This is a genomic window from Nocardioides sp. P86 (assembly GCF_023712465.1).
Lineage (GTDB): Bacteria > Actinomycetota > Actinomycetes > Propionibacteriales > Nocardioidaceae > Nocardioides > Nocardioides kribbensis.
Map to the genome: position 1 here is coordinate 1 of NZ_JAMAYE010000003.1, position 56,248 is coordinate 56,248.

The following is a 56,248-nucleotide window of genomic DNA, read 5'->3' on the forward strand; positions in this document are numbered from 1 at the left end:
CCGCCGCGGGCGGCGGACCGCAGACCCCCTCAGCCAGCCCCGACAGCAGCCCCACCGGCAGTCCTGACGGCGGGCCGACCGGGCCGAGCACCGGTCCCGAGCCGCAGCCGGTCGGAGCCGACCTGGCCCCGCTCGAGCGCCGCTTCCGCGACTCCGCCGGGGCGGTGGAGCTGGTCGACGTGCCCGGAGGCACCCGCGTCACCATCACCGCCTCCGGACTGCCCGAGCCGCGGCGCGGGGAGTTCTACGAGGCGTGGCTGCTCGACCCCGCGACCAACAAGATGCTCCCGCTCGGCACCCTCGGCCCCGACGGCTCCGCCGTGGTCGAGCTGCCCGCCGGGCTCGTCTCGGCCTACGCCGCCGTCGACGTCAGCCTCGAGCCCGACGACGGCGACCCCGCCCACTCCGTCACCTCCGCGCTGCGCGGCGCCTACGCCGGCCCGACCCGGGCCTGAGCGCCGCCGACCGGCTCCACCGGGCCCGACCGGCCCGCCCCGCCACCACCCAGACCACCACTCAGACCGACCCGCCAGAGAAACACCCACACAGGAGAGAAACCCCATGAAGAAGATCACCACCGCCCTCGCCGCCACCGCCGCTGCCGCGACCCTCGCCGCCGGCGCCCTGGCCCCGGCCTCCGCCGCCCCGTCGGCCAAGCCGCAGGGTGAGACCAGCCTCGCCGAGGTGCTCGCCGCCGACGGCAACCGCTTCGACCACAAGTCGCAGGACTTCGACGTCCTCGAGCGCGCCGTGCTCGCCGTGCTCAAGGCCAAGCCGGAGAGCCCCGTCGGTCTGCTCACCCAGGGCGGGGAGCGCGCCACCGCCTTCCTGCCCACCGACGCCGCCTTCCGCAACCTCGTGCTCAAGCTGACCGGCGAGCGCCCCGGCAACGAGCGCCAGACCTTCCGCCAGGTCGCCGCCGCGGTCGACGTCGACACCCTCGAGGCCGTTCTGCTCTACCACGTGGTCGCCGGCAAGACGCTGGTCTCGGAGAAGGTCGTCGCCTCGAAGGGCGAGCCCACCACCACCGCGCTGGGCGCGACCTGGACCGTGCGGGTCAAGGGCGGCGAGGTGCGCCTGGAGGACCAGGACACCAACGCCCGCGACCCCCGCGTCATCGCCCTCGACGTCAACCGCGGCAACAAGCAGGTCGCCCACGCCATCGACCGCGTGCTGCGCCCGATCGACCTCTGAGTCGACCTCTGCGTCCGACCTCCGAGTCGGACCTGATCGGCCGCTGAGCCTTGGGCACCCGCCCGCACCCACGACCGTCCGCCCCGGTGCCGCTGCGCCGGGGCGGACGGTCGTCGTACGCCGGTGGCGTCCTACTGATCGTTGAGCCCTCTGCCTGACCGTCATGACTGTCGGGTAGAGGTAGCAACGGTCAGTAGGACGCGGACCGCGGGCCGCGGGGCTGCGGCCGCCGGGGCTCAGGGCGCCAGGGAGGCCTCGGCGGGCAGGGCGAGGGTGAGCACGGCGTCCTCGATCATCGGGTCCTGCTCGACGTCGGCCTCCAGGCCGCGCAGGCGCACCGCGAGCGCCGACTCCGCGTCGTCGCCGACCAGGTCGACGGCGGCGACCACGAAGAGCCGCTGCGGGCCGACGTACTCGACGTGGAGGTAGGTGATCCGCTCGATCTGGGGGTGGGCCAGCAGGCTGCGCAGCACCCGGTCCTGCAGCTGCGGGCCGAGGCCCTCGCCGAGGAGGTAGGCCATGTTGCGCCGCATCAGGAAGACCGCGACCACCGCGAGCAGCACGCCGATGGCGATCGAGGCCAGCGCGTCCCACACCGGGTCGCCGGTGAGCTGGTGCAGGCCGATGCCCGCGGCGGCCAGCACGATGCCGACCAGCGCCGAGGCGTCCTCGAAGAAGACCGCGCGCAGCGTCGGGTTGGAGGTCTCGGCGACGTAGCGCAGCGGGTGCACGCCCCAGCGCCGGGCGTCGCCGCCCACCTGCCGCGAGGCCTGCACGAACGACGTGCCCTCAAGCACCAGCGCCACCCCGAGCACGACGTAGTTGACGACGAACGACGCCTCCTCCTCCGTGCTGCCCAGCTGGGTCACGCCGTGCCAGACCGACACCACCGCGCCCGCCGAGAACAGCCCGAAGGCCGCCACCAGCGACCAGACGTACGTCGCGCGCCCGTATCCGCGCGGGTGCTCGGCGTCGCGGGGCCGGCCTCCCGAGCGCTCGGCCACCAGCAGGAAGACCTCGTTGCCGGTGTCGGCCCACGAGTGCGCCGCCTCCGCCACCATCGCCGCCGAGCCGGTCACCACCGCCGCCACCGACTTGGCCAGCGCCAGCAGCGCGTTGGCCACGAGCGCGACCACGACGGTGAGCAGCGACTCGCCGCCGCTGCCCTCCCCCTCGCCGGACCCCTCGCCGGACCCGTCGTGCTCCCCACCCGCGCCGGCCCCCTCGGGGCCGATGCCGCTGCGGGCCGGGCCGCGGGCCCGGGCAGGACCGGCCGGGTCGGCCGGGTCGGCGGTGTCGGCCGGGTCGGCCGGGTCGGCCGGGTCGGCGGGACGGGCTCGGTGGGCGACCGGCTCGGGGCCGCCGCGGGTGTCGCTCATGACTCCGTCGTACTCCTGCCGTCCTGAGCGCGACACCCCCGGGTGGGGTGGGGCGACCCGGCGGGCCCGTACCGTCGACGCCATGACCGCTCGCCCCTCGGCCCGCCCGTCCCGCCGCGCCGCGGCCCCCGCCCGCCCCGCGACGCTGCGTCTCGCGGCCGCGCTGGCCGCCGGTGCGCTGCTCGTCACCGGCTGCAGCTCCTCGGGCGGGGACGAGCCCGACGACACCGCGGCGCCCTCCCCCGAGACCTCCTCCAGCGCCCCCTCGACCAGCCCCTCGACCAGCCCCGGGTCCACCGCCGACGCGGGCGAGGGCAGCGGCGACTTCCCGCGCTACGTCGCCCTCGGCGACTCCTACACCGCGGCGCCGCTCGTGCCCGAGACCGACCCGCAGGACGGCTGCCTGCGCTCCACGGGCAACTACCCCAGCCTCGTCGCCGCCGCCATCGACGGCACCGCGCTCACCGACGTCAGCTGCTCCGGCGCCACCACCACGTCGCTGGTCGGCGTGCAGGAGACCTTCGACGGCCAGGCGCGCCCGGCGCAGTTCGACGCGCTCACCGAGGACACCGACCTGGTGACCCTCGGCATGGGCGGCAACGACTTCAACCTCTTCGCCACCCTCATCGGCCGCTGCGGCCAGCTCGCCGCCGAGGACCCCGAGGGCTCGCCCTGCGAGGACGCCGACCTGGTCAAGGACAACGTCTTCCGCCAGATCCGCGGCCAGCTCGCCGCCGCGCTCACCGGCGTCCTCGACCGCTCGCCCGACGCCCGGGTGCTGGCCGTCGGCTACCCCCAGATCCTGCCCGCCGAGGGCACCTGCCCCGACCGCATCGACCTCGCGGTCGGCGACTACCCCTACGCCCGCGACCTCAACGAGCGCCTCGACGCCGCCGTCGAGGGCGCCGCGAAGGACGCCGGGGTCGACTTCGTCGACGTCTTCGCCGCCACCGAGGGCCACGACCTGTGCGCCGAGGACCCGTGGATCAACGGGCGCACCACGCTCGAGGACGAGGCGCTCGCCTACCACCCGCTCGCCGCCGAGCAGGAGGCCGTCGCCGCCGAGGTGCTGGCCGTGCTGGGTCAGGACTGATCCGCGGCCCCGATCGCCACTTACCGACCGTTGCGACCTCTACCTGACTGTCGTGACGGTCGGGTAGAGGGCGCAACGGTCAGTAACACGTGTCGCCGCCGGCCGGTCCGGACCCGGGGTCGGCCGGGTCAGAGGGCGGAGTGGACCTCGCGGCCGGCGACGTACGTCGCGGCGACGGGCATGGTGCGCAGCAGGGCCGCGGCCGCGGCGGGCGAGTCGCTGGGGGCCAGCGGGTCGCGGTCGAGCAGCACCAGGTCGCCGCGGGAGCCGGCGCCGACGGTGGGCTGGCCGTCGACGGAGGCCGCGAGCACCTCCTGCGGGGTGAGCGCCTGCTCGCCGTGCCACGCCTCCCGCTCGTCGGCGCTGCGGTGCACCGCGGCGGCCATGGCCAGCCACGGGTCCAGCGGCGAGACCGGGGCGTCGGAGCCGAGGGCCAGCTCGACGCCGTCGTCGAGCATCCAGCGGTAGGCGAAGCAGCGCGCGGAGCGCTCGCCCCAGATCTTCTCGGTCAGGTCGCGGTCGTCGAGCAGGTGTGCCGGCTGCACGCTGGCGCGGATGCCCAGCTCGGCCATGCGGCGCACGTCGGCGCGGTTGACCATCTGCGCGTGCTCGATCGAGCCGCGGGCGCCGGTCACGGCGTAGGCCTCGAGCGCCTCGGCGCAGGCGGCGTCGCCGATGGCGTGGGTGGCGACCTCGAGGCCGTGGGCGTGGGCGCGGGCCAGCAGCTCGCGCAGCTCCTCGCCCGACAGGTTGGGCTGCCCGGCGGGGTACTCCAGCCGGTGGGCGTCGCCGTAGGGCTCGCAGCACCAGGCGGTGCGGGTGTTGAGGGAGCCGTCGCTGATGATCTTGAGCGGCCCCATCGTGGCGCGGTCGTCGCAGCCGGGCAGCGGGTCGCCGGTGCGCAGGCCCATGGCGATGACGTCGTCGAGGCCCTCGGCGTAGGTCGACATGCGCAGCCGCAGCAGGTCGCAGCCGTGCGACCAGCGCTCGGCCCACTCCGCGGCGCCGCCGGAGAACTCGTAGTCGACCAGGCCGACGATGCCCAGCGCGGCGGCGTGGTCGAGGGTGCGGCGGTAGGCCTCGGGCGAGGTGCCGTCGTCGCCGATGAGCGAGGACAGGCGCGCGTAGGCGCGGAACCACTCCGCCTCGCGCACCACCGAGTCGCGCACGGGCAGTGCGAGGTGCAGCAGCGCGGTGGTGTTGAGCCAGGCGTGGTGGGCGTCGCCGGAGATCAGCACCACGGGGGTGTCGCCGGTGACGGCGTCGAGCTCGGAGACGGTGACCTCGCGGTCCCAGCCGGCCGAGCGGTGGCCCCAGCCGATGACGGGCAGCTCGGGGTACTCCCGCACCCGCTCGGCCACCAGCGCCGTCGCCTGCTCCGGCGAGCGCGCCCCGGTGAGGTCGAGCCGCGCCGAGGTGAGGGTCCACTGGGCCAGGTGGACGTGCTGGTCCCACAGGCCCGGCGCCACCCAGCGCCCCGCGGCGTCGACCTCGCGGTGCTCGTCGTACGCCGTGGTCGGCGCGCTCAGCCGCGGCCCGACCGCCGTGACCCGGCCGTGCTCGACGAGCACGTCGACGGGGGCGTCGGGGGCCCGGTCGGTGCCGCGGTCGGCCGCGCGGACGGGCACGATCCGGGCGTTGCGCACGAGGAGGCTGCTCATGGGCGCCAACCGTAGGGAGGTCACGCGCCCATCACCGAACCGGCGACGAGGCGTGGACGGACGGCTCCGTCGCGGTGGGCCGGGGCGGCTCGGCGGTGCACCGCGCGGGGGCCGCGCAGGCGCGGCCCCGGCTCGGTGCAGGGGCTGCGCTGCGACCGCCGAGATGCTGCGGGCCTGTGGCGGTGGTCACCGCCGGTCGGAGCCGCAGGCCCGCCGTACGGCGCGGCCCCGGGTCGGTCCCGGGTCGGTCCCGGGGCGGTCCCGGGGTGGCCCGGACCGGGGCCGGAGGGGACCGGCCACCCGCACCCGCCGGGTAAAGACCCTCACGGCGCCGGGGGCCGCGGGGCGGTTACGGTGTCGCCATGGGTCTCCGGGGTGCGCTCGTCGCGATGGCGCTGGCCGTCGTCGGCGCGCTCGCCGGCGGCCTGGTCGCCGGGTCCCGCAGCGACGCCCCGGCCGCCTTCGGCCCGCCCGTGCCGGTGGCCGCCGCCTCACCGGCCGTGCCCACCGACCCGCCGGTCGAGATCTCCCCCGACCCCGACTACCCCGCGCTGGTGCGGGGCCTGCCCACCACGCGCGTCGTCGTCGGCACCGCCCCCTTCACGCTGTCGGTGCCGATCCCCGACGGCTGGGTGCGCAGCGACTCCGCGGCCGGCGAGTGGCGCTGGTTCCCCGGGCCGCCGGACGACGTGAAGTACACCTACTTCCTGCGGGTGCGCCTGATCGGCAACGACTACCAGAGCATCGAGAGCGCCCTCACCTCACGGATCGCGGCCCTGGAGAGCGCGACCGCGGTGGAGGACCTCGACGTGGAGTACCGCTCGCGCGACACCTTCGTCTCCACCTACGTCGAGGGCGGCTACAAGCGCGTCAGCTACGAGCGCTTCATCGGCACCGGCCCCGCCGACCCCACGGCCTACGCCTCGATCGCCGTCATCGGTCGCGAGTCGGACCGCGACGGGCTCAGCGCGCTGCTGGAGAAGGTCACCGCCGGCGCACGCGCCTGAGACCCGCCCTCACCGTCGTCCCAGCGCGCCACCGCCACAGTCCCCCGCGCCCTCACGCGAGGGCTCGGGCGCGGGCGCGGGCCGGCCCGACCCGGGCGCGGCGGGGCCGCGGGTCAGAGCCCGTAGGTGCGGACGCTGTCGAGCACGCGGTAGGCCTCGGCGGTGGTGTCGCTGCGCACCTGCACCCACAGCAGCCGGTTGACCGCGACGCGCACGACGCGCTCCACGGTGACCCCGCCGGGGCAGCCCGTGTGCACGACGGTGCGGGTGGGGCGGCCGTCGACGGTGCTGGTGACCGGCTCCTGCGGGCTCTCGCACTCCGCGTGGCCAGGCATGAGGGTCGGCAGGGCGTCGCCGGCCATCAGGCCGAGGAAGACCCCCTCCCCGTCGCTGTCGGGGTCGGTCCAGGAGGCGTCGGTGCCGACGGAGAGGGCGTCGTACGACGCGTCGCCCGCCGGGCCGGCCCACGGCTCGTCGGCCTCGGCGGCGTCCCAGCCGGCCGGCACCTCGACGGCCAGACGACCGGTGGCGTCGCTGACGGTGAGCCGCTCGGGGGCCCGGCCGTCGACCCAGGCGTAGCCCGCGAGGGCGCCGGCGCCGAGGGCCAGCACGCCCGCAACGGCGCCGACGAGCGCACCCGCGACCCGGCGGCGGCGCGTGGGCCGCGCGGTCCGGGCGGGCGGGGAGGGCTCGGGCAGCTCACCCGACGGCTGGTGCACCGAGGGCCGCGCGCCGGGCTGGGTCAGCTCGGGGTCGAGGGGCAGCCACGGCCGCGAGATCGAGCCCGTCGACCCCTGCCGGCCCACCAGCGGGTCGAGCGCCGCCGAGAGCGCGGCCACGAAGGCCGTGACGTCGGGCCAGCGCTCGTCGCGGTCGACCGCGAGCGCGCGGCGCACCACCGCGTCGACCTCCGGCGGGAAGGGCCGCTCCTCGGTCGACAGCGGCGCCGGGTCGTCGGGGTGGGCCGCCGCCTGCAGGCTGGTGTGGGCGTGGGCGGGGCGGCCGGTGAGCAGCAGGTAGGCCAGCGCGCCCAGGGAGTACTGGTCGGCGCGGGCGTCGGGCGCCTCCGCGCGGGCCTGCTCGGGTGCGACGTAGGACGGCGTGCCGGCCACCATCGTCAGCCGGCTCGACACGTCGAGGGCCTTGCCCAGCCCCAGGTCGCCCAGCAGCGCCTGCACGTCGCCGGTCGCCGGGGTGGCGTCGGTGGCGTCGGCGGGGTCGCGGGTTTCACCGGCCGGCTGGTGAAACCCGCACCTGTCGGCCCACGCGTCGGCCGACAGGTGCGGGTCCGGGCCGACCGGTGTGACGGGTGGGGCCGGTGAGGTCGCCACGCCCGGCCCGGCGTGGCCGCCGCGGGTGGTGCGGAAGAGGACGTTGGCGGGCTTCACGTCGCGGTGGAGGATGTCGAGGTCGTGCAGCGCCTGGAGCCCGAGACCGACCTGGCGGACGACCTCCAGCGCCTGGCGGGCGGTGAGGCCCTCCACCTCGAGGCGGTCGGCGAGGGTGCCCTGGTCGGCGTACGACATGACGAGGTAGGGGCGGCCGTCGTCGAGCTCGCCGGCGTCGTAGACGCGCACGACGTGCGGGGAGTCGACGCGGCGCAGGTAGCGGCCCTCCTCGAGGAAGCGGCGGCGCACCTGCAGGTCCTCGGTCCAGTTGTCGGCCAGCACCTTGACCGCCACCGGGGAGTCGAGCTGCTCGTCGTAGGCCAGCCAGACCGTCGCGAAGCCGCCCGAGCCGACGCGTCGACGCACGGCGTAACGACCGAGACGCGAAGGCATGGACACGCGAGCATGATAGGAGCGGTCAGCCCCGGTTGGGGCGCCACCACGAGGGGAAGGAGGTCGGACATGCCCGGCACGCACAGCACCGACACCCCGGGGGCGCTGACCCCCGACGACATCGACGACCTCGCCCGGCGCGCCCAGGACGGCGACCGCGACGCCCTGGAGGACCTGCTCGCGGCGGTGCGCCCCCGCGCGCTCAACGTCTGCCGTGGGGTCCTGCCCTACTCCTCCGACGCCGAGGACGCCTGCCAGGAGGCGCTGATCAACATCGCCGCCAAGATCGGCTCCTGGGGCGGGCGCGGCCGCTTCACCACGTGGATGCACGTGGTGGCCGTCAACAGCGCCCGCAGCACCTACCGCCGGATGAAGAACCAGGCTGTCGCCGCCGACCCGCAGTCCGGCGGTCCGCTCGCCGACCGTCCCGACCCGCGCACCACCAGCGTCATCGCCGGCACCCGCCTCGACCTGCTCGAGGCGATGGAGACCCTCGAGCGCGAGCACCCGCAGTACGTCGAGCCGCTCCTGCTCCGCGACGTCTACGGCCTGCCCTACGACGAGATCGCCCGCCTGCTCTCCCTGCCGCTGGGCACCGTCAAGGCCCAGATCCACCACGGCCGCAAGCTGGCGCGGCCGATGCTCAGCGGCGAGGCCTGAGGGCGCGGCTGCGGGTTTCACCAGCCGGCTGGTGAAACCCGCACCTGTCGGCCCACGCGTCGGCCGACACGTGCGGGTCCGGGCCGACCGGTGTGACGGACGGGGCGGATGGTGCGCGGCGGCGCCCGGCCCGGGCGACCTGGCGGTCGACCGGGGCAGCGCGGCCCCTCGTGCTCGTTGGCCGCGCCTGACAGGCTCACCCCATGCGCATCCTCGTGCTCGGCGGCTCGGCCTTCCTCTCGCGCGCGGTCGCCCAGGAGGCGCTCGAGCGGGGCCACGAGGTCACCTGCGCCTCGCGCGGTCGCAGCGGCACCGTGCCGGAGGGCGCCGAGCACGTCGCGTGGGACCGCTCGACGCGCGTCGTGCCGCCGGCGCTGGCCTCGCAGCGGTGGGACGTCGTGGTCGACGTGGCCCGCACGCCCTCCTGGGTACGCCGCTCGGTGACGACCTGGCCCGAGGCCCACCACGTCTTCGTCTCCACCGTCAACGTCTACTCCGACGACGCCTCCCCCGGCCAGACCCCCTCCCGCGGGGCGCTGCGCCCGGCCCAGCACGCCGACGTCGACCCCACCACCGACCCCGACGCCTACGGCGCCATGAAGGTGGCCTGCGAGGAGATCGTGCTCGCCGGCGCCGCGCGCAGCCTCGTGCTGCGACCCGGGCTGCTGATCGGGCCTGGCGACCCCTCGGGCCGCTTCACCTACTGGCCGGCGCGGCTCGCGGAGGCCGGCGACGGCGAGCCCGTGCTGGCCGGCGGCTCGCCCCGCGACGTCGTGCAAGTGCTCGACGCCCGCGACCTCGCCACGTGGGTCGTCACCGCGGCCGAGCGCCGCCTCACCGGCGCCTACGACGCGGTCGGGCCCACCACCACCGCCGGCGAGCTGCTGGCCGAGGTCGCTGCCGGCGTCGGCGTCACCCCGCGGCTGCGGTGGGTCGCCTCCGACCGGCTCGAGGCGGCCGGCGTGCAGCCGTGGTCGGGCCCCGACTCGCTGCCGCTGTGGCTGCCGCGCCCGGCGTACGACGGGATGCTGGCCCACGACGCCACCCCCAGCCTGGCCGCGGGGCTCGTCGTGCGGCCGGTGGCCGACTCGGCGCGCGACACGCTGGCCTGGCTGCGCGCGACCCCCGGCGCCCCCACCACCGGCCTGACGCGCGAGGCCGAGGCCGTGGTGCTCGCCGCGGGGTGAGGCTCCGCCCGTGGGCCGCCCGCAGGCGGACGTCATGCGCGACGTGGATGCGCTTCCACCCGACGCATGACGCCACCAACGCGCCCCAGACCGCTTGCGCATGACCCATGCGCGACGTGGATCCGCCTCCACCGAACGCATGACGCCACCACCCGCCCGGAGCCGCCCCGGCAGGGCGTCATACGAGACGTGGATGCGCCTCCACCCCACGCATGACGTCCCACCCGGGAGCGGGCGACCTCAGAACAGCAGCGCCGAGGCGGGGTCCTCGAGGATCGAGGCGACGTCGGCGAGGAACTGCGAGCCGGCCTGGCCGTCGACGTGGCGGTGGTCGAAGGACAGCGCCAGCGTCGTCACCTGCCGCACGACGATCTCGTCGACCCCGTCGCGGGTGACCACCCACGGCTTCTTGGTGACCGCACCGAAGCAGAGGATCGCCGACTCGCCGGGGTTGATGATCGGGGTGCCGGCGTCGACGCCGAAGACGCCGACGTTGGTGATCGTGAACGTGCCGCCCGCCATCTCCGCCGGCTGGGTGCGGCCCTCGCGCGCGGTGGCGGTGAGCTCGCCCAGCGCCGCGGCGAGCTCGGGCAGCGCCAGGTCGTGGGCGTCCTTCACGTTGGGCACCACCAGGCCGCGGGGGGTGGCGGCGGCGATGCCGAGGTTGACGTAGTGCTTGAGCACGACCTCCTGGGCGGCCTCGTCCCACGTGGAGTTGATGACCGGGGTACGACGCATCGCGAGCACGCAGGCGCGGGCGAGCACCAGCAGCGGCGAGACCTTGAGACCGCGCAGGTCGCGGTGGTCCTTGAGCCGCTCGACCAGCTCCATGGTGCGGGTGACGTCGACGGTGACCCACTCGGTGACGTGGGGCGCGGAGAACGCCGAGCCGACCATCGCGCCGGCCATCATCTTGCGCACGCCCTTGACCGGCTCGCGGGTCTCGCGGGCGCCGCCGGCCGCTGCCGGCCGGGGCGTCGAGGCGGACGTCGTGGCCGGCATCGCGGCCGGCACCTGCTCGGGAGCGGCCCCCCGGCCGGCGGCGGCGTGGACGTCGTCGCGGGTGACCGTGCCGCCGGGCCCGGAGGCACGGCAGGCGGCGAGGTCGACCCCGAGGTCCTTGGCCAGCTTGCGCACCGGCGGCTTGGCCAGGGCGCGTACGGCGGCGGGGTCGGTGGCCCGGGCCGGCACGAGCGCGTCGACCGGCTCGGGCACCGGCGGGGCCGGGGTGGCGGGCACGGCCGGCTCGTCGGAGGCCACGACCTCGTCTGACTCCGCACCGCCCGGCGCGAAGGCGCCCTGGAGCTGCATCTGGGTGTTGGCGCCGGCCTCGGTCGAGGGCGAGGCCGACCCCTTGCGGGCGCGGCGCACGGGGCCGCGCTCGGCCTTGTTGCGCCCGACGAGGCTCTCTCCCTCCCCGCCCCCGGAGGCGGCGGGGTTGGACAGGTCGATGGCCATCTCCGGCTGGGGCGCGGCGGCGGCCGGCCCCGGCGCGGGCTCGCCGGTCGACGGGCCGGTCGACGGGCCGGTCGACGCGGGGTCGCCCACGCGGATGATCGGGGTGCCGACGTCGACGGTGACGCCGGCGTCGACCATCAGCGCGAGCACGGTGCCGGCGTAGGGCGAGGGCAGCTCGACCAGCGACTTGGCCGTCTCGATCTCCACGATGATGTCGTTGATCGCGATGACGTCGCCGACGGCGACCTTCCACTCGACGATCTCGGCCTCGGTGAGGCCCTCGCCGACGTCGGGGAGGAGGAACTCCTGGGTGGGGGCCTGGGTGGTCGTCATCAGAACTCCATGCTGCGGTCGACGGCGTCGAGGACCCGGTCGAGGTCGGGGAGGAAGTCCTCCTCGATCCGGGAGGCGGGGTAGGGGGTGTCGAAGCCGCCCACCCGCAGCACCGGGGCCTCCAGGGAGTAGAAGCACTGCTCGGTGATGCGGGCCGACAGCTCCGCGCCCAGGCCGAGGTTGACGTGGGCCTCGTGGGCCACGACGGCCCGGCCCGTACGCCGCACCGACTCCAGCACCGGGGCCATGTCGAGGGGCGAGAGCGTGCGCAGGTCGATCACCTCGAGCGAGCGGCCCTCGGTGGCGGCGGCCTCGGCTGCCTTCATCGCCGTCTTGACCATCGGCCCGTAGGCCAGCAGCGTCACGTCGGTGCCGCGCCGCACCACCCGCGAGGTGAACAGCGGCGCGGGGGTGGCGGTGGTGTCGAGGTCGGCCTTGTCGGCGTGGTACTGCCGCTTGGGCTCCAGGAAGATCACCGGGTCGTCGCAGGCGATGGCCTGCTGGATCATCCAGTAGCCGTCGACGGGGTTGGAGCAGGTGACGACCTTCAGGCCGGGGGTGTGGGCGAACTGCGCCTCGGGCGACTCGCTGTGGTGCTCCACGGCGCCGATGCCGCCGCCGTAGGGGATCCGGATGACCATCGGCATCCTGGAGCGGCCCTTGGAGCGGTAGCTCATCTTGGCCACCTGGCACACGATCTGGTCGTAGGCGGGGTAGACGAACCCGTCGAACTGGATCTCCACCACCGGGCGGTAGCCGCGCAGCGCCATGCCGACCGCGGTGCCGACGATGCCCGACTCCGCGAGCGGGGAGTCGATGACCCGGTCCTCGCCGAAGTCCTTCTGCAGGCCGTCGGTGATGCGGAAGACGCCGCCGAGCTTGCCGACGTCCTCGCCCATGAGCAGGACCTTGGGGTCGTCGTCCATCGCGCGGCGCAGCCCCATGTTGAGCGACTTGGCCAGCGTGACCTTCTGGGTGCTCATCGGTCGGCTCCTTCGAAGGACTCGAGGTAGGCCGCGAAGCCGTCGCGCTGGGCGGCGAGCTCGTCGGTCATCTCTGCGTAGACGTGGTCGAACATGTCGAGCGGCTGCGGGTCGGGCATCGCCTTGCATCCCTCGCGCAGGCGCGCGCCCAGGTCGTCGGCCTCGTCCTTGACCCCGGCGATGAAGGCGTCGTCGACCAGGCCGTTGCGGCGCAGGTAGACCTCGACGCGGGCGATCGGGTCCTTGAGCTTCCAGCTCTCCACGTCGTCGGAGAGGCGGTAGCGGGTCGGGTCGTCGGTGGTGGTGTGGGCGCCCATCCGGTAGGTGTAGGCCTCCACGAAGGTCGGGCCCTGCCCGTCGCGGGCGCGCTGCAGGGCGGCCTGGGTGACGGCGTAGGTGGCCAGCACGTCGTTGCCGTCGACGCGCACGCCGGGGAAGCCGAAGCCCAGGGCGCGCTGGTAGAGCGGGATGCGGGTCTGGCGCTCGATCGGCTCCGAGATGGCCCACTGGTTGTTCTGGCAGAAGAACACCACGGGGGCGTTGTAGGAGGCGGCGAAGATGAAGGCCTCGTTGACGTCGCCCTGCGAGGAGGCGCCGTCGCCGAAGTGGGCGATCACCGCGGCGTCGCGCTCGGGGTCGCCGGTGCCGACGACGCCGTCGCGCTGCATGCCCATGGCGTAACCGGTGGCGTGGAGGGTCTGCGCGCCGATGACGATGGTGTAGAGCCCGAAGTGGTTCTCCTCGGGGTCCCACGCGCCGTGGTCGACGCCGCGGAAGAGCCCGAGCAGCTTGAGGGGGTCCACGCCCTTGCACCACGCGACGCCGTGCTCGCGGTAGGTCGGGAAGACGTGGTCCTGGGTGCGCAGCGCGCGGCCGGCGCCGATCTGCGCGGCCTCCTGGCCCAGCAGCTGGGCCCAGATGCCGAGCTCGCCGTGGCGCTGCAGCGCCGTGGCCTCGGTGTCGATGCGCCGGGTGAGCACCATGTCGCGGTAGAACCCGCGCAGCTGCTCGGCGCTGAAGTCCATGTCGAACTCCGGGTGGTGGACGCGCTCGCCCTCCGGGGTCAGCAGCTGGACCAGCTCGGGGCCGCCGTCGCTCTGGGAGGGTCCGAAGACCTCCACCAGGTCGGGGCCGAACGTCGAGTCAGGGGACACGTGCGCACTCCTTCGCTCTCACCGGCCCGACGGGGTCTCCGAGGCCGTACGGCGTGTCCGAGCGGGCCGTCCAGGCGCGGGGTGGTGCACCTGTGACCCCGGACACATCGTGGTCGGGGACAACGTACCTGCGCGGGTGAGATGGCCGCCAATCACCCGCCGTAGCCTCGGCGCATGGCCTCCTCCGCCCGCCCCGTCGTGACAGCCTCGGCCGTCGTCGACGCCCCGCCCGCCGTCGTCTTCGACATCCTGGCCGACCCCCGGCAGCACCCGCTGATCGACGGCTCCGGCACCGTGAGGGGCTCGACCAGCGGGCCCCCGCGGCTGGAGCTGGGCTCGACCTTCGGCATGGACATGCGCATCGGCGCGCCGTACAAGATCCGCAACAAGGTCGTCGAGCTCGAGCCCGACCGGCTGATCGCCTGGCGCCACGTCGGGCTGCACCGGTGGCGCTACGAGCTGGAGGAGCTGCCCGCCGACGCCACCGGCGGCACGGCCCGCACGCGGGTCACCGAGACGTGGGACATCAGCCGCTACCCCGGCCTCGTGCAGGCCGCCTACCACCGCGCCGGCGTGGCCGCGAAGATCCAGCGCGGCATCGAGAAGACCCTGGTCAAGCTGAGCGCGGCCGCCGAGCAGGCGGCCCGGAAGGAGACGACATGAGCATCCGCAAGGGCACCGAGGTCAGCTGGTCGTGGGGCAACGGCACCGCGAGCGGCACCGTCACCGAGGTCCACCACGACACCGTCGAGCGCACCACCGAGGGCTCGACGATCACCCGCCACGGCAGCGACGACGACCCGGCCTACGTCATCGAGCAGGAGGACGGCACCGTCGTGCTGAAGCTGCGCTCCGAGGTCGACCGGGCCTGAGGCGCGGCGCGGGCCCGGTCGTCCCGGGACGGGGCGCGGCGGCGCGGTCGCCGGGCCGCGGGCGGGCGCCTCGGTGGAGGCCGCGGTGGAGGCCGCGGTGGAGGCGTCAGTGGAGCTCGCCGAGGTCCTCGTGGGCGCCGTGGGAGACCGGCTCGACCTGGAAGGTCGCGTGGCGCACGTCGAAGTGCTCCGCGACGCAGTGGCACAGGTCGTCGAGCACCGCGCCGACGCCCCGCTCGGCCAGCGCCGCGTCGGTGACCGTCACGTGGGCCGAGAGGCTCGGCAGGCCGCTGGTGATGGTCCAGGCGTGGAGGTCGTGCACGTCGACGACGCCGGGCACGTCCTCGATGTGGCGGCTGACCTCGCCCAGGTCGAGGCCGGCGGGGGCCACCTCCAGCAGCACCGCGACGGCGTCGCGGGCCAGCACGAGGGCGCGCGGCAGGATCATCACCGCGATCAGCAGCGAGGCCAGCGGGTCGGCCTGCAGCCAGCCCGTGGTGAGCACGACGACGCCGGCGGCGATGGCCAGCACCGAGCCGAGCAGGTCGGCGAAGACCTCGTTGGCGGCGCCGCGCAGGTTGAGCGAGCCCGACTCCGAGCGACTGAGCACCAGCATCGAGACGGCGTTGGCGAGCAGGCCGACCGTGGCGAAGGCGATCATCGGCCCCGCCTCCACCTCCTGGGGGTCGGCGAGCCGGCTCAGGCCGGCCCAGGCGAGGTAGCCGCAGACCACCAGCAGCACCAGCGCGTTGAGCAGCGCGGCGAGGATCTCCGCGCGGTGCAGGCCGAAGGTGGAGCGGGGGCCCGGGCGGAGCCCGGCGACGTACGACGCCCCGAGCGCGAGCACCACGGCGCCGGCGTCGGTGGCCATGTGGCCGGCGTCGGCGAGCAGCGCCAGGGAGCCGGTGACGACGGCGCCCACGACCTCGAGCACCATGACGCTCGCGGTGACCGCCAGCACCACCCGCAGCCGCCGCCGGTCGGCCGCGCGACCCGCGGCGTGGCCGCCCGGGTGGCCGCCCGCCTGCCGGCCCGCGTGCCCGTGTCCGTGCCCGTGTCCGACTCCCACGCGCGCCAGCCTAGGTGGCCCGGGCAGGCGTGACGCGACGGCGCCCGGGGTAGGAGCGGCCATGGCCACCCCCGCCGACCCCCCTCCCGGCACTCCCCCGCCCGAGCCCGCCAGTCCTGGGAGTCCCGCCGAGCCCGCCGAGCTGGCGCGGCTGGTCGAGACCGCCCGCTTCACCCCCGTGCGGCTGCGCAGCGGCTACGACATGGGCCAGGTCGACGACTTCCTCGCCGACCTGGTGCAGACCCTGCGCTCGGGCGGCGACCCGGTCGCCCCGGTCTGCGCCGCCCGCTTCGCCACCGTCAGGCTGCGCGAGGGCTACGAGACCGCGGACGTCGACGCGCTCCTCGACGAGGTCGTGGTGCGCAGCGGCGGCACCCCGCGCCTGCGGCGCGATGCCGACGACCCGCGCCCCGCAGGGGGCCCGGGCCACGGCGCACCGGCCGGCACCGGCTCGGTCGTGCAGGAGCAGAAGGGCCTGCTGGCCCGGCTTTTCCACCGCTAGGCGTACCGACCCGGCCGACCGGCACCGACCGGCACCGACCGGCACGGACCTGGCACCAGCCCCGGGGACGAGCCCGGGGATCAGCCCAGGGACTCGCGCCCGTGGGGGGTGTGCCAGACGGCCGGGTCGGGCCCGGCGGGCACGATCCCCGACGGGTTGATGTCGGTGTGCACGACGTAGTAGTGCGCCTTGATCTGGTCGAAGTCGATGGTCTCGCCGAAGCCCGGGGTCTGGAAGAGGTCGCGGGCGTAGCCCCACAGCGCCGGCATCTCGGTGAGCTTGTTGCGGTTGCACTTGAAGTGGCCGTGGTAGACCGCGTCGAAGCGGGCCAGGGTGGTGAAGAGCCGCACGTCGGCCTCGGTGATGGCCGACCCCATGAGGTAGCGGCGGTCGGTGAGCCGCTCCTCGAGCCAGTCCAGGGCGGTCCACAGCCGCTGGTAGGCCTCGTCGTAGGCCTCCTGGGAGCCGGCGAAGCCGCAGCGGTAGACGCCGTTGTTGACCTCGGTGAAGACGCGCTGCATGACCTCCTCCATCTCCTCGCGGACCTCGGCGGGCCACAGGTCGGGGGCGTCGGCGCGGTGGAAGTCGCGCCACTCGTGGAAGAGGTCGTGGGTGATCCACGGGAAGTCGTTGGTGACCAGCTCGCCGCTGGACTCCTCGACCATCGCGGGCACGGTGATCCCGCGCTCGTAGTCGGGGAAGCGCGCGAGGTAGGCCTCCTGGAGCCGCTCGATGCCCAGCACGGGGTCCTTGCCGCCGGGGTCGAGGTCGAAGGTCCAGCTGCGGGCGTCGTGGGTGGGGCCGGGCATCCCGAGGGAGACGACGTCCTCGAGGCCCAGCAGGCCCCGCACGATGATGGCGCGGTTGGCCCAGGGGCAGGCCTTGGCGGCGACCAGGCGGTAGCGGCCGGCCTCCACCGGCCACATCCGCCCGTCGGTGGGGCCGTGCTCGGGGGTGCGGGCGTCGCGGGTGATCCGGTCGGACACGTAGGTCGTGTCGCGCTGGAACTCCTTGCCCTTCTCGACGTACGTCGGGGTCTGGTCGTCGCTCATGCCCGCGACGCTAGGCGCCCGCCGCGCGCCCCGGCTCACCCACCCGCACACATCGCGGCCCGGCCGGGGGAGGCGACCGCCCGCTGGTCGAGACCAGTGACAACCACCGGCCCGGAGGTGTTGAGTGTGCCCCTGCGCTGTCGATCGGGGGGATCATGGCGACTCAGCCCGCGGAGGGCCCGTCGTGCGTCCCCGCGCGCACCCACCACCCGGACCTGGACGACTGGTCCGACGCGTCCTCGCGCGCGGCGCTGCAGCTGCTGGTGGAGTCGGTGGCGCTGATGGTCGGCTTCGACGTGGCGACCCTCTCGGTGGTCGTCGACGACGACCTGGTCACCGTGGCCTACGCCGGGCCCGAGCAGCACCGCGAGGCCGTGCTGGCCACCGACTCCGTGGCGATCCTCGAGCCCGTCGTCGCCGCGGCCGAGTCCTGGGGCCGCTTCCGCTTCCTGCGCGCCGAGCACCACGACGGGCACCTCGACGGCACCTGGGTGCGCATCGAGACCCCCGTGGCGGGCGACGACACCGATCCGCAGGAGAGGTGGGACCCGTGGGACGTGCTCCTCGCGCTGCTCACCGACGCCGCGGGCCAGGTCGTCGGCGTGCTCTCCCTCGACGGTCCCCTCGACGGCCGCCGCCCCGACGGGGTGCGCCGCGACCTGCTGGAGCGCTACGCCGCCCACGTCGAGCAGGCGCTGCTCAGCGCCCGCGACCGCGAGGAGGTCGGCCAGCGCGCCGCACGCGCCCAGGCCACCCACCACCTGGTGCGCTCCACGCTCGCCCCCGAGCACCAGACCCCCGAGGAGCTGCTCGAGGCCGCTCTCCCGCTGCTCGTGGAGGGCTTCGCCGCCGACGCGGCCTGCGTGCAGCTGCTCGACCCGGCCGTGGCCGTGCCGATCCACTCCCGCGACGGGGAGCCGCTGCGCGCCCCCCGCTCGCTGCGGGTGATCGCGCGAGCACTGGGCCCCGAGCTCGTCGGCCCCCCGCGCGCCCTGGTGCTGCGCGCGGGCGAGCCCACCCGCGCCCTCGCCGCGCACCCCGGCCTCGACGCGCACGGCCAGCGACTGCTGCAGGCCACCTCGATGGGCAGCGCCCTCGCCGTGCCCGTGCTGCGCGGCACGACGTACGCCGGGATCTGCGTGCTCTCCCGCGCGCCGGGCGCGGGGTCGTGGTCACCGGTGGACCAGCAGGCCGCCCTCGTGGTCGGCGGCGACCTCGGCACGGCCCTCGCGGTCGCCCAGGTGCGCCAGCGCGAGCGGGCGCTGCTGCGCGAGCTGCAGGAGGTCGACGAGCGGCGCGCGCAGCTCATCGCCACCCTCACCCACGAGCTGCGCGGGCCCCTCACCGTGGTCTCGGGCAACCTCGAGCTGCTCGGCATGCTCGGCCATCCCGAGCCGGCCGCGACCTTCGAGGCCTCGATCGGGCGCGGCGTGGCCAAGATGCGCGGCGTCGTCGACGACCTGCTCCGGCTGGCCCAGGCCGACGACCGTCAGCGCGCGAGCCTGCGCACGCGGGTCGACCTCGGGGCGCTCGTGCGCGACGTGGTCGGGCTCTACCAGGCCACCGCCGGCGTCGCCGGGGTCGCCCTGGAGGTCGGCCCCGGCGACCCGCAGGCCGCGACGACCGGCGACCCGGTGGAGGTGGAGCGGCTGCTCGACAACGTGCTGACCAACGCGCTGAAGTACACCGACGCCGGCGGGCGCGTGGTCGTCTCCGCCGAGCGCCGCGGCGGCGAGGTCGCGCTCGTCGTGGCCGACGACGGCATCGGCATCTCCCCCGAGGACCAGGCCGGCCTCTTCGAGCCCTTCGTGCGCTCCTCCGACCCCGCCGCCCTGCGCCGCCCGGGCACCGGCCTCGGGCTGAGCATCGTCGCCGGCATCGCCCAGCGCCACGGCGGGCGCGTCGAGGTCGACTCCGCCCTCGGCCGCGGCACCACCGTCACCGTCGTCCTCCCGGGCTGCGACTGAGCGGCCGCGGGGCCGCCCTGCCCGCCGCCGGCGCTCGCCGCCCCCGCCGCCCCCGCCGCCTGCGTCTTACTGACCATTGAGACCTCTACCTGACCGTCACGACTGTCAGGTAGAGGTCTCAACGGTCAGTAAGACGCGCAGCCGGCCGCCGCTGGCCCGGGGCGGGCGCAGGTCGGTCAGGGGCCGGGGCGCTCGCGCAGGGCGACCCGGTCGCCGCGGAAGCGGTCGAGGTCGGCGCGCACCTCGGGCGAGATCGGCCACGAGGCCTGGGCGGCGTGGTCCCAGAAGACCAGCGAGCTCTCGGCGACCACGGCCGGCGGGTGGTCGCGCTCGACCCGCACCTCGGAGGAGATCGTGAACGACGAGCGGCCCACGTGGGCCAGCCAGATGCGCACCAGGAACGGCTGGTACGGCGCGAAGCGCATCTCCGCGTGGTAGTCGACGCGTTGGGAGCCCATCAGCTCCGAGACCCCGCCCGGCACCCGGGCCAGCAGACCGACGCCCGCGGGCAGGCCCAGCGGGGCGAAGCGGAAGAACTGCGTGCGCGCCTCGTCGAGCACCCGGATCGCCTCGACGTTGTCGACGTGCCCGCCCGTGTTGACGTCGCGGTAGCGCGCCTGGATCTCGCCGTCGAACACCTCGCCCATGCCGCGATCCTCCCATCCGCGCGCCGGGCCCTCGGGGCTCACCCGCGCCGGAAGGCCGCGGCCACCTCCAGCAGCCGGTCGTTGCCCTCGACCTCGCCGATCGAGACCCGGGCGCCCGCGCCGGCGAAGGGGCGCACGACGATGCCGGCGGCGTCGCAGGCGGCCGCGAAGTCGGCGGTGCGCTCGCCGAGGGGGAACCACACGAAGTTGCCCTGGGAGTCGGGGATCGACCAGCCCGCCTCCCGCAGCGCGGCGCCCACGCGGTCACGCTCGGCCACGAGGTCGGCGACCCGCTCGAGCAGCGCCTCCTCGGCGTCGAGGGAGGCCAGGGCGGCGGCCTGGGCGACCGAGGAGACGCCGAAGGGCAGGGAGACCGCCCGCAGCGCCGCGGCGACCTCGGCCTGCGCCACGGCGTAGCCGACCCGGAAGCCGGCCAGGCCGTAGGCCTTGGAGAAGGTGCGGAAGAGCACGACGTTGGGGTGGGCGCGGTAGGTCGCGAGACCGTCGACGGCGTCGGGCATCCGCACGAACTCCAGGTAGGCCTCGTCGACGACGACCACGACGTGCGGCGGCACCTGGGCGAGGAAGGCGTCGAGCGCGGTCTGGGTCACCGAGGGGCCGGTGGGGTTGTTGGGGGTGCAGACGATGACGACCTTGGTGCGGTCGGTGACGGCGGCGGCCATCGCGTCGAGGTCGTGCTCGGCGTCGGCGGTCAGCGGCACGGGCACCGAGGTCGCGGCGGCGGAGGTGATCGCGATCGGGTAGGCCTCGAAGGAGCGCCAGGCGTGCACCACCTCGTCGCCGGGGTCGCAGAAGGCCTGGAGGAGCTGGTAGATCAGCGCCACCGAGCCGGTGCCGGCGGCCAGGTCGCCGACCGGCACGCCGAGCTTCTCCGACAGCCCGGCGTAGAGGGCGCTGTTGCCCATGTCGGGGTAGCGGTTGGCCAGGTCGACCGCGGCGTGGGCCGCCTCGATCACCCCGGGCAGCGGCGGGAAGGGGTTCTCGTTGGAGGAGAGCTTGTAGGTCACCAGGTCGTCGCGGGGCACCGGCGGCTTGCCGGGCACGTACGCCGGGATCTGGGTGACGGTGGCCCGTGGCCGGGGGGTGCTCATGGGTGCAGGCTAGTGAGGCACGGGCCCGCGCTGCGACCCACGGGCGCGCCAGGGCCGCAGCACGACGGCGAGCAGCAGTCCGGCCCCGACACCGAGCGCCGCGCCGGTGACGTTGTCGAGGATGTCGGTGACGTCGCAGGCCCGGTCGAGGCGCGCCAGCTCGAGCTGGACCTTCTCGATGGCCGCGCTGTAGCCGGCCAGGAGCGCCAGCCCCAGCGGCACCAGCAGCCAGCCCGCGCGCCAGCGCGCCGCCACCAGCACCAGCAGGGCGCCCGAGGGCACGAAGAGCACCGTGTTGAGCAGGCGCTGGCCGCTCTCGAAGATCCAGAAGCCGTCGGGGGCCGGGCCGCCGATGTCGAAGGAGCAGGTGGCCAGCCGGCTCTCCACCGGCACCACCCCGGGCGCGCCGTTGGCGGGGATGAGGGTGACGCAGGCGATGACCGCCAGCGACCAGACCAGCCCGGCGACCGACCAGGCGTGCAGCGCGCCGCGGCGGCGCAGGGCGAGCGCCAGCAGCACGCAGAGCACGCCGGTGACCGCGGCGCCCGCGAGCATGACGTCGACTCCTCCGACCGGGAACACCCGCCCGAGGCTACCGACGCGGGCCGGGTCACACCGGTGCGCACCCCGGCGCTCCCCCGGGGCCGCTCCCGGGCCGGCCCATGGTGCGCCCCGGGAGTGCTCAGCGCTGCTCGGCGCCCCCGGCCGGCGCCGGCGCGAGGTCGCGCCCCAGGCGCACGTCGACGGGGTTGGTGAGGCAGCGCACCGAGCCGCCGGCCTTGTGGAACTGCGAGACGTCGACCACGACCACGTCGAAGCCCCACGCCTCCAGCCGTGCCCGCACCCGCTCGGGGCAGGCCGGCATCACCACGGTGCGCCCCACGACCACGGAGTTGGCGCAGAAGGTCGTCAGCGCCTCCTCCTCGCTCACCACCAGCGGCTCGGGCACCAGGTCGAGCAGGAGCGCGGCCGACTCGGCGTCGAGGGCGGCCGGGCAGACGATCGCGCGGCGGGCGTCGAGGGGGCAGAAGGCCAGGTCGAGGTGGTACATCCCCGGGTGGGTCGTGCGCAGCCCCCGCACCGTCACGCCGAGGTCGGTGGCCAGGTGCTTGAGGGCCAGCTCGTCGGTGCGGGGGCCGTGGCCCACGACCAGCTCGCCACCGAAGGCGAAGGCGTCGCCGGCCTCGAGGTGGGCGCCCACGCCGTCGCGCCCGACGGAGGAGGTCGTGGCGCCCCGGTCCTCGAACCACCGTCGCGCGGACGCGGTCTCCATGCGGCGCTCGGGGTGGCGCATGTGGGAGAGCACGACGTGGCGCCGCCCGTCGGGGCGCTCGACGACGAGGCCCAGGTTCATCGCGAAGACCATGTCGGGGGCGTCGGCGCGCTGGGGCACCACGTCGACCCGGGCGCCGAGGCGCTCCAGGGTGCGCACGAGCGCGTGCCACTGCCGCAGGGCCAGCTGCGGGTCGGGCTGGTCGGCGGGGTCCATGAAGGGGTTGATGGCGTAGTCGACGCGGAAGTGGGTCGGCTCGACGGCGACGTAGTGGCGACCCCAGGCGAGCGGGCGGGGAACGGGCGGGGTGGTGTCCATGCGACCTCCGTCACTGAGATTGTCAGACAACCTGACAGGATGAGTGTGCGGCACGCCGGACCGGAGGCGCCACCGACACGCCACCTGCGGCACGATGGGGCCCATGTCCGAGGGCCCCCGACCGCTGCGCGCCGCCGACGGTGCGCCCGGCGGACCGTCGATCCCCCACCCGGGGCACCCGGACCACCGCTCCGCGGACCACGGGGCCGAGCGAGGGGCCGACCTGCCACCGGCCCCGGCTCCCGCCCAGCGCTTCGCGACGCTGCGCCTGGAGCACTCCTCCACCGTCGACCGGGTCGCCGAGGAGCTGCGCCGCGCGGTCTTCGACGGCGAGCTGGAGTCGGGCACGGCGCTGCGCGAGGTCGCGCTCGCCGAGTCGCTCGGGGTCTCGCGCCCCACGGTCCGCGAGGCGCTCACCGTGCTCGTGGCCGAGGGGCTGGCCACCCGCGAGCCCCACCGCGGTGTCAGCGTCGCGCGGCCCGACGTCACCTCCGTGCGCGACGTGTGCCGGGCCCGGCTGGTGCTGGAGGGCGCCGGCGTACGCCGCTGGGGCGAGGCCGGCGACGCCCTGCGCGACGCGGTGCGCACCACCCTGGTCCGCTACACCACCGCGGTGCGCGAGGGCGGGTCCTACCAGGAGCTCAACGAGCGCCACCTGGCCTTCCACGTCGCTCTCGTGGGGCTCACCGGGTCGCCGCGGCTGGTGGCGATGGCCGAGAACCTCGTCATCGAGCTCAAGCTGGCGCTGGCCCAGGTCGACCGCATCAAGCGCAACGCCCACGACCAGGCCGACTCCCACGCCGCCCTGCTCATGCTGCTGGAGCGCGACCGGGTCGAGGAGGCCCACGCCTTCCTGGTGCGCCACCTGGCCGACGCCGAGGTCGCCATCGTCGAGGCCCTCGACCTCTAGCCGGGCACCGGCCACGGCGGGCGGCCCCGCAGGCGAGCCCACGAGCGACCCCGGCCACGGCCACGCCCCACGGCCCCGGCGGCCTGTCAGACTGGCCGGCGTGCGCTTCCTCCTCTGGCTGGTCACCCACGCCGTCTCGCTCGCCGCCGCCGCGTGGCTCGTCGACGGCATCCGCTTCACCGGGCCGCGCTCGGGGATGGCCGAGGTGGAGGAGAAGATCCTCCCGCTGCTGCTGGTGGCGCTGATCCTGGGCGTGGTGTCGTCGTTCGTGAAGCCGGTGCTGCAGGTGCTCTCGATCCCCTTCATCATCCTCACGCTCGGGCTCTTCCTGCTGGTCATCAACGCCGCGATGCTCCTGCTCACCGGCTGGGTGGCCGAGCAGCTCGACATCGGCTTCCGGGTCACCGGCTTCTGGCCCGCCGTGCTCGGCGCGATCGTCATCACGGTCACCACCTGGATCGTCGACGGCGTCCTGGGCGCGGAGGAGCGCCGGTGAGCCCCGCCCTGCCCCCGGCCCTGCCGCCCGCCCGCACCCCGGGCGCGTACTCCGTCGCCCTGGTCTGCCTGGGCAACATCTGCCGCTCGCCCATGGCCGACGTCGTGCTCGCCCAGCGCGTCGACGACGCCGGGCTCGCCGCCCGCGTCACCGTGGCCAGCAGCGGCACCGGGGGCTGGCACGTCGGCCAGCCCATGGACCTGCGCGCCGCCTCGAGCCTGCTCGCCGAGGGCTACGACCCCAGCCCGCACCGCGCCCGGCAGTTCGACGCGGGCTGGCTGGAGCGCCACGACCTCGTCCTGGCCATGGACTCCCAGAACCTCGCCGACATCGGCGGCCGCTCCGAGCGGGTCCGGCTCTACCGCGACTTCGACCCCGTGCCGGTCGGCGACGACGGCCCCGACCGGGAGGTGCCCGACCCGTACTACGGTGGGGACGCCGGCTTCGAGGAGGTGCTCGCCATGGTGGAGCGCACGTCGGTCGCCCTGGTGGCGGCCCTGCAGCGCGACCCCGCGCTCGCCCCGGGGCCGCGATGACCCGCCAGCCCCTGCTGGCCCGACGTGCCGAGGAGCTCCTCGGCGCGGCCGTCGCCGCGACCTCCCCGGTCGCCGGCGGCGACATCTCCACCGCGACCCGGCTGCGGCTCTCCGACGGCTCGGTCGCGCTGATGAAGACCCTCCCCCACGCCCCCGACGGCTTCTTCGAGGCCGAGGCCGCCGGGCTGCGCTGGCTGGCCGAGGCCGCCGGCACCCAGGGCACCCAGGGCGGCGTCGCCGTGCCCGACCTGCTGGCCGCCGACCACGACTGCGTCATCCTGCGCTGGGTCGAGCCCGGCAAGGCCACCGCCGACGGCGCCGCCGACTTCGGTCGCGCGCTCGCCCGCACCCACGCGGCCGGAGCACCCACCCACGGCGGCGAGCGCGACGGCTTCATCGGGCGGCTGCCGCTGCCCAACCGGCCGGCGCCGTCGTGGGCGGAGTTCTACGCCGTGCGCCGGGTGCTGCCCTACCTCAAGCTCGCCCGCGACCGCGGCGCCGTCACCGCCGCGCAGGCCGCCCGCGTCGAGGCCGTCGTGCCCCGCCTGACCGGCCTCGTGCCCGAGGAGCCGCCCGCCCGCCTGCACGGCGACCTGTGGAACGGCAACGTGCTGTGGGGCGCCGACGGCCGCTCCTACCTCGTCGACCCCGCCGCCCACGGCGGCCACCGCGAGGTCGACCTGGCCATGCTGGCGCTCTTCGGGCTGCCCCACCTGCCGCGCGCGCTCGACGCCTACGACGAGGTCGCGCCGCTCGCCGCCGGCTGGCAGGACCGGGTGGGGCTGCACCAGCTCTTCCCGCTGCTCGTGCACGCCTGCCTCTTCGGCGGGGGCTACGGCGCCCGCGCCGCCGAGGTCGCCGGCCGCTACGCCTGAGGGGCTCCTCACCACCGTCGCGCCGCCGGCGGACCGCCGTCGGGCCGCCGCTGGGCCGAGGTCAGCCGCGGGCGCGGCGGTAGAGCGCGCGCAGCGTCGGCGTACGGTCTCCGCGGTCGGGCACGACGAGGGCGTGCACCCGCGCGGAGCCGTCGGACCAGCGCCGGAAGACCCAGCGCCGTCCGTCGACGCGCTGCACCCGCGGCGCGGCGAGCGTGACCGTGGAGCCGGTGATGAAGGTGCGCACCCGCCCGGCGCGGACGCGCTCGCCCGCGACCGACAGCGAGGCGCCGCGCACGTTGGAGCCGAAGCGGACCCGCTGCGGGTCGGGCTCCAGCGTGAGCTCCCGGGTGGTGGTGAGCCCGCGGGAGTCGGTGGCGGCGACGGTGACCGCCAGCGAGGAGGGGTACTCGTGGTCCGGGGCGGTGAAGGTCGTGGTCGAGGTGTAACTGACGACCTCCACGGGGTGGGTGTGGCAGATCGAGGGACAGTGCTTGATGCTCAGCCCGATCTGCCAGGCCCCGGGGTCGACCTCGCCGTCCTCGGCGTCGGTGCCGCTCGCCGAGACCGTGATCTGCTGGCCCACCGACCAGCGCAGGTCGGCGGTCGGCTCCGCGAGCGTCACCTCGGGCGGGGTGTCGCCGGGGAAGAGGGTGAGGGCCGCGCGGTCCGCGGCACCGGCGTCGGCGACCCGCACCGCGACGGGGGCGTTGCGCGCCTCGGTCCAGGTCTGCTCGACCCGCGGCCCGGTGGCGTCGTCGTAGTCGCCGTCGGCGTCGAGGTCCCACGCGTAGGTCAGGGCGTCGCCGTCGGCGTCGGTGGAGCCGCTCGCGTCGAGCACCGTGGTCAGCGGGAGCGGCCCCCAGGTGCGGTCGGCGCGCAGGTCGGCGACGGGCGGCTGGTTGCCGGGGTGGTGGCTGACGCGGTGCACCGCGCCGCCCGAGGCGGTGGGGTAGCCGAGGTCGTCGATGCCGAGGTCGAGGTAGAACAGGTCGCCCCCGGGCCCGGTCACCAGCCCGATCGGGCTGGCCGCGCCCTCCACCAGCGGCACGACCCGGTCGGGGTCGGGCAGGCCGTCCGCGCCCGCGGGCATCGCCCAGATGCAGCGGCGGGAGTAGTCGGAGAAGACCAGCGCCCCGCGCAGCCAGGCGGGGTAGTCGCTGTCCTGGGCCACGAAGTCGAGCCCCGAGACCGACGCCGAGCCCGTGGGGCAGGCCTCGCCCGCGGCGACGTGCTGCCCGCGGGTCGCGTAGCGGAAGAACGGCTCGGCCGCCGCGAGCGGGGTGCCGGCGTCGGCGTACAGGTCCTCGCACATCCGCAGGTCGAGCACGTCGAAGGCGGGGTTGCGCTCAGCGCCCTCGTAGCAGGGCCAGCCGAAGTTGCGCACGCCCGCGGTCGGGTCGGCGATCCGGTTGATCTCCTCGAAGCGCGAGCCGCCCACGTCGCCGACCCAGACCTCGTCGGTGCCGGGGCGGAAGGTGAAGCGGAAGGGGTTGCGCAGCCCGTGGGCGACCATGCGCGCGGCGTTGGCGTCGCCGGAGTCGACCAGGGCGTTGTCGGGGGCACCCAGGCCGGTGGTCGGGTCGAGGCGCACCACGGTGCCGTCGAGGCCGAGGGGGTCGCCGTAGGTGCGGATGTCCTGGCTGCGCAGCGAGCCGCCCTGGGCCTCGCGGGGGTGGTCGGGGTCGAACGGGTCGCGGCACGGGTTGCCGCCGCCCTGGCCGTAGTCGTCGAAGGTGAAGCTGGCGCCCTCGCCGATGCTGGCGTAGAGGTAGCCGTCGGGGCCGAAGGCCACCGAGCCGGTGGCGTGGCTGGGGTACTGCAGGCAGCCGTCCTCGACGAGCACCTCCTCCTCGCCGACCATCCGGTCGCCCTCGGCGGTCAGCCGCGAGACCCGGGCGCCGACGGTGCAGCCGACGCCGACGGGGTCCGCGCACTCGTCGTAGTAGGCCCCCGGCCGGCCCCACCGCGGCGCCGGCGCGGGATCTCCGGGCAGGTGGTCGTAGGCGTAGAGCACGTAGACCGAGGGGTCCTCGGGGAAGTCGGGCGCCAGCGTCATCCCGAGCAGGCCGCGGTCCCAGTAGTTCATGACGGTGGCGTTGAGGTCGGCGAAGACCTCCCCGGTGGGGTCGTCGAGGGAGTCGAAGACCTTCACCACACCGGGCTTCTCGGCCACGAAGACCCGGCCGTCGTCGGCGAAGTCGATCGCCGTGGGCTCGTTGAGCCGCGACATGACCACCGTGTCGCGGAAGCGGTCGGGCAGCTGCGGCGCCCGACGTGCCGCAGGCTGCTCCGTCGTACGCCGCTGCGCCGCGCCCGCCGCCGGCGCGAAGGGCGACCCCGCCGCGGGGGCCGACGCCGCAGCGCCCGGGGCGCCCGCGGCGGCAGCGGCCGTCGCGTGACCCTCGTGGGCGACGGCGCCCGGGACGCCGGTCACGGCGGGAAGCAGCGCGGTCGGCAGCAGCAGGGCCGCGGCGAGCAGGCGGGTGCGCGGGCGCGCGGTGCAGGAGCGGTGCGACATCTGAGATTCCCCCCGGAAGGCCCGGCCGATGACGCCGGGCACAGCGGCAGGGTAAAGGACCCCGGCCGTCCTGGCGACGCCCTCGCGCCGACCGCTCCGTGCGGGGTGCGCGGCCGACGGGCGGCGCGCTCTCAGCGCGGGCTCAGGCGCTGCTGGCAGCATGGGGCCGTGAACGCCGCCGCCCCGTCAGCCCCCAAGCCCCGCGCCCTGGTCGTCGACGACGACCGCGCGGTGCGCGAGTCGCTGCGCCGGTCGCTGCAGTTCAACGGCTACGACGTGGCGGTGGCCACCGACGGCGCCGAGGCGCTCGCGGTCATCGGCGCGACCTCGCCCGACGTCGTGGTGATGGACGTGATGATGCCCCGCCTCGACGGCATCGAGACGACGCGGGCGCTGCGCCAGGCCGGCAACGACGTGCCGATCCTCGTGCTCACCGCCCGCGACGCCGTCGGCGACCGGGTGGAGGGCCTCGACGCGGGCGCCGACGACTACCTCACCAAGCCCTTCGCCCTCCAGGAGCTGCTGGCGCGGCTGCGGGCGCTGCTGCGCCGCGCCGTGCCGCCCGAGGGCGACGCCGACGACGAGGTGCTCTCCTTCGCCGACCTGTCGATGAACGTCGCCACCCGCGAGGTCGTGCGCGCCGGGCGCCAGATCGAGCTGACCCGCACCGAGTTCACCCTGCTGGAGATGTTCCTGCGCCGCCCGCGCCGGGTGCTGGAGCGCTCGTTCATCCTCGAGGAGGTCTGGGGCTACGACTTCCCGACCACCGCCAACTCGCTCGAGGTCTACGTCGGCTACCTGCGCCGCAAGACCGAGGCCGAGGGCGAGGCCCGCCTGCTGCACACCGTGCGCGGCGTCGGCTACGTCCTCAAGGAGTCATGACCGAGGCGCCGGCGCCCGCGCGCTGGCGCTACCGCCGCTCGCTGGCCTCCCGGGTCACCCTGCTCACCACGATGGCGGTGGGCCTGGCCGTGGCCTTCGTGGCCCTCGGCGCCTACGCCACCGCGCGCATCCAGCTCCAGGACACCCTCGACGACTCGCTGCTCTCGCGCGCCGAGGGCGCCGCCGACTCCCCGGCGCTGCAGCGGCTCACCGTGGAGGGCCGCTTCCCGGCCTGGGCGCTGGGCGCCGCCGACGTGCGCATCGCCTTCATCTCCGTCTACTCCGGCGAGGCCACCTCGGTCGACGAGGGGCCGCCCTTCAACGTGGGGGCGCCGGAGTTCGCGGTGGCCGACGGCACGAGCGACTACGCCATCCGCACCATCACCGCCGGCGACATCCGCTACCGCGTCGTCACCGTGCCCGCCCAGACCGACGGGCAGGCGCTCGTGCTCGCCCAGTCGCTCGAGCCGCAGGAGCAGGTGCTGCGCAAGCTCGGCGTGGTCACGCTGCTCTTCGGCCTGGCCGGCGTCATCGCCGCCGCCGTCGCTGGCATGGCGGTGGCCCGCAGCGGCCTGCGCCCGGTGCGGCGCCTCACCGGCGCGGTGGAGGAGATCGCGCGCACCGAGCGGCTCGACCCGATCCGCGTCGAGGGCGACGACGAGATCGCCCGGCTGGCCACGTCGTTCAACCAGATGCTGGTCGCCCTCGAGGCCTCCCGCGACCGCCAGCGCCGCCTCGTCGCCGACGCCGGCCACGAGCTGCGCACCCCGCTGACCTCGCTGCGCACCAACATCGAGCTGCTCGGCCAGTCCGACGCCGACCCCGACGGCGGCTTCCTGCCCCCCGAGGCCCGCGCCGAGCTGCTCGACGACGTCGCCGCGCAGATCGAGGAGCTCACCACGCTCATCGGCGACCTGGTCGAGCTGGCCCGCGACGACCCGATGGCCCACGTCGTGGAGCCCGTCGAGCTCACCGAGGTCCTCGAGCAGGCCCTCGCCCGCGTACGCCGCCGCGCGCCCGGCATCGACTTCGAGGTCGCCGCCAGCCCCTGGACCGTCGAGGGCGAGTCGGGCGCGATCGAGCGGGCGATGACCAACCTGCTCGACAACGCCGCCAAGTGGAGCCCGCCCGCGGGCGCCATCCACGTCAGCCTGGCCGAGGGCGTGCTCGTCGTCGACGACGAGGGCCCCGGCATCCCCGAGGCCGACCTGGCCAAGGTCTTCGAGCGCTTCTGGCGCTCCGAGGAGTCCCGCGCCATGCCCGGCTCGGGCCTCGGGCTGTCGATCGTGCACCAGACCGCCGAGCGCCACTCCGGCTCGGTGCGCGCCGAGCGCTCGCCCTACGGCGGGGCCCGCCTCGTGCTGCAGCTGCCCGGGCGGCCCTGACCCTCGGCGCCGGGCGGCCCGCGCGGCGGGCAGCGGGCCCGGCGACCCCGGCCGCGCACGGCCGACCGGGCGCGCCCGAGCCCCTAGGGGTTGGTCGTCGTCGTGGTGTGGGAGGTGTCGCGCCAGGAGCGCTCGAAGGGCAGGCGCCAGGCGTGGGGCGCGATGAGCTGGTGGATGGCGTTGGGGCCCCACGAGCCCGGCTGGTAGCTGCGCACGGGCGCCGGGTGGTCGAGCAGCGGCATCGACTTGGCCCACAGCTCCTCGATGCCGGCGGCGGTGGTGAAGAGGGTGTGGTCACCGCGCATCGCGTCGTGGATCAGCCGCTCGTAGGCCTCGAGCACCGAGCCCGCGGCGCTGGTGTCGTGGGTGGCGAACTGCATCGACATCTTGTCCAGCGTCATGCCCGGGCCGGGGCGCTTGCCGTAGAACGACAGCGACATCCGCGACTGGTCGGCCAGGTCGAAGGTGAGGTGGTCGGGGCCCTGGGTGCCGACGTTGGAGCCCTTCGGGAACATCGTCAGCGGGGGTTCCTTGAAGGCGATGGAGATGATCCGCGCTCCCTCGGCCAGCTTCTTGCCGGTGCGCAGGAAGAACGGCACGCCGGCCCAGCGCCAGTTGTCGATCTCGACCTTGAGCGCCACGAAGGTCTCGGTGTCGGAGTCGTCGGCGACGACGTCCTTGCCGCGGTAGCCGGCGTACTGGCCGCGCACGACGTTCTGCGGCTCGATGGGGCGCATCGAGCGAAAGACCTTGAGCTTCTCGTCGCTGATCGGGCCGGGCGCCAGCGAGGTCGGCGGCTCCATGGCCATGAAGGCCAGCACCTGCATGAGGTGGGTGACGACCATGTCGCGGTAGGCGCCGGTGGTCTCGTAGAACTTCGTGCGCCCCTCCAGGCCGAGGGTCTCGGGCACGTCGATCTGCACGTGGTCGATGAAGTTGCGGTTCCAGATCGGCTCGAAGAGGCCGTTGGCGAAGCGGAAGGCCAGGATGTTCTGCGCGGCCTCCTTGCCCAGGAAGTGGTCGATGCGGAAGACCTGGCTCTCGTCGAAGACCTGGTGCACCTCGTGGTTGAGCCGCTGCGCCGACTCCAGGTCGGTGCCGAAGGGCTTCTCCATGATGATCCGCGAGCGCTCGACCAGGCCGGCGTCCTGGAGCTGGTGGATGACGTCGAGGGCGGCCTTCGGCGGCACCGAGAGGTAGTGCAGGCGCCGCTTGTCGGCGGTCTCGCCGGGCAGCTCGGCCTCGACGCGCTCGACTTCCTGGGCCAGCGCGTGCGGCCCCGCCGACTGCGGCACGTAGCTGAGCATCGCGCCGAAGGGGGCCCAGCGGGCGTCGTCGATGTCGCCCTTCCCGAACTCCTCGCAGCCGTCGCGGGCGATCTTCGCGAACTGCTCGGTGCCGATGTCCTCCAGCGACGTGCCGACGATCTTCGCATCGCGCAGCAGGCCGGCCTCGAAGAGGCGCAGCAGACCGGGCAGCAGCTTGCGGCGGGCGAGGTCACCGGTCGCCCCGAACAGCACGACGACGTGCGGCTTCTCCATGCGGTCGAGGCTATCGAGCGGGTGTTTCGCGGTCATGACACCCCATCGAACTCCTGCCCCAGCACCCTGAGCAAGCGCTCGGCCTTGACCTGCGTCTCCGCCCACTCCGAGTCGACGTCGGAGTGCACCGTCACCCCGCCCCCGGTGCCGAGGCGGTAGCGGCCGTCGCCGGTGGTCGTCAGGGAGCGGATGACCACGCCGAGGTCGGCACGGCCGTCGGCCGCGACCCAGCCGAAGGCCCCGGCGTAGGCGCCGCGCGCGGTGGCCTCGACCTCCTCGACCACCTGCATCGTGCGCAGCTTGGGCGCCCCGGTCATCGAGCCCGCCGGGAAGAGCGCCCGCAGCGCCTCCACGGTGCCGACGCCCTGGCGCAGCCGCCCCCGCACCGTAGTGACGAGCTGGTGCACCGAGGCGTAGGACTCCACCGCCATCAGCTGCGGGACCTCCACCGTGCCGGGCTCGCACACCATCGACAGGTCGTTGCGCAGCAGGTCGGTGACCATGAGGTTCTCGGCGCGGAAGCGCGGCTCGGTGGCCAGCTGCGCGCGCAGCCGCTCGTCCTCGGCCGGGTCGGGCGAGCGCGGCGTCGTGCCCTTGATCGGCTTGGTCTCGATCACCCCGTCGGCGCGCACCACCGCGTAGCGCTCCGGGCTGCTGCTCAGCAGCCAGCCCCGCGCCCCGTCGACGTCGTGCTGGCAGAAGCCGGCGTACGGCGCCGGGTTGAGCGCCCGCAGCCGCAGGTAGGCCGCCGCCGGGTCGAGGTCGCTGGCCGCCTCGAGGCGGTGGGTGAGGTTGACCTCGTAGGTGTCGCCCGCGTGCAGGTGCTCCTGCACGCGGTCGAAGGCCGCGCGGTAGGCCGGGGTGGGGCCGCCGCGGGTTTCACCGGCCGGCTGGCGAAACCCGCACCTGTCGGCCCACGCGTCGGCCGACAGGTGCGGGTCCGGGCCGACAGGTGTGCCGGGTGGGGCGGGTGGGGCCGGCGCGGAGGCGGCAGTCGGTACGGCGGCCGGGGTGGCGGGCGGCACGGCGGCGGTCGGTACGGCGGCGGGGTCGGGGTGGTCGAAGAGGCGCAGGTGGCTCGGGCGCATCAGCACCGCGTCGGGCACGTCGGTCGACGGGCGCGCGGGGAGGTCGGGGCGGCTGGCGTAGCCCAGGTAGCCGAACCACTGGTCGGCGCGGCCGGCGGCGCGGGCGGCGGCGAGCTCGGCCTCGAGCACGGCGAAGACGTCGTCGCCGACCACCTCGGCGCGGCCGTCGACGTGGCGCACCACCTCGCGGCGGGCCGCGGAGTAGGACAGCGACACGTCGCCCGGCTCCAGCCAGCCCACCAGCGACCGGCGCCCCGACCACGCGCGCGCGCCGCCGCCGTCGAGCCAGAAGCAGCGCGGGTGGGTGGCCGCGACGTCGGCGAAGTAGGCCGCCGGGTCGCCCGCGCGCGCCCCGCTCGGGCCGCGCGCCCCGCTCGGGCCGCTCGTCCCGCCCCCGCCGCTCACGCCAGCCCCAGGAAGGTCGCCACGATCGCCTCACCGTGCTCGGAGAGCACCGACTCGGGGTGGAACTGCACGCCCGCGAGCGGCAGGTCGCGGTGCTCGACGGCCATCACCAGGCCCGACTCCTCGTCGACGGCGGTGGCGCGCAGGCAGGCGGGCAGCTCCACGGCGGCCAGCGAGTGGTAGCGCACCGCGGCGAAGGGCGAGGGCAGCCCGGCGAGCACGCCGGTGCCGTCGTGGGCCACCCGGGCGAGCACGCCGTGGCCGGGCGCGACCCGCTCGACGCGCCCGCCGTACGCCGCGACCAGCCCCTGCATGCCCAGGCACACCCCGAGCACCGGGCGGCTGGCCGCCAGCAGCACCTCGCGACCCACCGCGAAGTCCGAGGCGACCGCGGGGTGGCCGGGGCCCGGCGAGAGGACGACGTGGCTGTGGGCGAGCACGTCGGCGGCGGAGACCTCGTCGTGCTGCACCACCCGCGGCAGCGCGCCGGTGACGGCGGCGACGAGGTGCACGAGGTTCCACGTGTAGGAGTCGTGGTGGTCGACCACGACGACGTCCACCTCGGCCACGGCCGCCAACCTAGGTCATCGAGCCGCAGCCGGCCCGGGCGGCGGCCCGGGCGACGGCCCGCCGGCGCCCCTCGCCGCTCTCGCCGGCCAGCGCAGACCCTCCCCGGCCCGGCCCGGCCCGGCCGGGCCCGACCCGATCCGCCCCTCCCCGGCCCGACCCGATCCGCCCCTCTCCCCTCCCCAGCACGATCGGCCCGCCCCTCCCCGGCCCGCCCGGACGGAGACGGGCCGGGAGGGACGGCGCGCCTCAGCCCAGGGCGCGCACCGCGGCGAGCACCTCCGCGGGCTCGGTGCGCTCGGTGTAGTCGGGCCGCACGTCGACGAAGCGCACGACGCCGTGGGCGTCGGCGACGACCACGGTCGGGCGGGGCAGGGTCCAGTCGCCGTCGGCGTTGATGGTCGTGAAGTCGTTGCCGAAGGCCAGCTGGGCCTCCTGCACCTCGGGATCGAGGTCGAAGGTGAGCCCGAGCATGCGCGCGTAGCCGTTGCCGACGTCGCTGAGCACCGGGAAGGTCAGCGCGGCCGCCTCGGCGGCGCTCAGCGACCCGTCGGGGCCCTGCGGGCTGATCGCGACGAGCCGCACCCCGCGCTCGGTCAGCTCGGGGAGCAGCTCGCGCTGGTAGGCGCGCAGCGCGACGTCGCAGTAGGGGCACCAGGCGCCGCGGTAGAAGACCAGCACGACCGGGCCGTCGCCGGGCACGGCCACCGGGCGGCCGGCGTGGTCGGTGAGGTGCGACTGCGGCAGCCGGTCGCCGACGCGGATCTGGGCCGGCGGCTCGGGGGCGTCGGCCAACCGTCGCTGCTCGGCGGCGAAGACGTCGAAGAGGTCGGGCGGGGCGATGCCGCGCACGTGGGCGACGGTCGCGGCCAGGCGGCCGGCGAGGTCGCCGGAGCCGTCCTCCGGCCCCGTGGCTGCCTGGTCGGTGGTGGTCGAGGTCATGTCGGCGCTCCGTTCTGGGACGAGGCCCCGCGGACGTGCTCGCGGGCGGGCGCGAGCGGTTCGGGGCTGGACCCCAAACTGTACCAACTAACTCAACTTAGTTGCCTAAGCATCGTCCAGCAGCAGCTCGACGACCAGCTCGTGCAGCAGGTCGTAGCCGTGCTCGGTGAGGATCGACTCGGCGTGGAACTGGATGCCCCGGTAGTGCGGCCCGCGCAGCAGGTGCACGTCGCCGCTGGCCTCGTCGGTCTCGACGCTGACCCCCGCGGGCAGCCCGGCCTCGCCGACCCGGCCCACGAAGGTGTTGTAGAAGCCGACCCGCTCGGTGCGGCCCGCGATCGAGACCGGCGACTGCGTGCCCTGGAAGACGATGTCCTTGAAGGCCAGGTCGAGCCCGAGGGTGTGGCAGAGCGCCTGGTGGCCCAGGCACACCGACAGGAAGGGCCGCCCGGCGGCCAGCAGCTCGGCGACCGCGGCGCGCAGGTTGGCCATCTTGGGGTCGGTGTCGTCGCGGGGGTCGCCGGGCCCGGGCCCGACGATCACGAGGTCGTAGCCGTCGAGCGCGCCGGGGCGGTAGTCCTCGTGGCGCACGACCTCGCTGGTCATGCCGAGCACGCGCAGCACGTGGCGCAGCATGTTGACGAAGTCGTCCTCGCCGTCGAGCACGACCGCGCTCAGGCCGCGCAGGCGCGGGTCGGGCGGCGAGCCGCCCTGGTCGGTGAGCCAGAAGCGCGAGAGCCGCTGGTTGCGGGCGTTGAGCGCGAGCAGCACGTCCTCGTCGTTGACCAGCTCCGCGACGTTGGTCGTCGGCACCGGCGCCGCGGGCACCAGCCCGAAGGCGCTGAGGATGCCGCCGGCCTTGGCGTGGGTCTCGGCCACCTCGTACGCCGGGTCGGAGTCGCGCACCAGCGTCGCCCCGGCGGTGACCTTGAGCGAGCCGTCGAGGCCGACGTCGGCGCTGCGGATGACGATGGGGCTGTCGACGACCGGCCCGCCGACCGCGTCGCGGCCCAGCACGGCCAGGGCGGCGCCGTAGTAGCCCCGGCCCTCGGTCTCGTACTTCTTGATCAGCCGGCACGCGTTCTCCACCGGCGACCCGGTGACGGTGGCGGCGTACATCGTGTCGCGCAGGACCTCGCGCGGGTCCTTGGTGGTGCGCCCGGCGAGGAGGTACTCGGTGTGCACCAGGCGGCTCATCGGCTTGAGGAAGGGCCCCAGCACCTGCCCGCCCTCGGTGCACAGGTCGCACATCATCTTCAGCTCCTCGTCGACCACCATGAAGAGCTCGTAGACCTCCTTCTCGTCGGCGAGGAAGTCGAGGAGCTGCTGCTTGGTGTCACCGCCGGCCGGGATGCGGAAGGTGCCGCTGATGGGGTTCATCCGCACGTCGCCGCCGTGGATGCTCACGTGGCGCTCGGGGCTGGCGCCGATGAGGTAGCGGTCGCCGGTGAAGAAGACGTAGGTCCAGTAGGCGCCGCGCTCGCGCTCGAGCAGCCGCTTGAACACCGTGAGCGCGGTCGCTGCGCTCCAGTCGGCGACCTGCGCGCGGTAGTGGCGCCCGATGACGAGGTTGGCGCCCTCGCCCTGGCCGATCTCCTCGTCGATGATGGTCTCGACCAGGCGGCCGTAGGTCTCGTCGTCGGTCTCGAAGCCGCCACGGTCGGTGAACTCCACGCCGGTGTCGTCGATGGCCTCGACCACCTCGGCCACCGAGAACTCCTGCTCGGTCTCCACGTCGACGACCACCAGCGGGGTGGCGTCGTCGTGGGCCTCGAAGCCGCGCTCGGCGACCTGGCGGAAGGGCACGGCCAGCAGCCGGTCGGCGATGTGGCCCTCGGTCGGCACGCCCTCCTCCAGGGGTACGTCGAGCAGCGACTCGACCACGCTGCGCCGACCGCCCACCAGGCCGACCGTGTCGCGGTCGCCCGCCCGCGTGGAGCGCCGGATGATCGCCCACGCCTCGTGCTCCTGGAGCGCGTCGATCGCGGCCCGGGCGGCGGAGGGGGTGCTCATGGCGAGGAGCCTAGTGGGGCCGCCGCCCGCCCCCGGCCGGGTGGCCCGGCGGTGGATGCCGGGTGGTCCGACCCGGGTCAGCCGACGGTGGTGAGCAGCTGCGTGGCGCGGGTGAGCACGACGTAGAGCGTCGCGCGCCCCGTGGCCGACTCGTCCTCGATCTCCTGCGGGCGCACGACCACGATGCCGTCGAACTCCAGCCCCTTGGTGTCGAGGCCGGTGAGCACCACCACGCGGTCCTCCCCCGAGGGCGAGGCGCTCGACCCGACCGCGGCGCGGGCACCGGGGGCGTCCTCGGCGCGCTCGGGCCACGAGGCCAGCCAGCCGTTGACCTCGCTGCGCCGGGCGGCCGGCACCACGATGCCCACCGTGCCGCCGACGCGGCCGGCGATCTCCGCGACCGCCGCGCGGGTGGCCTCCTCCAGGTCGGGCTCGCCGGGCAGGACCTGCGGCTCCTCGCCGGTGGAGCGCACGGCGGTGGGCAGGTCGGCGTCGAGGCCGACCCGCTCGGCGTACGCCGCGGCGAAGGCGTAGATCTCCGAGGAGTTGCGGTAGTTGGTGGAGAGGTGGAACTCGTGGACCGCCTTGCCCTCGAGCGCCTCGGCGCGCGCGGCGGCCGACTCCTCGGGCACCGGCCACGACGACTGCGCGGGGTCGCCCACGATCGTCCACGAGGCCGTGCGGCCCCGGCGGCCCACCATGCGCCACTGCATGGGCGTGAGGTCCTGGGCCTCGTCGACCAGCACGTGGGCGAAGGGGTCGTCCTCGATGCGGTGGGTCGGCGCCGACCACGAGCGCCCCGAGGGGGCGAACTCACGGTCGGCGGCGGTGAAGAGCTCCTGCATGTCGCGCCCGCCCTCGAGCAGGCCGGTGTCGTCGAGGTCGCGCTCGTCGTCGGTGCGCGCGGGCACGTCGCCGAGGGCGTAGCGCAGCTCGTCGAGCAGCGGAACGTCCTGCACGCTGAGGGTCTGCTCGTCACCCCACGACTTCAGCAGCAGCTGCTGGTCCTCGGCGCTGACCACGCCCTCGCCGACCCGCGCCAGCAGGTCGGGGTCGCGCAGCCACCCGAGCACCTCGCGGGCGTCGAGCGGGGGCCACCAGGCCGCGGCGAAGTCGAGGAAGGAGCGGTCGGAGAGCAGGTCGTCGTTGAAGGCCTCGCGGCCACGCTCGCGCCCGCGCTCGCCGCGCACCTGGCGCCACAGCGCGTCGAGCAACGCGTTGGCCACGCGCGGCAGCTGGCGGTTGCGCCGCCCCTGCGACATCAGCTGGCGGCGGATGCGCCCCAGCAGACCGCGGTCGAGCACCAGCACGTCGTCGCGGTAGAAGGTGCGGAAGGAGTCGGGGCCACCCGGCGCCTGCTGGCGCGCGACGCGGCGCAGCAGCTCGGCCATGCGCGCGGAGCCCTTGACGTCGGCCACGGCCGGCTCGTCGTGGCGGCCGGCCTTGACACCGTCGACGACCTCGCCGAGCGAGCGCAGCGCCACGGCGGTCTCGCCGAGGCTGGGCAGCACCCGCTCGATGTAGCGCATGAAGACGCCGCTCGGCCCGACGATGAGCACGCCGCCGGACTCGTAGCGCCGCCGGTCGTTGTAGAGCAGGTACGCCGCGCGGTGCAGCGCCACCACCGTCTTGCCCACGCCGGGGCCGCCGGAGATCGCGACGACGCCCTTGCCGGGCGCACGGATCGCCTTGTCCTGCTCGGCCTGGATGGTGGCGACGATGGAGTGCATGGTGCGGTCGCGGGCGCGGGAGAGCTGGGCCATCAGGGCGCCCTCGCCGATGATCGGCAGGTCGGCGCCGGTCTCCTCGAGCCGCTGGGCGTCGAGCAGCTCGTCCTCGACGCCGGTCACCCGCGGCCCCGCGCAGCGCAGCACGCGGCGGCGGATCACCTGGTGCGGCTCGGCCGCCGTGGCCTGGTAGAACACCGCGGCCGCGGGCGCGCGCCAGTCGATGAGCAGCGAGTCGCGCTCGGCGTCGCGCAGGCCGATGCGACCGACGTAGCGCGGAGCGGGGTCGAGGTCGGGGTCCATGTCGAGACGACCGAAGACGACGCCCTCGTGGGCGGCGTCGAGCTGGGCGATGCGCTTGGCGGCCTGGAAGACCATCGCGTCGCGCTCGACCAGCCCGCCCTCGTGGCCCAGCCGACCGCGGTCGTGGCCCTCCCGGGCCAGCTCGCGCGCGCTGCGCGCCGACTCGGCCAGCTGGAGGTAGACCCTGTCGACGAACGCCTGCTCGGCTGCGACCTGCTGCTCGGCCTGCGCGTCCACGTCCTGACTCACTGCACTCCTCGACCTGCCCGTGCCACCCCCTGGTGGCAAGCACCTGACTTTACCCGTCGGCGGGCCCCTGCGGCACCGGCGGACCGTCGTTCGGCCCGGGACGTGCGCCACATCCTGCCGTCGGGCCGGCGCTGCCGTGCCCGCAGGCCCCGGCGGGGCCGGGTCGGGAGCGGGACGGCCGGGACCGGGTGCGGGCCGGGAGGAGGCGGCGGGGCGGGGGCCGGCTCAGGACAGGGGCGACCACGTGAGCACGACGCCACCGTCGGGGTCGAGGGTCCAGACCTCCCCGCGCGGGAGCAGCACCGCGCCGGTCATCGACGACCCCGTGTCGTTCCGGAAGGACCCCAGCGAGTCGAGCCGGCCCGAGAGACTCCCGGTCGCCCGGGGGGTCCGCGGGCCGCGCGGCAGCACGAACCCCACCGCGACGTCGTCCTCGGCCGCGGTGAGGTCCAGCACCAGCCGGCCGTCGGCATCGAGGCGCCCCAGCGACGCCGGGTCGGTGGAGGTCCACTCCCGGCCCTCCACCTCCACCGTCCGAGCCACCTCCCAGCCCCGCACGACCGCCGCCGGCGCCTCGGCGTCGTAGGCCGCGAGCCCCAGCCGGGTGCCGTCACCAGGGGCGACCCTCGGTCCGTCGGCGCCGCGGGTCACGAAGAGCTCGGCCTCGTGGTCGCGCCCCGGGGCGCCACCCGACTCCGAGCGGAACCGCGGGGTCCCGTCGGAGCCGGGGGCGCAGGTGGTCGCGACGGCCGGCCGACCGTCGACCTCGAGCTGCAGCCACAGGCCCCGCTGGTCGGTGGCGCAGGACACCCACAGCTCCGCCGGACGCCCGCTCGGGCGGTAGGACAGACGGACCCCGGGGTCCCGGCCGGCGGAGAAGGCCGCGCCGAGGAGGACGTCGCCCTCGCGGCGGGCGGGGAAGAAGGCCTCGCCCTCGCCCGCACCGGCGGGCCGGCTGCCCGTCTCGGCGTAGGTGGCGAGGCCCACGCGCGCGGCGGGTGCGGCGCCACCGAGTCGCACGACGAGCGTCGAGCCGGCGTAGACCCGCACGGGCGCCTCGACCCCGCCGTCGCCCAGGGAGCGCGCCACGGGGTCGCCGTCACGCAGGAGGGTGGCCGCGCCACCCCCCAGCCCGCTGGCCACCAGGGAGACGACGCGGTCGACGTCGTCGCGCGGCACCCGGATCCGCAGCGCGTCGCTGTCGCCCGCCGCCTGCGCGGTGTCGGCGAGGTCGTAGCCGTGGCCGAGCACCGAGACGCTGCCGGGCACCTCGCGGCCGGCCACCGTGGGAGCGGCGGCGGGCTCGGGGCCCGATGGGCCTCGCACCACGTCGGTGGTCACCGCGACGCCGCCGACCAGCACGAGGGCGGCCACCGCGGCGACGAGACCCCGGCGACGGCGGCGCACGCCCCGCGCCCGCTCGCGCACGGCGACCGACCGGACGAGGGCCCCACGGTCCTCGACCGCGTCGGCGTGCTCGACCAGGGTGGTGCGCAGGTCGTCGAGGCTGCTCATGACGGGTCTCCCTCGGCGGGGTGGCTGGCGGGGTGGCTGGCGGGGTGGCTGGCGGGGTGGCTGGCAGGACGTCCGGCAGCGGGTCCCGCAGGCCGGGGAGGTGCGCCGCGGTGCGTGGCGAGGGCGGGGTCGATGCGCAGCTTGGCGAAGGCCTTGCTGGCCTGGCTCTTGACGGTGCCGACCGAGCAGCCGAGCACGCGTGCGGTCTCCGCCTCCGACAGGTCCTCGAACCAGCGCAGCACCACCACGGCCCGCTGCCGTCGCGGGAGCCGCTCCATCGCGGTCCACAGGTCGTGACGCGCGTCGGCGTCGGCGTGGACGTCTTCGTGGGCGTCGAGGAGGGCACCGTCGCGCGACCGCTCGGGCAGCACCTCGGTGGGGGCCTCGCCGTTCCACCGGCGCCGCCACCAGGTGGCGTAGGTCGTGACCAGGATGCGGCGCACGTAGGCCTCGGGGCTGTCCTCGATGCGCGACCAGGCGAGGTAGGCCTTGGTGAGCGCGGTCTGCAGGAGGTCCTCGGCCAGGGCGTGGTCGTGGGTGAGGAGGAACGCGGTGCGCAGCAGGCTGCTGGAGCGCGCGACGACGAACTCGTCGAAGTCGACGCGTGGCGGTGCTCCCACCGGTCCTCCCGAGGTCGGCGCGGTCTCCCGCGTCCGGGCCAGTGCTGTCATGTCCCTCTCGACCACCTGACCCGCCGTCGGGGTTGCCCCCGACCGCTGACCGCTTCCTACCCCCGCTGCTTCCGGCCGCGGGAGAGGAAGGCGGTCATCGCCGCCTGGGCCTCCTCGGAGCCGAAGAGGGAGGCCGAGAGGGCGGCGAGGTCGTCGCCGCGGGCCTCCACGTCGGCCAGCAGGGTGCGGTTGAGCAGGCGCTTGGTCTCCCGCAGGCCCTGGGCCGACCCACTGGCGAAGGAGGCGCAGACCTCGGCCACGGCGGCGTCGAGCTCCTCGGCCGCCACCACCCGGGTCACCAGGCCCGACGCCTCGGCCGCCTCCGCGTCGAAGACCTCGCCGCCCAGCGCCGCCAGCGCCGCGGAGCGCGAGGTCATCCGGGGCAGCACGGTCAGGGAGATCGCGGCGGGGGCCAGCCCGAGCTTGACCTCGGTGAGGGCGAAGGTCGCCTCCCGGGCGCAGACCGCGACGTCGGCGGCGGCCACGATGCCGGTGCCGCCGGCGCGCACCGGGCCCTGGGCGCGCACCACGACCGGGGTCGGGTGGGCCAGGATCCTGCGCTGCAGCTCGACGATGGTGCGTGCGCCCTCCTCCATCGATCCCGACGCCGCCTCCGACAGGTCGGCGCCGGAGCAGAAGACCCGGCCGGTGGCCGCGACGACCACGACGCGCACGTCGGGGTCGGCCGCCGCGCGGTCGAGGCCGTCGAGGAAGCCGGCCACCAGGCGTCGCGAGAGCGCGTTGCGGTTGGCCGGGGAGTCGAGGGTCACGGTCGCGACCGCGCCCTCCACGGCGTACCGGACGACGGGCTGGTCCTCGGGCTGGGCCGACGCGTGCTCCTGTGACATGGACGACATCCTGCCCCAGGCGGGCACGGTCCGGCGGTCGGGGATCCGGGCCCCGCCCCGCCCTCGGCTATCGTCGCCCGGGCCGGGGCCAGCGACCGGCCGCCGCTCGACCCCCGGGTCGTGCCCGCGGCCCCAGCCCTGCCCCACCTGCGCACCGCCGCGCACGCCCAGCGCCCCCGAGACCTCCTGGACCACCTGACGTGACACCGTTCCGCGCGATGATCGCGCTGACCGTCGTGCTCTCGTCGCTCGCGGTGGGCCTCGAGGTCAGGGACCACCAGGGCGCCTCGTCGTCGGCGCTCTCTCCGACGTCGTCGCAGCCGGTCATCGCCGCGGCCGAGGAGCCCGCCGACCCGGTCGGGCGCGACCTGCGCACGGCGCCCGAGGACGACCGGCCCAACATCGTCCTGGTCATCACCGACGACCAGCGCTACGACGAGATGCAGTTCCTCCCGCGCACCGAGCGGCTGCTCGGCGAGGCCGGGCTCACCGCGACCGAGGCGATCACCCCGCACCCGCTGTGCTGCCCGGCCCGCGCGGAGATGCTCACCGGCCAGCTGGCGCAGAACAACGGCGTGCAGACCAACTTCGCGCCCCAGGGCGGCTACGACCGTCTCGACACGCGCCACACCCTCGCGACCTGGCTGCAGGACGCCGGCTACAACACCGCCTTCCTCGGCAAGCACCTCAACGGCTACTCCCAGACCGACGGGCGCGACCCGGGCTGGAACATCTTCAACGCCAGCAGCCACGGGTTCTCCGACTACGTCGACTTCCACCAGTACGACAACGGCCGGCGTGTGCGCGTGCCGGGCTACTACACCGACTACGTGTCGCAGCGCACCGTCGACTACGCCCACGAGCTGAGCCGCGCCGACGCGCCCTTCTTCCTGTGGGTCAGCCACTTCGCCCCCCACGCGGCCCGCAAGACCCCCGACTGCCTGGCCGGGGAGACCTGCACGCTGCGGCCCCCGCTCCTCAGCCCGGCGCAGAACCTCCAGCGCGCCGTGCGGGGAAGCACGACGACCGACGACCAGGCCCGGGAGTTCGCCGAGGGCATCGCGGCCAAGCCGTCGTACAACGAGCGCGACGTCTCCGACAAGCAGCACCTGGTGCGCTCCAAGCCGCGGGTCCCGGCCAGCCAGGTCACCGACTTCGCCCTGGGGCGCGCGGCCGCGCTCGACGGCGTGGACCGCTCGGTGGACCGCCTGGTCGCGCAGCTGGCCGAGGACGGCGAGCTCGACAACACCTACCTCGTCTTCGTCACCGACAACGGCTACCAGCTCGGCGAGCACCGCTTCTGGGGCAAGATCCTGCCCTACGAGGAGAACCTGCGGACCCCGCTGCTCGTGCGCGGCCCCGGGGTCGAGCCCGGCACCCGCACCGACCGTCCGATGACCCTCGTCGACCTCGCACCCACCTTCCTCGACATCGCCGGCGCCCGCGCCGACCTGACCCTCGACGGCGTCTCGATGCTCGACCTGTGGCAGGGCGAGAAGGGCGAGGACCCCCACCGCGGCGGGCTGCTGATCCAGGCCGGCGCCTACAAGTCCGAGACCGGCAAGCGCGGCTGGCTCTACCGCGGCGTGCGCACCGAGCGCTACACCTACGCCCGCTTCTTCGACGGCTTCGTCGAGCTCTACGACCGCGAGCGCGACCCCTACGAGGTCGGCTCGGTCGCCGAGGACCCGGCGTACGCCGCGCTGCGCGCCGAGCTCGACCGCCGCACGAGGCTGCTCCAGGACTGCGCCGGCCCGCAGGAGTGCAACCGCGACTTCGGGCCGCTCCCCGCGCCCGCGGGGTGACCCGGCTCGCGTCGACCGGCGGCGCGCGACGACATCCGCGGGCCCGTCCGCTCCGAACACCTGCCATGAGTTCCTCCCTGCGCACGCGTGTCGGCCCGACCGCCCTCTGGGGCATGTTCGGGGTCCTGGCCACCCTCGTCGGCATGGCCGCCGGCCACCTCCTGGCCTCCCTGACCACGCCTGCCGCCTCGCCGGTGCTGGCCGTCGGCTCCCGCGTCATCGACGCCACCCCCACGCCGATGAAGGAGTGGGCGATCCGGCAGTTCGGCAGCGCCGACAAGCCGATTCTCATCGGGTCGGTCATGGTCGTCGTGCTGCTGCTCTCCGCGGTCGCGGGGCTGCTGGCCCGCAAGCGCTTCGTCTACGGCGCCGTGATGCTGGTCGTGCTGGTGGCCGTGGCCGCCTTCGCCGCCCTCACCTCCACCGGCGCGAAGGCCAGCGACGTCGTGCCGAGCCTCGTCGCCGCCGTCGCCGGCGTCGCCGCCCTCGGCTGGCTGCACCGCGTCGCGACCCGCGGCTCCCGCTCCGCCGACGCCGAGCCGGTGCCCGGCGCGACCGTGCGCTCCGACGACCCGGCCCCCCGCGGCGCCTCGCGACGCGGCGTGCTCGTGGCCACCGGGGTGCTCGCCCTGGCCGCGGCCGTCATGGGCGGCGCCGGCCGCTTCATCACCGGCCTGCGCACCCGGCCCGAGGACATCGAGCTGCCCACGGCCGCCGACCCCGCGCCCGCGCTGCCGACCGACCTGTCGGAGAAGTACCCCGGCATCTCCTCGCTGCGCACCTCCAACGCCGACTTCTACCGGGTCGACACCCGCCTCGACACCCCGATCCTCTCGGCCGACGACTGGACGCTGACCATCGACGGCGACGTCGACCAGGAGGTCACCCTCACCTTCGACGACCTCCTCGGCATGGAGCTCATCGAGCGCGACATCACCATGACCTGCGTGTCCAACAGCGTCGGCGGCAAGTTCGTCGGCGCCGCCACCTGGCTCGGCGTGCGCCTCACCGACGTGCTGGAGCGCGCCGGCATCGAGGGCACCAAGGCCGACCAGATCCTCGCCACCGACTTCGACGGCATGACCATCTCGACGCCGCTCGAGGTCGCCGTCGACGGCCGCGACACGATGCTGGTCGTGGGCATGAACGGCGAGCCCCTGCCCCGCGAGCACGGCTTCCCCGTGCGCATGATCACCCCGGGCCTCTACGGCTTCGTCGGCTCCTGCAAGTGGCTCACCCGCCTCACCCTCACCACCTACGACGACGCGCAGGCCTACTGGACCGAGCGCGACTGGGACACCGACGCGCCGATCAAGATCTCCACGCGCATCGACACCCCCAACGCCCTCGACCAGCTCGACAAGGGCGAGAACATCGTCGGCGGCGTCGCCTGGGCCCAGCAGAAGGGCGGTGTGGCCAAGGTGCAGGTGCAGGTCGACGGCGGCGGCTGGCAGGACGCCGAGCTCGGCCCCGAGGTCAACAACGACTACTGGCGCCAGTGGTTCTACCGCTGGGACGCCCAGGACGAGGGCCAGCACACCATCTCCGCGCGCTGCGTCGACGGCGACGGCAACGTGCAGACCGCGGCCCAGGCCCAGCCCTTCCCCGGCGGCTCCAGCGGCATCCACTCGCTGCTCGTGAGCGTGGCCTGAGCCCTCGCCCGGCCCACCGGGCACCCGCACGCCCCCGCACCGCCCCGCCGGCGGTGCGGGGGCGTGCGTCGTACGACGGGCACGTGCGGCACGGGGGCGCCGGGGCCGCGCGCCCCGGCCCCGGTCCCACCCTTCTGGGCTAGACGTCCGAAAACTTCCCCCACCACCACCAATCCACCCCCGGCACAGGACCGAACTACCCGCGTCCAGTCACAAGACGGAAGGCACGAACTCCCATGAAGAACACCACGTTCCGCCGCACCAGCGCCGCCGCTGTTGCCACCCTGGCCCTCTCGCTCTCGCTGGTCGCCTGCGGCGACGAGGCCGACGAGGCCGCTGACACCGCTTCCGAGGCCACCTCGGCCGCCGGCGACGCCGCTTCGGACGCCACCGAGGAGGCCTCGGAGTCCCCCTCGGAGGACGCCGCCGGTGAGGGCGCCGAGGCGCAGACCTTCGGCGAGGCCTGCTCGGCCGTCCCGACCTCGGGCCCCGGCTCGTTCGACGGCATGGTCCAGGACCCGGTCGCCACCGCCGCGAGCAACAACCCGCTGCTCTCCACCCTGGTCGAGGCCGTCACGGCCGCCGACCTCGTGGGCACCCTGAACGACCTCCCGGCCGCGACCGTGTTCGCGCCCACCAACGACGCGTTCGCCGCGATCCCGAAGAAGGACCTCAAGGCCGTCCTGGCCGACAAGGAGCTCCTCTCCTCGATCCTGACCTACCACGTCATCGGTGAGCAGCTCGACCCCGAGGCCGTCGTGGGCGAGCAGGAGTCCGTGCAGGGTGGCACCGTCGAGGTCGAGGGCGACACCGACGGCATGACCGTCAACGGCGCCAACGTGCTGTGCGGCAACATCCCCACCGCCAACGCGACGGTCTACGTCATCGACCAGGTCCTGATGCCCCCGGCCAACTGATCCTCGCGATCAGCACGGCACGGCAGCACCAGCACCACCGCTCCCCCGGGAGCACCGCGTGACCTGCTCGACCAGCACCGGGCTGGCGACGGAAACCTCAGCACGAGAGAATGACTGACGTGGACGAAGCCAGGCCAGCAGTCGCGGGGGTCCCCTCTTCGGAGGGGGCCCCGGCGGCCCACGCCGCCCCCGACCTCTCCGACCTCCTCAAGCAGTCGGCGCGAGGTGACCAGGCGGCGTTCGCGCGTCTCTACGACGCCACCTCCTCCCGGGTCTTCGGCCTGGCCGTCCGGGTCGTCCGCGACCCGGCGCAGGCCGAGGAGGTGACGCAGGAGGCCTTCCTGGAGATCTGGAAGACCGCCACGCGCTTCGACCCCGACCGGGGCAGCCCGCTCTCGTGGCTGCTCACGATCACCCACCGCAAGGCCGTCGACCGGGTCCGCTCGGCCGAGGCCTCCAGCCGGCGGGACGAGAAGTACCACCACCAGAACCAGCCGGTCGACCACGACTCGACCGCCGAGGCCGCACACGCCTCGCTCGAGGCGCGACGCGTGCGCGGAGCACTCGCCAGCCTCACAGCCGTCCAGCGCGAAGCCGTGGAGCTGGCGTACTTCGGGGGCTACACACACACGGAAGTGGCGAAGCTGCTCGACCTCCCGGTCGGCACCGCCAAGACCCGCATCCGGGACGGACTGATCCGGTTGCGCGACACGATGGGAGTCGGGGGTTCATGAGCGACAGCCACGCGCTCTCGGGCGCCTACGCCCTCGACGCCCTCGACGACCTCGAGCGCGCCGAGTTCGAGCGTCACCTTGCCACCTGCCCGGCCTGCCGCGACGAGGTCGACGGCCTCGCCGAGGCGGCCTCGATGATGACCGAGATGAGTCTCACCGTGCCGCCTCCGGAGCTGCGCGACCGGGTGCTCTCCGGCATCGCCACCGTGCGGCCGATGCCGCCCGTGGTGGGCGAGGTCCGGGCCGAGGTGACGTCCCTGGCCGACCGGCGCGACCGCCGTCGATTTCGCGGGCTTCTGGCCGCCGCGGCCGCGGCGGTAGTCGTCGCCGGCACCGGCGTCGTGTGGACCGCCGCCCAGGACGACACCTCCACCTACACCGCCGCCGAGGCGGTGCAGAACGCCGACGACGCGCAGCGCTTCCGCGTGCAGCTCGCCGAGGGTGTCGACCCCGACGCCGAGGCCACCGTCATCCGCTCCGAGGACCTCAACCGCGCCATCGTCACCACCGTCGACATGCCGCCGGCCCCCGAGGGCTACGTCTACGAGCTGTGGCTGCTGCGTGACGGTCAGTACGTCGCGGCGGGCCCGATGGCCACCGACTCCGACGAGACCGTCTTCAGCGGCCAGGCCGCCGACGCCACCGGCGCGGCCATCTCGATCGAGGAGGCCGGCACCCAGCCGGTCGAGCCCAGCGACGCCGTCGTCGGCACCGTCGAGTTCCAGGCATGACCCCCCGGCCCACCCAGCCGGAGCGGATCGCGGTCGTGGGGTCCGGCGTGGCCGGCCTGACGGCGGCGTACGTCGCCTCGCGCACGGCCCACGTCACGCTCTACGAGGCCGACGAGCGCCTCGGCGGCCACGCCGACACCCACGACGTGCTCGACCCCGCCACGGGTCGCACCCTGGGCATCGACACCGGCTTCATCGTGCACAACCGGCGCACCTACCCGGTGCTGCTGCGGCTGCTCGCCGAGCTCGGCGTCGCCACGCAGGAGTCGGAGATGTCGATGTCGATCCGCGACGACGACACCGGCCTGGAGTGGGCGGGCGCGCTGGGGCGCCGCGGCGTCTTCCCGCGCCGCGACAACCTCACGCGACCGGCCTACCTGCGGATGCTCACCGAGATCCCCCGCTTCCACCGCCGCGCCAAGGCGCTGCTGGCGGCCCCCGACACCGGGGTCGACCAGCCGCTGCGCGACTTCCTGGCCGAGGGCGGATTCTCGGCGTACTTCACCCGCCACTTCATGGAGCCGCTCGTGGCGGCCGTGTGGTCGTGCGACCCGGAGGTCGCCCTCGACTACCCCGCGCGCTACCTCTTCACCTTCCTGCAGCACCACGGCATGCTCTCGATCTTCGGCTCGCCCACGTGGCGCACCGTGAGCGGCGGCAGCCGGGAGTACGTGCGGCGGGTCGGCGAGCGGATCCAGGAGGTGCGGCTCGGCGCCAAGGTGACCTCGGTGCTCGAGACCCCCTCCGGCGTGGAGGTCACCGACGGCAACGGCGAGGTCGCCACCTACGACGCCGTCGTCGTGGCCACCCACCCGGGCCAGGCCCTCGCGCTGCTGGCCGACCCGACGCCCGCGCAGCGCGAGCTGCTGGGCGCCATGCCGTACTCCCCCAACACCGCGCTGCTGCACACCGACCTGTCGCTGATGCCCACCACGCACAACGCCTGGGCGTCGTGGAACTTCCAGCGCCCCGCCGCCGACGCGCCCCGCCCCGACGGCAGCCCCGGCGTGGTCGTCACCTACGACCTCACCCGGCTCCAGCGCCTCGACACCGACACCCACTACCTCGTGACCCTCGGCGGCGAGCACCTCGTCGACCCCGCGAGCGTCATCGAGCGCATGGAGTACGAGCACCCGCTCTACAACCCCACCTCGGTCGCGGCCCAGCAGCGCCTGCGCGAGCTCGACTCCGCGCGGCTCACCTTCGCCGGGGCCTACCACGGCTGGGGCTTCCACGAGGACGGCGCGCGATCGGGCCTGGCCGCCGTCGAGCGGCTGGGGCTGGAGTGGCCGGCCGAGCCCGACGCGCAGCCGCGCGTCGAGACGCCGGTCGTCTACGACACCACGATCCGCCACACCCGCCGCCGGCCCTTCGCCCGGTCCTTCACCCACGCCTCCCACACCTGGCTGGTCGACCTCGACGAGCTGCCCGACCACGGTCGGCGTGCGGTGGCGCTGGGCAGCTTCGAGGCCCGCGACCACCTCGGCTCTCCCGAGCGCAGCATCCGGGAGAACCTCGAGACGTTCCTCGCCGCCGAGGGCGTCACGCTGCCCTCCGCCGCCGAGGGCGGCCGGGTGCTCATGGCCGCGCAGCCGCGCGCCTTCGGCTACTGCTTCAACCCGATCAGCGTCTTCTGGTGCCTCGACCGCTCCGGGCGGAGGGTCGCGACGGTGGTCGAGGTGCACAACACCTACGGCGACCGCCACGCCTACCTCGTCGACCCCGACGAGGAGGGCCGCGCCCGCACCGACAAGGCGATGTACGTCTCGCCGTTCCACGGCACCGACGGCCACTACGAGCTGGCCGTGCCGGTGCCCGACGAGCGGCTGCGCATCGCCGTCACCCTGCACAGCGACGACGGCGCGGTCTTCAGCGCCTCCCTCGACGGCCGGCGCTCGGGCACGGCTCCGTGGCGCGCCGCCCCGGCGGCTCTGAGAGGCTCCGTGCTGATCCGGGCCCACGGGGTCTGGCTGTGGCTGCGCCGACTGCCGATCCGGCCGCGGCCGCAGCACGTGCAGCCCCACGTCCAGCCCGGCGACCCGACCCCCACCCACGAAGGAGGCCAGCGGTGACCGTCACCCGCCCCACCCCCGACGGCAGCGGCCCGCAGCCGCCGGCCCGCACCGCCCACCCGGCCACCCAGCGCTGGGGCGACCTCGACGTCGTCCCCACCGGCCCCCGCGTGCAGGTCTCCGCACGGATCGCGCGGCGCCTCTTCACCGCGGCGGTCAACCGGCTCGCCGTCACCGTCGTCATCACCGAGGCCGACGGCCGCCGCACCACCCTCGGCAAGGGCGGCCCGGTGGCCACCGTGTCGCGGGCCGAGGAGTTCTTCGCCCGCCTCGGACGCGACCAGCTGATCGGCTTCGGCGAGGCCTACCTCGTCGGCGCGTGGGACGCCGAGGACCTCGGCGGCTTCCTCACCGTGCTGGCCGAGCAGATGAGCGACCTCGTGCCGCGCCCGCTGCAGAGGCTGCGCGCCGTCGTCGCCAAGCGCCCGCCGCGCGCGCAGGTCAGCTCGAAGAAGAACTCCCGCGACAACATCGCGCACCACTACGACCTCTCCAACGACCTCTTCGAGCTCTTCCTCGACGAGTCGATGAGCTACTCCTCCGCCCTCTTCGACACCGACCGGCTCGACCGCGGCGACCACCACTCGGCCACCCCGCCCGGCGCGCCCACGGCCGAGGAGCTCCACCCCGCCCAGGTGCGCAAGATCGAGCGTCTCCTCGACGCCACCGGCGTCGGCGAGGGCAGCCGCGTGCTCGAGATCGGCTCGGGCTGGGGCGAGCTGGCGATGCGCGCCGCCCAGCGCGGCGCCGACGTCCTCACCATCACCCTCTCCACCGAGCAGCAGGCGCTGGCCCGGGAGCGGATCGCCGCGGCCGGGATGTCGGAGCGCGCCCGGGTCGAGCTGTGCGACTACCGCGCGGTGACCGGCGAGTTCGACGCCGTCGTGTCGGTGGAGATGATCGAGGCGGTCGGCCACCAGTACTGGACCACCTACTTCCAGACCATCGACAAGGTCCTGGCCCCCGGCGGCAAGGTGGGCATCCAGGCCATCACGATGCCCCACGACCGGATGCTCGCCACCCGCAACACGTGGACCTGGATCCACAAGTACATCTTCCCCGGCGGCTTCCTGCCCTCGGTGGAGGTCATCGACGAGGTGACCCGCCAGCAGACCTCGCTGCGCCTCACCGACCGGCTCTCCTTCGGCAGCCACTACGCCGAGACGCTGCGGCTGTGGGACGAGGCCTTCCTCGGCGACTCCGAGGCCGTGCTGGCCCTCGGCTTCGACGACACCTTCCTGCGCATGTGGCACTTCTACCTCGAGTACTCCCGCGCGGGCTTCGCCTCGGGCTACCTCGACGTCAACCAGGTCGTCCTGACCCGACCCGAGGAGCAGGCGTGAGCGCCTCCACCACCGACCGTCCCTCCACCGCCCCCACCGCCGCGGGCGGCGTCGCCGCGCAGCTCGCCGAGGCGCTGCGCCCCTTCGTGGGCGGTGACCTGCCCGTGCGGCTGCGCGCGTGGGACGGCTCCGAGGCCGGCCCCGCCGACGCTCCGCTGGTGGAGATCCGCACCCCCGACGCCGTGCGCCGCCTGCTGTGGCGTCCCGGCGAGCTCGGCGCCGCCCAGGCCTACGTGACCGGTGAGATCGAGGTCCACGGCGACCTCGACGCCGCGCTCACCCACGCCTTCGCGGTGGCGAAGGAGCGCAACCTCTCCGGCGGCGGGCGACCGTCGGCCGCAGCGATGAAGCAGGCGCTGCGCACCGCCAAGGACCTCGGCGTGCTCGGCCTGCCCCCGGCCCACCCCGCCTCGCAGGCCCGCATCCGCGGCCGGCTGCACTCCAAGCTGCGCGACATCCGCTCGATCAGCCACCACTACGACCTCTCCAACGAGTTCTACTCGCTGATCCTCGAGCCCAACATGGCCTACTCCTCGGGCTACCACTCCTCCCCCGAGCAGCCGCTCGAGGAGGCCCAGGCCGCCAAGCTGTCGCTCGTGTGCCGCAAGCTCGGCCTCGAGCCCGGCATGCGCCTGCTCGACGTCGGCTGCGGCTGGGGCTCGCTGTCGCTGCACGCCGCCGAGCACTTCGGCGCGACGGTCGTCGGCGTGACCATCGCCGCGGAGCAGAAGAAGTTCATCGACGCCCGCATCGCCGAGCGCGGCCTCCAGGACCGCGTCGAGATCCGGCTCCAGGACTACCGCGACGCCGTGCCCCCGGCCGGCCAGGAGTACGACGCGGTGTCCTCCATCGAGATGGGCGAGCACGTCGGGCAGTCCAACTACCCGACCTACGCCGGCGTCCTGCACGACGCCGTCAAGCCCGGTGGCCGCGTGCTCATCCAGCAGATGTCGCGCACCGGCCGCTGGCCCGGCGGTGGGCCCTTCATCGAGTCCTTCATCGCCCCCGACATGTACATGCGCCCCGTCGGCGAGACCGTCGCCTTCCTCGAGCGCGGCGGGCTCGAGGTGCGCGACGTGCACGCGATGCGCGAGCACTACGTGCACACCGTCGCCGGCTGGCTCGAGCGCTTCGAGGCCAACATCGACCGGCTCACCGAGCTCGTGGGCGAGGAGGTCGTGCGCGTGTGGCGGCTCTACCTCGTCGGCGGCGCCATGGCCTTCCGCGACGGGCGCATGGGCGTCGACCAGATCCTCATGGTGCGCCCCGGCGCCGCCCACACCCTGCCCTGGGTGCGCGACTTCTGAGACCGGGCCACCCGGCCCACACCCGGGCCGCTGGGGTGGGGCGGGGTCGGCGTACGACGGGTTGACTGGGGTCATGACTCTCGTGCTCGTCCTCGCCGCCTGCCTGCTGGCGGTCGCGGTCGTGATGACCCTGACCGCTCTGCGGGCCCGCCAGCTCGGCGTCGTGGCCGTCGTCGACGTCGCCTGGGGCCTCGGCTTCGTGGTCGTCGCGGTGATCGCGGCCCTGCTCGGCTCGCTCTCCGACGAGGCCGACGCCCGCCGCTGGCTGGTGCTCGCCATGGTCGCCCTGTGGGGCGGGCGCCTGGCGTGGCACGTGCGCAGCCGCGCCCTGGGCGACCACCAGGGCAAGGAGGACCCGCGCTACGCCGAGATGCTCGGCGGCAGCCTCCAGGACGTCGGCATGCGGGCCGCCGTGCGCCGCGTCTTCCTCGTGCAGGGCGGGGCGCAGTGGTTCGTGTCGCTGCCCGTGCAGGTCGGCGCCGTGCTGGCCGTCGAGTGGTGGCCTGTGGTGTGGATCGGGCTGCTGGTGTGGGCCGTGGGCCTGACCTTCGAGGCCGTCGGCGACCGTCAGCTCAAGGCCTACAAGGCCCAGCCCAAGGAGTCGCGCCCGCAGGTGATGGACCAGGGGCTGTGGGCCTGGACCCGCCACCCGAACTACTTCGGCGACGCGATGGTCTGGTGGGGCCTGTGGCTCACCGCCGGTCTCGCCTCCGGCTGGCTGCCCGGCCTGCTCACCGTCGCCTGCCCGGCCGTGATGACCTTCTTCCTGCGCAACGTCACCGGCGCCAAGCTGCTGGAGAAGAAGATGATGGAGCGCGACGGGTTCCCCGAGTACGCCGAGCGCGTCTCGATGTTCTTCCCCACGCCGCCCAAGAAGCGCCGCTGACACCACCCAGCCCCCCGGTGGTCGAGGAGCGAGCGCCAGCGAGCGTCTCGACACCACCCAGCCGCCGGTGGTTGAGGAGCGAGCGCCAGCGAGCGTCTCGAAACCACCCCACCCTCCCGGGGGTCGAGCGCCAGCGGATGTCTCGACACCACCCCGCGTCACACGCCCCCCGCCGGCGGCGTCGGCGTCGGCGTTGTCGGTGGCGCCGCGTAGGTTGGAGACGTGAACAGCCGATGAGCAAGATGGATGCCCTGCGAGCCATGCGCGAGGCGCGCTACGAGGAGGCCGCCGCTCGCGCGGCCAAGCCGGGAGCAGCGCCGGCGCGGCCCGCCGTACGCCGCTCGGCGCCCGCAGCGGCCCCCGCCGCCAAGCGGCCCGCGAAGGCCGCGGCCGCGACGCCGGTGGAGCCGGGCGCGGAGCCCGGCCTGTGCGGCCACCGCAACATGAGCGGGCGCACCTGCACCCGCGAGCTCGGCCACGCCGCGAAGAGCCACCGGTACTCCTGAGCCGGCCCCGCTCCGGCGTGACCACGGCGCGGGCGGAGACGCTCCACCCCGGGCGAGGGTGCCCGCGGAGGTGACGATCGGGTAGAGAGGGCCCATGCCCCTCTTCCGCCGCCGTGAGGCGCCGACCACCTCCCCCCAGCCCCGGCGCCCACCGACGGGCACGGGCGGCGGCGACCACCCTGCGCCGCCGGCGGCGCCGATCGCGACGACGCTGGCCGAGGCGGGGCGCTGGAGCCTGCGGATCCTGCTGGTGACGGCGGTGGTCGTGGGCGCGCTGTGGGTCGTCGGCCAGATGTGGGTGGTCGTGCTGCCGGCGCTCCTGGGCCTGCTGCTGAGCACCGCCCTGTGGCCGCTGGCCCGGCGGCTGCGCCGGGTGGTGCCGGCCGCCGCCGCGGCGGGCGCCGCGGTGCTGACCGGGCTGCTCGTGCTCGGCGGCCTGGTGGCCGCGGTGACCTACCTCGTGCTCGACGAGGTCGACTCGCTGAGCGAGCAGTTCTCCCAGGGGGTCGAGGACATCGAGGCGTGGCTCGCGGGCCCGCCGCTCGACCTCGGCGACGACGAGGTGGGCGACCTGGTCGGCCGGGCCGTCGACCAGGTGCAGGACAGCGCCCAGAACATCGCCGCCTGGACGCTGACCGGGGTCTCGACCGCCAGCTCCTGGGCGCTCACCGCGCTGCTGGCGCTCGTGCTGTGCTTCTTCTTCCTCAAGGACGGACCTCGCTTCCTGCCGTGGCTGAAGCACTGGCTGTCCCCGGGCCCGGCGGCCCACGCCGCCGAGGTCTCGCGCCGCTCCTGGACGGTGCTGGGCGGCTTCGTGCGCGCGCAGGCCGCCGTGGGCCTGGTCGACGCGATCGGGATCGGGATCGGCCTGCTCGTGCTGGGCGTGCCGCTCGCGCTGCCGCTGGCGGTCATCACCTTCCTGGCCGCCTTCGTGCCGGTCGTGGGCGCCGTGGTCGCCGGCGCGCTCGCCGCGGTCGTCGCGCTCGCCACCCAGGGGCTGACCACCGCGCTGATCGTGGTCGGGCTCGTGCTGGTGGTGCAGCAGCTCGAGGGCAACGTGCTCCAGCCGCTGCTCATGGGCAAGACGCTGTCACTGCACCCCGCGATGACCATCGTCGTGGTCACCCTCGGCAGCACGCTGGCCGGCATCACCGGAGCCTTCCTCGCCGTGCCCGTGCTCGCCGTGCTCACCACCACCGCCCGCTACGCCCGCGAGCTCACCGTCGCCGCCCGCGAGCGGGCCACCACCTAGCCGCGCCGCACCCGGACTTCATACGACACGTGGATGCGCATCCACCACTCGCATGACGTCCCCCGCCTGTACGCCGCAGCAGGCTCAGCCGCCCGCGGGAGCACCGGGACCGTCGGCGGAGCCCGACCGGCCCTGCTCACGGGCCTCGCGGGCCGAGCGCAGCCGCTGGCGCTCGGCCTCCTCGCGGGCCGCCTCCTCGCGGCGGGCCAGCTCGTGGCGGCGCCGCTGCTCCTCGGCGCGGGCGCGCACCTGACGCAGGAACTCCTCGTCGCGCCCGGCGTCGCCCGCGGCCATGCGGCCGGGCCGCTCGTACTCGGGGAAGCCGGGCGCCGCGCCCTGCGACCGGGTCAGCGGCCGCGCCCCCCGGTCGCGGCCGAGCGCCAGCCAGGCGATCGAGCCGACGAAGGGGAACAGCAGCACCAGCACGATCCAGGCCACCTTGGGCAGGTGCTCGACCCGCTGCGGCGGGGTGCCGATGGCGTCGACGAGGCAGTAGACCCACAGGGCGAAGCCGATGACGCCGGCGACGAGCTCGAGCTTGATCACGCGGGTGATCCTGGCCGCTCTCAGCGCACCCTGTCCACGGATTCGCCGGACTGCTCGGCGCCTCCCTGCTCGGCCACCGGCCCGACCGGGGGCGCGGGCGGGCGCGACTCGAGGCGCCCGGGCGTCGGCAGGGTGATCTCCCCGGTGGCGGGGTCGGTGAAGGAGACCTCGACGTTCTCGAAGCCCTTGTGCCGCTGCGCGCGGGCGTAGCCGGCGTAGGCACGACGGTCGGCGTCGGTGAGCTCGACGTTGTCGGTGAAGGGGGTGAGGAGCGCGCGCGGCCACAGCCGCCGGGCGAGGACGACGTTGATCTCCATGGCC

51 protein-coding genes (1 of these 51 cut by a window edge) are annotated in these 56,248 nt (G+C 75.0%); 27 read left to right on the plus strand and 24 right to left on the minus strand.

Annotation, left to right across the window (positions count from 1 at the left end; genetic code table 11):
- Together M3673_RS13540 and M3673_RS13545 are read left to right on the plus strand one after the other, a co-directional pair.
- A partial coding sequence (locus M3673_RS13540; RefSeq protein ID WP_251534356.1) for an anti-sigma factor occupies positions 1–455 on the plus strand: 455 nt, incomplete at its 5' end.
- 106 nt (positions 456–561) lie between these two features.
- The gene (locus M3673_RS13545) at positions 562–1,194 is read left to right on the plus strand and encodes a fasciclin domain-containing protein (protein ID WP_056864966.1); all 633 of its coding nucleotides are present in this window, start codon (positions 562–564) and stop codon (positions 1,192–1,194) included.
- 236 nt (positions 1,195–1,430) lie between these two features.
- On the opposite strand, the gene M3673_RS13550 is transcribed toward M3673_RS13545, so the two are convergent.
- Positions 1,431–2,573, minus strand: a complete 1,143-nt coding sequence (locus M3673_RS13550; protein WP_251534357.1) for a cation diffusion facilitator family transporter — start codon at positions 2,571–2,573, stop codon at positions 1,431–1,433.
- 82 nt (positions 2,574–2,655) lie between these two features.
- On the opposite strand from M3673_RS13550, the gene M3673_RS13555 reads away from it, so the two are divergent.
- Complete coding sequence (locus M3673_RS13555) at positions 2,656–3,666, plus strand: SGNH/GDSL hydrolase family protein (RefSeq protein ID WP_251534358.1); 1,011 nt, start codon at positions 2,656–2,658, stop codon at positions 3,664–3,666.
- Positions 3,667–3,794: 128 nt separating this feature from the next.
- On the opposite strand, the gene M3673_RS13560 is transcribed toward M3673_RS13555, so the two are convergent.
- On the minus strand, positions 3,795–5,327 hold the full coding sequence (locus M3673_RS13560; protein ID WP_251534359.1) for an amidohydrolase: 1,533 nt from the start codon (positions 5,325–5,327) through the stop codon (positions 3,795–3,797).
- Positions 5,328–5,689: 362 nt separating this feature from the next.
- On the opposite strand from M3673_RS13560, the gene M3673_RS13565 reads away from it, so the two are divergent.
- The gene (locus M3673_RS13565) at positions 5,690–6,334 is read left to right on the plus strand and encodes a hypothetical protein (RefSeq protein ID WP_193661846.1); all 645 of its coding nucleotides are present in this window, start codon (positions 5,690–5,692) and stop codon (positions 6,332–6,334) included.
- A 113-nt stretch (positions 6,335–6,447) separates the two neighbouring features.
- Here the strand turns inward: M3673_RS13565 and M3673_RS13570 are convergent, their stop codons facing one another.
- Positions 6,448–8,115 carry a serine/threonine-protein kinase gene (locus M3673_RS13570; RefSeq protein WP_251534360.1) on the minus strand — a complete coding sequence of 556 codons (1,668 nt, stop codon included), beginning with the start codon at positions 8,113–8,115 and terminating at the stop codon, positions 6,448–6,450.
- 69 nt (positions 8,116–8,184) lie between these two features.
- Between M3673_RS13570 and M3673_RS13575 the strand changes: the two genes are divergently transcribed.
- Together M3673_RS13575 and M3673_RS13580 are read left to right on the plus strand one after the other, a co-directional pair.
- Positions 8,185–8,775, plus strand: coding sequence for an RNA polymerase sigma factor (locus M3673_RS13575; protein WP_251534361.1), 591 nt, complete (start codon positions 8,185–8,187; stop codon positions 8,773–8,775).
- Positions 8,776–8,978: 203 nt separating this feature from the next.
- The gene (locus M3673_RS13580) at positions 8,979–9,962 is read left to right on the plus strand and encodes an NAD-dependent epimerase/dehydratase family protein (protein WP_251534362.1); all 984 of its coding nucleotides are present in this window, start codon (positions 8,979–8,981) and stop codon (positions 9,960–9,962) included.
- Positions 9,963–10,202: 240 nt separating this feature from the next.
- Here the strand turns inward: M3673_RS13580 and M3673_RS13585 are convergent, their stop codons facing one another.
- Genes M3673_RS13585 through pdhA form a run of 3 tightly spaced genes read right to left on the minus strand, consistent with a single transcriptional unit; the run spans position 10,203 to position 13,890 of the window.
- Positions 10,203–11,753: a dihydrolipoamide acetyltransferase family protein gene (locus M3673_RS13585; RefSeq protein ID WP_251534363.1), complete on the minus strand. Its 1,551-nt coding sequence runs from the start codon at positions 11,751–11,753 to the stop codon at positions 10,203–10,205.
- Positions 11,753–12,736, minus strand: a complete 984-nt coding sequence (locus M3673_RS13590; protein ID WP_251534364.1) for an alpha-ketoacid dehydrogenase subunit beta — start codon at positions 12,734–12,736, stop codon at positions 11,753–11,755. The genes M3673_RS13585 and M3673_RS13590 overlap by 1 nt, the downstream gene beginning before the upstream one ends.
- A complete protein-coding gene (pdhA, locus tag M3673_RS13595) occupies positions 12,733–13,890 on the minus strand; it encodes a pyruvate dehydrogenase (acetyl-transferring) E1 component subunit alpha (RefSeq protein ID WP_082500409.1) in 1,158 nt (385 codons plus the stop codon). Before pdhA ends, M3673_RS13590 begins: the two co-directional genes overlap by 4 nt.
- Before the next feature lie 174 nt (positions 13,891–14,064).
- Here pdhA and M3673_RS13600 point away from each other — a divergent pair, with 174 nt between their 5' ends.
- Both M3673_RS13600 and M3673_RS13605 read left to right on the plus strand, forming a co-directional pair.
- Entirely contained in the window at positions 14,065–14,553 is a 489-nt protein-coding gene (locus M3673_RS13600; RefSeq protein ID WP_193661841.1) for an SRPBCC family protein, read from the plus strand.
- Positions 14,550–14,762, plus strand: coding sequence for a DUF2945 domain-containing protein (locus M3673_RS13605; RefSeq protein WP_193661840.1), 213 nt, complete (start codon positions 14,550–14,552; stop codon positions 14,760–14,762). The genes M3673_RS13600 and M3673_RS13605 overlap by 4 nt, the downstream gene beginning before the upstream one ends.
- A gap of 106 nt (positions 14,763–14,868) precedes the next feature.
- Here the strand turns inward: M3673_RS13605 and M3673_RS13610 are convergent, their stop codons facing one another.
- Positions 14,869–15,831, minus strand: a complete 963-nt coding sequence (locus tag M3673_RS13610) for a cation diffusion facilitator family transporter (RefSeq protein WP_251534365.1) — start codon at positions 15,829–15,831, stop codon at positions 14,869–14,871.
- A 61-nt stretch (positions 15,832–15,892) separates the two neighbouring features.
- On the opposite strand from M3673_RS13610, the gene M3673_RS13615 reads away from it, so the two are divergent.
- On the plus strand, positions 15,893–16,333 hold the full coding sequence (locus M3673_RS13615; RefSeq protein WP_251534366.1) for a DivIVA domain-containing protein: 441 nt from the start codon (positions 15,893–15,895) through the stop codon (positions 16,331–16,333).
- Positions 16,334–16,413: 80 nt separating this feature from the next.
- Here the strand turns inward: M3673_RS13615 and M3673_RS13620 are convergent, their stop codons facing one another.
- Positions 16,414–17,385 carry a glutathione S-transferase C-terminal domain-containing protein gene (locus M3673_RS13620; RefSeq protein WP_251534367.1) on the minus strand — a complete coding sequence of 324 codons (972 nt, stop codon included), beginning with the start codon at positions 17,383–17,385 and terminating at the stop codon, positions 16,414–16,416.
- 155 nt (positions 17,386–17,540) lie between these two features.
- On the opposite strand from M3673_RS13620, the gene M3673_RS13625 reads away from it, so the two are divergent.
- Complete coding sequence (locus M3673_RS13625) at positions 17,541–19,352, plus strand: ATP-binding protein (RefSeq protein ID WP_228942649.1); 1,812 nt, start codon at positions 17,541–17,543, stop codon at positions 19,350–19,352.
- 176 nt (positions 19,353–19,528) lie between these two features.
- Here the strand turns inward: M3673_RS13625 and M3673_RS13630 are convergent, their stop codons facing one another.
- From M3673_RS13630 to M3673_RS13645, 4 genes are all read right to left on the minus strand, one after another.
- Positions 19,529–19,999, minus strand: coding sequence for a thioesterase family protein (locus tag M3673_RS13630; RefSeq protein WP_056864981.1), 471 nt, complete (start codon positions 19,997–19,999; stop codon positions 19,529–19,531).
- A 38-nt stretch (positions 20,000–20,037) separates the two neighbouring features.
- Positions 20,038–21,111, minus strand: a complete 1,074-nt coding sequence (gene hisC / locus M3673_RS13635; RefSeq protein WP_251534368.1) for a histidinol-phosphate transaminase — start codon at positions 21,109–21,111, stop codon at positions 20,038–20,040.
- A gap of 9 nt (positions 21,112–21,120) precedes the next feature.
- Positions 21,121–21,693 carry a VanZ family protein gene (locus M3673_RS13640; protein ID WP_156697951.1) on the minus strand — a complete coding sequence of 191 codons (573 nt, stop codon included), beginning with the start codon at positions 21,691–21,693 and terminating at the stop codon, positions 21,121–21,123.
- 100 nt (positions 21,694–21,793) lie between these two features.
- Positions 21,794–22,702 carry a dimethylarginine dimethylaminohydrolase family protein gene (locus M3673_RS13645; RefSeq protein WP_251534369.1) on the minus strand — a complete coding sequence of 303 codons (909 nt, stop codon included), beginning with the start codon at positions 22,700–22,702 and terminating at the stop codon, positions 21,794–21,796.
- 103 nt (positions 22,703–22,805) lie between these two features.
- On the opposite strand from M3673_RS13645, the gene M3673_RS13650 reads away from it, so the two are divergent.
- From M3673_RS13650 to M3673_RS13665, 4 genes are all read left to right on the plus strand, one after another.
- Complete coding sequence (locus M3673_RS13650) at positions 22,806–23,612, plus strand: GntR family transcriptional regulator (RefSeq protein WP_251534370.1); 807 nt, start codon at positions 22,806–22,808, stop codon at positions 23,610–23,612.
- 100 nt (positions 23,613–23,712) lie between these two features.
- Positions 23,713–24,108: a phage holin family protein gene (locus M3673_RS13655; RefSeq protein ID WP_193661832.1), complete on the plus strand. Its 396-nt coding sequence runs from the start codon at positions 23,713–23,715 to the stop codon at positions 24,106–24,108.
- A complete protein-coding gene (locus tag M3673_RS13660; RefSeq protein ID WP_228942644.1) occupies positions 24,105–24,644 on the plus strand; it encodes a low molecular weight protein-tyrosine-phosphatase in 540 nt (179 codons plus the stop codon). The genes M3673_RS13655 and M3673_RS13660 overlap by 4 nt, the downstream gene beginning before the upstream one ends.
- Positions 24,641–25,519, plus strand: coding sequence for a fructosamine kinase family protein (locus tag M3673_RS13665; protein ID WP_251534371.1), 879 nt, complete (start codon positions 24,641–24,643; stop codon positions 25,517–25,519). Before M3673_RS13660 ends, M3673_RS13665 begins: the two co-directional genes overlap by 4 nt.
- 61 nt (positions 25,520–25,580) lie before the next feature.
- Here the strand turns inward: M3673_RS13665 and M3673_RS13670 are convergent, their stop codons facing one another.
- The gene (locus M3673_RS13670) at positions 25,581–28,040 is read right to left on the minus strand and encodes a sorbosone dehydrogenase family protein (protein WP_251534372.1); all 2,460 of its coding nucleotides are present in this window, start codon (positions 28,038–28,040) and stop codon (positions 25,581–25,583) included.
- 168 nt (positions 28,041–28,208) lie between these two features.
- On the opposite strand from M3673_RS13670, the gene M3673_RS13675 reads away from it, so the two are divergent.
- Both M3673_RS13675 and M3673_RS13680 read left to right on the plus strand, forming a co-directional pair.
- Complete coding sequence (locus tag M3673_RS13675; protein WP_056864988.1) at positions 28,209–28,922, plus strand: response regulator transcription factor; 714 nt, start codon at positions 28,209–28,211, stop codon at positions 28,920–28,922.
- Positions 28,919–30,307 (plus strand): HAMP domain-containing sensor histidine kinase, encoded by a 1,389-nt coding sequence (locus tag M3673_RS13680; protein WP_251534373.1) that lies wholly within the window; start codon positions 28,919–28,921, stop codon positions 30,305–30,307. Before M3673_RS13675 ends, M3673_RS13680 begins: the two co-directional genes overlap by 4 nt.
- Before the next feature lie 83 nt (positions 30,308–30,390).
- On the opposite strand, the gene zwf is transcribed toward M3673_RS13680, so the two are convergent.
- The 9 genes from zwf to M3673_RS13725 form a co-directional block, all read right to left on the minus strand.
- Positions 30,391–31,848 (minus strand): glucose-6-phosphate dehydrogenase, encoded by a 1,458-nt coding sequence (zwf, locus tag M3673_RS13685; RefSeq protein WP_193661828.1) that lies wholly within the window; start codon positions 31,846–31,848, stop codon positions 30,391–30,393.
- Positions 31,849–31,880: 32 nt separating this feature from the next.
- Entirely contained in the window at positions 31,881–33,341 is a 1,461-nt protein-coding gene (locus M3673_RS13690; RefSeq protein WP_308196144.1) for an anthranilate synthase component I family protein, read from the minus strand.
- Positions 33,338–33,910, minus strand: coding sequence for an aminodeoxychorismate/anthranilate synthase component II (locus tag M3673_RS13695; RefSeq protein ID WP_251534375.1), 573 nt, complete (start codon positions 33,908–33,910; stop codon positions 33,338–33,340). The genes M3673_RS13690 and M3673_RS13695 overlap by 4 nt, the downstream gene beginning before the upstream one ends.
- A 247-nt stretch (positions 33,911–34,157) precedes the next feature.
- Positions 34,158–34,850 (minus strand): peroxiredoxin-like family protein, encoded by a 693-nt coding sequence (locus M3673_RS13700; protein WP_193661827.1) that lies wholly within the window; start codon positions 34,848–34,850, stop codon positions 34,158–34,160.
- Positions 34,851–34,955: 105 nt separating this feature from the next.
- Entirely contained in the window at positions 34,956–36,863 is a 1,908-nt protein-coding gene (locus M3673_RS13705; protein WP_251534376.1) for an anthranilate synthase family protein, read from the minus strand.
- Between the two features lie 77 nt (positions 36,864–36,940).
- Positions 36,941–39,142 carry a UvrD-helicase domain-containing protein gene (locus M3673_RS13710; RefSeq protein ID WP_251534377.1) on the minus strand — a complete coding sequence of 734 codons (2,202 nt, stop codon included), beginning with the start codon at positions 39,140–39,142 and terminating at the stop codon, positions 36,941–36,943.
- 225 nt (positions 39,143–39,367) lie between these two features.
- The gene (locus tag M3673_RS13715; protein ID WP_251534378.1) at positions 39,368–40,657 is read right to left on the minus strand and encodes a hypothetical protein; all 1,290 of its coding nucleotides are present in this window, start codon (positions 40,655–40,657) and stop codon (positions 39,368–39,370) included.
- Positions 40,654–41,277, minus strand: coding sequence for a SigE family RNA polymerase sigma factor (locus tag M3673_RS13720; protein WP_251534379.1), 624 nt, complete (start codon positions 41,275–41,277; stop codon positions 40,654–40,656). Before M3673_RS13720 ends, M3673_RS13715 begins: the two co-directional genes overlap by 4 nt.
- A gap of 107 nt (positions 41,278–41,384) precedes the next feature.
- On the minus strand, positions 41,385–42,176 hold the full coding sequence (locus M3673_RS13725; RefSeq protein ID WP_251534380.1) for an enoyl-CoA hydratase-related protein: 792 nt from the start codon (positions 42,174–42,176) through the stop codon (positions 41,385–41,387).
- 218 nt (positions 42,177–42,394) lie between these two features.
- Here M3673_RS13725 and M3673_RS13730 point away from each other — a divergent pair, with 218 nt between their 5' ends.
- The 11 genes from M3673_RS13730 (at position 42,395) to M3673_RS13780 (ending at position 55,381) form a co-directional block, all read left to right on the plus strand.
- Positions 42,395–43,981 carry a sulfatase gene (locus tag M3673_RS13730; protein WP_251534381.1) on the plus strand — a complete coding sequence of 529 codons (1,587 nt, stop codon included), beginning with the start codon at positions 42,395–42,397 and terminating at the stop codon, positions 43,979–43,981.
- 65 nt (positions 43,982–44,046) lie between these two features.
- On the plus strand, positions 44,047–45,633 hold the full coding sequence (locus M3673_RS13735; RefSeq protein WP_251534382.1) for a molybdopterin-dependent oxidoreductase: 1,587 nt from the start codon (positions 44,047–44,049) through the stop codon (positions 45,631–45,633).
- A 236-nt stretch (positions 45,634–45,869) separates the two neighbouring features.
- Positions 45,870–46,550, plus strand: a complete 681-nt coding sequence (locus M3673_RS13740; RefSeq protein ID WP_251534383.1) for a fasciclin domain-containing protein — start codon at positions 45,870–45,872, stop codon at positions 46,548–46,550.
- A 119-nt stretch (positions 46,551–46,669) separates the two neighbouring features.
- Positions 46,670–47,284, plus strand: coding sequence for an ECF RNA polymerase sigma factor SigK (gene sigK / locus M3673_RS13745; protein ID WP_228942633.1), 615 nt, complete (start codon positions 46,670–46,672; stop codon positions 47,282–47,284).
- Positions 47,281–48,015 (plus strand): anti-sigma factor, encoded by a 735-nt coding sequence (locus M3673_RS13750; protein WP_251534384.1) that lies wholly within the window; start codon positions 47,281–47,283, stop codon positions 48,013–48,015. The genes sigK and M3673_RS13750 overlap by 4 nt, the downstream gene beginning before the upstream one ends.
- Positions 48,012–50,087, plus strand: coding sequence for an FAD-dependent oxidoreductase (locus tag M3673_RS13755; protein WP_251534385.1), 2,076 nt, complete (start codon positions 48,012–48,014; stop codon positions 50,085–50,087). Before M3673_RS13750 ends, M3673_RS13755 begins: the two co-directional genes overlap by 4 nt.
- On the plus strand, positions 50,084–51,430 hold the full coding sequence (locus tag M3673_RS13760; RefSeq protein WP_251534386.1) for a cyclopropane-fatty-acyl-phospholipid synthase family protein: 1,347 nt from the start codon (positions 50,084–50,086) through the stop codon (positions 51,428–51,430). The genes M3673_RS13755 and M3673_RS13760 overlap by 4 nt, the downstream gene beginning before the upstream one ends.
- The gene (locus M3673_RS13765; protein WP_251534387.1) at positions 51,427–52,737 is read left to right on the plus strand and encodes a cyclopropane-fatty-acyl-phospholipid synthase family protein; all 1,311 of its coding nucleotides are present in this window, start codon (positions 51,427–51,429) and stop codon (positions 52,735–52,737) included. The genes M3673_RS13760 and M3673_RS13765 overlap by 4 nt, the downstream gene beginning before the upstream one ends.
- Before the next feature lie 73 nt (positions 52,738–52,810).
- Positions 52,811–53,623 carry a DUF1295 domain-containing protein gene (locus tag M3673_RS13770; RefSeq protein ID WP_056865002.1) on the plus strand — a complete coding sequence of 271 codons (813 nt, stop codon included), beginning with the start codon at positions 52,811–52,813 and terminating at the stop codon, positions 53,621–53,623.
- A 233-nt stretch (positions 53,624–53,856) separates the two neighbouring features.
- Positions 53,857–54,129 carry a hypothetical protein gene (locus tag M3673_RS13775; protein ID WP_056865003.1) on the plus strand — a complete coding sequence of 91 codons (273 nt, stop codon included), beginning with the start codon at positions 53,857–53,859 and terminating at the stop codon, positions 54,127–54,129.
- Positions 54,130–54,223: 94 nt separating this feature from the next.
- Positions 54,224–55,381 carry an AI-2E family transporter gene (locus tag M3673_RS13780; RefSeq protein WP_251534388.1) on the plus strand — a complete coding sequence of 386 codons (1,158 nt, stop codon included), beginning with the start codon at positions 54,224–54,226 and terminating at the stop codon, positions 55,379–55,381.
- A gap of 84 nt (positions 55,382–55,465) precedes the next feature.
- On the opposite strand, the gene M3673_RS13785 is transcribed toward M3673_RS13780, so the two are convergent.
- Complete coding sequence (locus tag M3673_RS13785) at positions 55,466–55,927, minus strand: PLD nuclease N-terminal domain-containing protein (protein WP_251534389.1); 462 nt, start codon at positions 55,925–55,927, stop codon at positions 55,466–55,468.
- A 20-nt stretch (positions 55,928–55,947) separates the two neighbouring features.
- A protein-coding gene (locus M3673_RS13790) for a YihY/virulence factor BrkB family protein (protein WP_251534390.1) crosses the window boundary here: on the minus strand, positions 55,948–56,248 show its final stretch. 800 nt of this gene lie beyond the right edge of the window; the window shows 301 of its 1,101 coding nt (coding positions 801–1,101); its start codon lies off the right edge, out of view; it ends in the stop codon at positions 55,948–55,950.

What these genes read in the sequence shown, in the direction of transcription:
- M3673_RS13545 (WP_056864966.1), top strand. Translation starts at nt 562, where the DNA reads ATGAAGAAGATCACCACCGCCCTCGCCGCCACCGCCGCTGCCGCGACC.
- M3673_RS13550 (WP_251534357.1), bottom strand. Translation starts at nt 2,573, where the DNA reads ATGAGCGACACCCGCGGCGGCCCCGAGCCGGTCGCCCACCGAGCCCGT.
- M3673_RS13555 (WP_251534358.1), top strand. Translation starts at nt 2,656, where the DNA reads ATGACCGCTCGCCCCTCGGCCCGCCCGTCCCGCCGCGCCGCGGCCCCC.
- M3673_RS13560 (WP_251534359.1), bottom strand. Translation starts at nt 5,327, where the DNA reads ATGAGCAGCCTCCTCGTGCGCAACGCCCGGATCGTGCCCGTCCGCGCG.
- M3673_RS13565 (WP_193661846.1), top strand. Translation starts at nt 5,690, where the DNA reads ATGGGTCTCCGGGGTGCGCTCGTCGCGATGGCGCTGGCCGTCGTCGGC.
- M3673_RS13570 (WP_251534360.1), bottom strand. Translation starts at nt 8,115, where the DNA reads ATGCCTTCGCGTCTCGGTCGTTACGCCGTGCGTCGACGCGTCGGCTCG.
- M3673_RS13575 (WP_251534361.1), top strand. Translation starts at nt 8,185, where the DNA reads ATGCCCGGCACGCACAGCACCGACACCCCGGGGGCGCTGACCCCCGAC.
- M3673_RS13580 (WP_251534362.1), top strand. Translation starts at nt 8,979, where the DNA reads ATGCGCATCCTCGTGCTCGGCGGCTCGGCCTTCCTCTCGCGCGCGGTC.
- M3673_RS13585 (WP_251534363.1), bottom strand. Translation starts at nt 11,753, where the DNA reads ATGACGACCACCCAGGCCCCCACCCAGGAGTTCCTCCTCCCCGACGTC.
- M3673_RS13590 (WP_251534364.1), bottom strand. Translation starts at nt 12,736, where the DNA reads ATGAGCACCCAGAAGGTCACGCTGGCCAAGTCGCTCAACATGGGGCTG.
- M3673_RS13600 (WP_193661841.1), top strand. Translation starts at nt 14,065, where the DNA reads ATGGCCTCCTCCGCCCGCCCCGTCGTGACAGCCTCGGCCGTCGTCGAC.
- M3673_RS13605 (WP_193661840.1), top strand. Translation starts at nt 14,550, where the DNA reads ATGAGCATCCGCAAGGGCACCGAGGTCAGCTGGTCGTGGGGCAACGGC.
- M3673_RS13615 (WP_251534366.1), top strand. Translation starts at nt 15,893, where the DNA reads ATGGCCACCCCCGCCGACCCCCCTCCCGGCACTCCCCCGCCCGAGCCC.
- M3673_RS13620 (WP_251534367.1), bottom strand. Translation starts at nt 17,385, where the DNA reads ATGAGCGACGACCAGACCCCGACGTACGTCGAGAAGGGCAAGGAGTTC.
- M3673_RS13625 (WP_228942649.1), top strand. Translation starts at nt 17,541, where the DNA reads ATGGCGACTCAGCCCGCGGAGGGCCCGTCGTGCGTCCCCGCGCGCACC.
- M3673_RS13630 (WP_056864981.1), bottom strand. Translation starts at nt 19,999, where the DNA reads ATGGGCGAGGTGTTCGACGGCGAGATCCAGGCGCGCTACCGCGACGTC.
- hisC (WP_251534368.1), bottom strand. Translation starts at nt 21,111, where the DNA reads ATGAGCACCCCCCGGCCACGGGCCACCGTCACCCAGATCCCGGCGTAC.
- M3673_RS13645 (WP_251534369.1), bottom strand. Translation starts at nt 22,702, where the DNA reads ATGGACACCACCCCGCCCGTTCCCCGCCCGCTCGCCTGGGGTCGCCAC.
- M3673_RS13650 (WP_251534370.1), top strand. Translation starts at nt 22,806, where the DNA reads ATGTCCGAGGGCCCCCGACCGCTGCGCGCCGCCGACGGTGCGCCCGGC.
- M3673_RS13665 (WP_251534371.1), top strand. Translation starts at nt 24,641, where the DNA reads ATGACCCGCCAGCCCCTGCTGGCCCGACGTGCCGAGGAGCTCCTCGGC.
- M3673_RS13670 (WP_251534372.1), bottom strand. Translation starts at nt 28,040, where the DNA reads ATGTCGCACCGCTCCTGCACCGCGCGCCCGCGCACCCGCCTGCTCGCC.
- M3673_RS13680 (WP_251534373.1), top strand. Translation starts at nt 28,919, where the DNA reads ATGACCGAGGCGCCGGCGCCCGCGCGCTGGCGCTACCGCCGCTCGCTG.
- zwf (WP_193661828.1), bottom strand. Translation starts at nt 31,848, where the DNA reads ATGGAGAAGCCGCACGTCGTCGTGCTGTTCGGGGCGACCGGTGACCTC.
- M3673_RS13700 (WP_193661827.1), bottom strand. Translation starts at nt 34,850, where the DNA reads ATGACCTCGACCACCACCGACCAGGCAGCCACGGGGCCGGAGGACGGC.
- M3673_RS13705 (WP_251534376.1), bottom strand. Translation starts at nt 36,863, where the DNA reads ATGAGCACCCCCTCCGCCGCCCGGGCCGCGATCGACGCGCTCCAGGAG.
- M3673_RS13715 (WP_251534378.1), bottom strand. Translation starts at nt 40,657, where the DNA reads ATGAGCAGCCTCGACGACCTGCGCACCACCCTGGTCGAGCACGCCGAC.
- M3673_RS13725 (WP_251534380.1), bottom strand. Translation starts at nt 42,176, where the DNA reads ATGTCACAGGAGCACGCGTCGGCCCAGCCCGAGGACCAGCCCGTCGTC.
- M3673_RS13730 (WP_251534381.1), top strand. Translation starts at nt 42,395, where the DNA reads ATGATCGCGCTGACCGTCGTGCTCTCGTCGCTCGCGGTGGGCCTCGAG.
- M3673_RS13735 (WP_251534382.1), top strand. Translation starts at nt 44,047, where the DNA reads ATGAGTTCCTCCCTGCGCACGCGTGTCGGCCCGACCGCCCTCTGGGGC.
- M3673_RS13740 (WP_251534383.1), top strand. Translation starts at nt 45,870, where the DNA reads ATGAAGAACACCACGTTCCGCCGCACCAGCGCCGCCGCTGTTGCCACC.
- M3673_RS13750 (WP_251534384.1), top strand. Translation starts at nt 47,281, where the DNA reads ATGAGCGACAGCCACGCGCTCTCGGGCGCCTACGCCCTCGACGCCCTC.
- M3673_RS13755 (WP_251534385.1), top strand. Translation starts at nt 48,012, where the DNA reads ATGACCCCCCGGCCCACCCAGCCGGAGCGGATCGCGGTCGTGGGGTCC.
- M3673_RS13770 (WP_056865002.1), top strand. Translation starts at nt 52,811, where the DNA reads ATGACTCTCGTGCTCGTCCTCGCCGCCTGCCTGCTGGCGGTCGCGGTC.
- M3673_RS13775 (WP_056865003.1), top strand. Translation starts at nt 53,857, where the DNA reads ATGAGCAAGATGGATGCCCTGCGAGCCATGCGCGAGGCGCGCTACGAG.
- M3673_RS13780 (WP_251534388.1), top strand. Translation starts at nt 54,224, where the DNA reads ATGCCCCTCTTCCGCCGCCGTGAGGCGCCGACCACCTCCCCCCAGCCC.